Origin of the sequence: Pseudomonas sp. RC2C2 (assembly GCF_018390435.1) — a bacterium.
Lineage (GTDB): Bacteria > Pseudomonadota > Gammaproteobacteria > Pseudomonadales > Pseudomonadaceae > Aquipseudomonas > Aquipseudomonas donghuensis.
Genome location: NZ_JAHBAX010000001.1, coordinates 1134573 through 1190220, shown reverse-complemented (window position 1 = coordinate 1190220; position 55648 = coordinate 1134573). Strand labels below are relative to the sequence as shown.

The window sequence follows — 55648 nt, the reverse complement described above, 5'->3', positions numbered from 1 at the left end:
CGTAGAAGTGCCGGTTCGGCTGCGAGGTGATGGTCTGCAGCAAGCGGCCATCGCGCAGGTCGATCAGGTAGCTCTCGGTGCCGGGGCGGCGGGCGACGAACAGGGCAATCGGCTGCTCGGGGTGGTTGATGATGTCGTGGCAACGCTGGCCCACCTGGGTGGCGAATACCTGGGTACCGTCCAGGCGGTAGCCGACGGCATAGTGCTTGCCGTCGCCATCGTCACGCGCCGAGAGCAGCAGCGGGGCGCTGCTCTTGTTGCGAAACAGGGCCCAGCCGCCGAGGGTGAGGGCGCTGAGCACAACGCTACCGAGTTTGAGAGCCTGGCGTCGCAACATGATCAGTCACCGTCGTTGGCATTGAAGCCCAGCTGGATGCCCAACGCCTTGGCCAGCTCGCCTTCGTGCAGGCGGTGGACGACGTTGAGGCTGTCGTAAATGGCATTCAGTTGCTGGCGACCGGCTTCGTCGTCGAGCAACTCACCCAGGGTTTTCTGGTTGCTGGCCAGCAGCTTGATCGCATTGGCGTAGGCGGCGTCGATCTTGTCGGCCAGGGCCTGCTGATCCTTGCCCAGCAGGCCACGCAGGCCTTTGTTGTCGACCCCGACCCAGACGGTCTGGGCCGCGTTCAGGCTGGCTTCCAGGCTTTTCAGCGAGGAGTGGCTGCGCCAGGCTTCGGCCTGCAGCGGCTGCGGGATGCCCTTGCTCAAGCGGCCCATCGGCGCGCCGAGCTTTTTCTTCAGGGTGTCCAGGGCGGTGACCTGGGCGCGCAGCAGGTCGGCAATGGCTTCGTGGGAGTCGGCATAGCGCTGGTTGGGGAACTTGGTCATCTGCGCCAGCATGCCATCGGTGCTGTTCCAGCCTTTGAGGATTTCTTCGGCCAGGGTCTTCTGGTGTTCGCCGATGGCCACCAGCAGCGGGCAGTAACGGGCTTTCTGTTCGGCGTTGGCGGCGTCCGGCTTGCTGTCGAAGAGGATGTACTCGTAAGCCGACAGGCCGCGCACGACGACACTGGATTTGCCCAGGGTTTCGGCATCGACCGGCGTGTCGGCATTGATCAGTTGCTCGACCTGACGACCGACCAGGTTCTTCTTGTCGGGCCAGAACTGCACCTGCCAGGCGCGGTTGCCTTCCGCCAGCGGGCCAATCAACAGCGGCTGCAGCTCGGCCCAGGCTTTTTGCGCATGGAGGAAGTCGGCGCGGGCAGTGGCCAGGTCCGCCTTGCCTTCACAGAAAGCCAGGGCACTGACGGCCAGTTGGCGGTCGGCTTCGACCCAGCGGCTGTAGGTCGGCAGGATCACCTGTTGGGCGATCGCCGCCGAGGTCAGCGCTTGCGGGTCTTGCGGCGAGCAGGCGCCGAGGGCGAGGGCGGCAAGGCTGGTGAACAACAGTTTGGGACGGAACATGCCCGGCTCCTTTGCTTAAAGTGAATTCAGAAAGGCCAGCAACGCGGCGCGCTGCTCGGCATTGAAGGTCAGTACGTGCTGCTTGGCCGCCTCGGCCTCGCCGCCGTGCCAGAGCACGGCTTCGAGCAGGTCGCGGGCGCGGCCATCATGAAGAAACTGGGTGTGACCGCTGACGGTCTGGTTCAAACCGATGCCCCACAGCGGCGGGGTGCGCCAGTCCTGGCCGCTGGCGGCGAACTCGGTGCGGTTATCCGCCAGGCCCGGGCCCATGTCGTGCAGCAGCAGGTCGCTGTAGGGGCGGATCAGCTGGCTGGCCAGCTCCGGCTCGGCGGCGTCGCTGGCGGTGGTGAACTGTGGCGTGTGGCAGCGTTGGCAACCGGCCTGGTGGAACAGGTTCTTGCCGGCCAGGACCTGGGTTGAATCGACGTTCTTGCGCACCGGCACCGCCAGGTTACGGGTGTAGAACAGCACCAGGCGCAGGATGTTGTCGCTGACTTCCTGCTCGCCATTGGCGCCGTTACCGTTGGCGGCGTTGAGGCAGTCGGTTTGCGCCGGGGTGCAATCGTCCATCGGCCGCAGACTGGTGGTCAGGCCCATGTCACCGGAAAAGGCGTGGACATTCTGCTGATTGAGGTTTGGCTGCCCGGCCTTCCAGCCAAAGCGGCCGACTACGGTCTGGCCCAGGGCATCGTCCCAGACCCGGTTGGCGCGGCCACGGATGCCATCGCCATTAACGTCATCGGGGTCGGCGTTGGCCAGGATTGCCGCCTCAGGGATGGCTTCGAGCAGGCCCAGGCCGATCATCGGCGGGGCGACCCGGGCGGAGAAACGGGTGTCCGGGTGCATCGGGCCGTAGCCCAGCTGGCTGATCTGCAACCGCGGCGTGCGCAGCTCCACGTGGGTACCGTCCTTGAAGGTTACGGTGTGCGCATCGTATTCAACGCGCACCTTGCCTTCGGGGGCGACACCGGGCACTGCCATGTCCTGCAACTGACCGCCATACACAGGCTCCGGGACGATGCCCAGTTGCTCGATGACCTTGGCGTACTGTGGTTGGTCAGGGATCGACAGGCGCACCAGCATCGACACCGAGTTGGCCGCGTTGGGCCCGGGCGGATGGCCGCGACCGTCCTTGATGTGGCAGTTCTGGCAGGCATTGGTATTGAACAGCGGGCCCAGGCCGTCGCGGGCAGTGGTGGTTGACGGCGCAATCACCCAGGGGCTGCGGAAAAAGCTGTTGCCGACGCTGAAGTCCAGGCGCCGGCTCGGCGGCAGGTTGGCCGAAGGCATGGAGTAGGCGTTCTGGTCGCGCTTGTTCACCGTGGCCTTGCCACCGGCCAGCGCCTCACCGGGCTCGGCCTGGGTGAAATGCGGGGCATCGTCGCAACCGGCCAGGAACAGGGCCAGAAGCAGGGGGCTGAGGCGGGAAAGCAACGAGGACATCAATAATCCTGGGGCTTGGGCAAAAAACCGGCGTGCAAGCTTAGCAGGCTCAGGGAAATTGAATAAGAGGGATTTGCGTTTGCTGGATGAAATCTATCGCGGGGCAAGCCCGCTCCTACAGTGGGAGCGGGCTTGCCCCGCGATAATGCGCATAAAAAAGACGACCCGAAGGTCGCCTTTGTTAACCGCTACTGAATCAGAACTCGTGATCAGCGCTGTCTGGCGCCAGGTTGGCAATCCCCAGCTTGCTTGCGGCCTGTTCGATCGCACCGGTCTGTTTGACCAGGGCGGCGATGGCGTCACGCACGATCTGGTTGCCGGCAGCGTTGTCGGCCGCGATCAGCTGGTCGTAGTGCTCGCCTTTGGCGGCGTGGTCGACCATGACCTGGATCTTGGCTTCGGTCGCTTCCAGGTCGGCCTTGAGGGTGGTGTCGGTAGCCGCGTCGACCTTGGCCACCAGCGACGACAGGCTTGGCCCAGTCAGCTTGGTGCCGTCGGTGCGGGTGTATTCGCCCAGGTAGACGTTGCGGATGCCCTTGGCGTCGTAGAAGTGCGAGTTGTGGGTGTTGTCGCTGAAGCAGTCCTGCTCGTCTTCAGGCGAGTTGGCTTCCAGGGAAACTTTCATGCGCTCGCCAGCCAGTTCGCCCAGCGACAGGCTGCCCATGCCGAACAGCATCTTGCGCAGGCCGTCGTTGACAGGCTCGGCTTCGAGGGTGGCGCGGTAGTTGGTGGCGACGTTCGGCGCCCAGTTGCCGACCATTTCTTCGAGGTCATTGACCAGCAGTTGGGTCACGGCTTTCAGGTAGGCGCGACGGCGTTCGTTGTGGCCGCCGGTAGCGCCCTTGCCTTCCAGGTAGTCGGAGGCAGGGCGGGCGCCAGCGCCTGGGCCGGTGCCATTCAGGTCCTGGCCCCAGAGCAGGAATTCGATGGCGTGGTAGCCGGTGGCGACGTTGGCTTCGGAGCCGCCCAGCTCGTTCAGGCTGGCCAGTTTCTCCGGGGTGATGTCCTTGACGTCGATCTTGTCTTCGCCGACCTGCACTTGCAGGTTGGCGATGATGTTGGCGGTCGCGCCAGGGTTGCCCAGGGCGTGCTCGTAGCTCTTATCGACGTAATCGATCAGGCCTTCGTCCAGCGGCCAGGCGTTCACCTGACCTTCCCAGTCGTCGATGATGGTGTTGCCGAAGCGGAACACTTCACTCTGCAGGTACGGCACGCGTGCGGCGACCCAGGCGGCCTTGGCGGCGTTCAGGGTTTCGTCGTTGGGCTTGGCGAGGAAGGCGTCGATGGCGGTTTGCAGGGTCTTGGCGGTGCTCAGCGAGTCGCTGTAGACGGCATGGACCATGTCGGCGTAATGCTTGACCACGGCCTTGGCCGCTGCCTCGTCAACGGCGCCAGCAGGTGCGGCAGCCGAGGTGGTGGCGGCCGGAGTTTGCGGTGCGGCGGCCTTGTCCTTGTCCTTGCTGTCGCCGCAACCGGCGAGAGAGATGGCAATGGCCAACAGACTGGCGGTGGCCAGAGGCATACGAATCATGGCGAATTCCTGCGTCGAGAGGTTGGACAAGCGTACCGGGGCACGCAAAACTGCAACATAATGCGAAAGATTTGCATTTTGTGTAAAGGGGCAGTCACGTAAATATTCAAATGCGTGTTTTTGTCACTTCTGGCGATTCGGACGGGGGTTACAGAATCGAAACCTGGTTGCGCTGCGCCTGTTTCAGGAACGCGGTCAACTCCCGGGCTGGCAGTGGTTTGCTGTAGTGATAGCCCTGACCTTCATGGCAACCTTGGGCAATGATGTAGGCCTCCTGTTCAGCCGTCTCCACGCCCTCGGCGATCACCTGCATGCCCAGGCTCTTGCCCAGCTGAATGATGGCGCGAACGATGGTGGCATCGTCGTCGTCATCGAGCAGGTCCTGGACGAAGCTCTTGTCGATCTTGATCTTGTCCAGCGGCAGCGATTTCAGGTAGCTGAGCGAGGAGTAGCCGGTACCGAAGTCGTCAATGGCGATCAGCGCCCCGGAGCGGCGCAGGCTCAGCAGGTGCTGGGCGGCGGTGCTGATGTCTTCCATCAGGCCGGTTTCGGTGACCTCCAGCTCCAGGCTGCGCGGTGGCAGGCGGTAGATCTGCAGCAGGTTGTTGACCACCCGCGGCAGCTCGTTGTGGTGCAGTTGCACGGTCGACAGGTTGACCGCCATGCGCAGTTCGCTGAAGCCCTGGTCATGCCAGTCGCGCAGTTGCCGGCAGGCCTGGTCGAGTACCCACTCGCCGATGGTGATGATGTTGCCGTTCTGCTCGGCCAGAGGGATGAACTGGTCGGGCGGGACCATGCCCAGCTCCGGATGCTGCCAGCGCAGCAGCGCCTCGACGCCGACCACGCGGTGGTCGCGGTAGCTGATCTGCGGTTGATAGACCAGAAACAGCTGGTTGCGCGGCAGGGCTTCGCGCAGGTCTTTTTCCAGCTCGCGACGGCGGCGCATCTCGCTGTCGACGCTGGCGATGTAGAACTGGTAGCGGTTGCGTGAGCGGGCCTTGGCCAGGGTCATGGTCTGCTCGGCTTTTTGCAGCAGCTTCTCGGTGCTGTCGCCGTCTTCGGGGAACAGGGTGATGCCGATGGTGGCGCGCAGGCGGATTTCCTGATGGTCGAGCGCGAACGGCGCCTCGAGGTCATCGAGAATGCTCTGGGCCAGTTCTGCCGCTTCGTAGGGCTGCTCGATATCGGCCTGGACCAGGGCGAACTGGTCGCCACCCAGGCGTGCCAGGGCGCCAAGCCGGCCACTGTGGGCGCGCAGGCGATCGGCCAGGGCCAGCAGCAACTGGTCGCCGGCCTGGTAGCTGAATTGCTCGTTGATGCTCTTGAAGTCATCCAGGCCGACACACAGCACTGCCACCCGGCGTTGCAGGCGACCGGCGTCGATCAGGATCTTGTCCAGTTGCTGCTGTAATTGCTGGCGATTGGGCAGGCCGGTGAGAAAGTCGTATTGGGCCATGCGCAGCAGGCTGTTCTCGGCCTCATGACGCAGGTGGGTGTTGCGCTCGATCGACGCCAGCAATTGGTTGGCGGTATTGACCCACAAGCCCAGCTCGTTCTTTTCGTGGCCCTTGATCAGCGGCAACTGATGCTGGCTGGGGCGGTCGGGGTTGATCTGGGTGAGGTGCTCGATGATCTTCGACAGCGGCTTGGTCAGCATCCAGTGATAGACCAGGTACAGCACCAGGCCCATGGCCAGGGCGCGCAGCACACCGGAAATGAAGATGATCACCGAACTGACCAGAAAGCCCTCGCCATAGGACGCGGTGTCGAGGGTGATGCTCAGGTCGCCGTAATATTCGCTGTAGGGGCCACGGCCGACCAGTTGGGTGGTGAAGCTGCGTTCCTGGCCGAGAATCAGGTCGGTCAACCAGCGGCTGGAGACTTCCTGCAGCGGGCGGGATTTTTCCGCCAGCATGGTTTCATTGGGATGGCCGATGGCGGCCATGCGCACGGACTCGTCCTGGAACAAGCCCTCCATGACCTGCATGCCCATTTCCTTGTCCAGGCTGTACACCGCCTGGGTTGAAGGATCACGGAACATGTCGAGGATCCGTTGGGCGTCATTGGCGACGGCCTGGCGGGTCTTGTAGGCATCGAAGACGATCTGCGCACAACTGAGAACTACACCGACGACCAACGCCGAGAGCAGTACTACCCTGAGCAACTTGACCGATAAGCTGTTCTTGAGTTCCAGCTTCAATGGGGTTTCCTTAATCCATGCGCATGGCATCATTTTGCCATCAAACTTGGCAATCCACTATCGGCCGTCAACAGGACTTCTCCAGCTCCGTGAGGGTGCATTTTTGCCCCTGGAGCAGGTTGGGTGCCTGCCGTCACTGTATCGGTTGCCCGGCCTTGCGACTTTAATCCGTGGGAAAGAGTTTCCCAACGTTTGATGTTAGCGTGCTCTGCGTGCGCGGCAAGATGCACGGCGCGGGAATAGGATGAAAAATGTTGCAGCATCGGCGCCCATAAAAAAGCCCACCGCTAGGGTGGGCTTCTCGGTCGCTCGATACCGGATCACGCGTATCGATCAGCAGCCGTCTCAGGCAGTGAAGGTCTTGCCTTCGAACTGCTCGGCAACGAACTTCCAGTTGACCAGGTTCCAGAACGCCTCGACGTACTTCGGACGCAGGTTGCGGTAGTCGATGTAGTAGGCGTGTTCCCAGACGTCGCAGGTCAGCAGCGGGGTGTCGCCGCTGGTCAGCGGGTTGCCGGCGCCGATGGTGCTGGCCAGGGCCAGGGAACCGTCGGCTTTTTTCACCAGCCAGCCCCAACCGGAACCGAAGGTGCCGACCGACGTCTTGGTGAACTCTTCCTTGAACTTGTCGAAGGAGCCGAACGCGGCGTTGATGGCTTCAGCCAGGGCGCCGGTTGGTTGGCCGCCGGCGTTTGGCGCCAGGCAGTTCCAGTAGAAGGTGTGGTTCCAGACCTGAGCGGCGTTGTTGAAGATACCGCCCGAGGAGGTCTTGACGATCTCTTCCAGGGTCTTGCCTTCGAACTCGGTGCCAGGCACCAGGTTGTTCAGGTTCACGACATAGGTGTTGTGGTGCTTGTCGTGGTGGTATTCCAGGGTTTCCTTGGAAATGTGCGGCTGCAGGGCGTCGTGGGCGTAAGGCAGCGGCGGCAATTCAAAAGCCATGGTGATTCTCCTAATCAGGTCTGTTGCGGTGAGCGCAAGGCCGATCACGGGCGGCCGGTGTGCGTCGGCGAGTCTGTACTCTTTGCGACGCAAGGGCTGGATCATAGCACCGGGCCCGGTGCTTAACCACGCAACAAGTGTACGGGAAAGAGGTTCCAGAGCCTTTGCCGGTGCCGGACGAGCGGCGCCTCAGGTAAAGATCAGCTGCGTCGCCACGGCAAACATCATCACCGCCACCATCAGGTCGAGCAGCCGCCAGGTCCCAGGCCGCGCCAGCCACGGGGCCAGCCAGGCGGCGCCCAGGGCCAGGGTGAAGAACCACAGCAGCGAGGCGCTGGCGGCGCCGGCCACGTAGGCGCCGGGCACGGTTTGCTGGGCGCCCAGTGAGCCGATCAGCAACACGGTGTCGAGGTACACATGCGGGTTGAGCAAGGTCACCGCCAGGGCACTGAGCAGCACTGCCCGGCGCGAGCGCAGGCCCTGGCCTTCGCCTTGCTGCAGGCTTTGTTGCGAGCAGGCCCGCAACAAAGCTTTGCCGCCGTACCAGAGCAGAAATACTGCACCGCCCCAGCGTGCCACGGCCAGCAGGGTCGGGTTCTGCGCCAGTACCGTGGCCAGGCCGAACACTCCGGCCGCCACCAGGATGGCGTCGCAGACCACGCACAGCGCCGCCACCGGCAGGTGATGTTCACGGCGCAGGCTTTGCGCCAGGACAAAGGCGTTTTGCGTGCCGATCGCCATGATCAGGCCGAAGGCGACCAGCAGGCCGTTCAGGTAGCTTTGCCACATAGGGAGGACTCCACGGACGCCCGCAGGGCGCGGGCGCAAATACAAAGAAGATGCTGGCCATTGTGGGGATGTCATCTGTATAAGAAAAACAAATAAAGCTGATCAGGCATTAGGAAAAATAATGTTCGATTACAAACTGCTTTCTGCCCTCGCTGCCGTCATCGAGCAGGCCGGTTTCGAGCGTGCCGCCCAGGTGCTGGGCCTGTCGCAGTCGGCGATTTCCCAGCGCATCAAGTTGCTTGAAGCGCGGGTCGGCCAGCCGGTGCTGGTGCGCGCCAACCCGCCAAGCCCCACCGATGTTGGCCGGCGCTTGCTCAACCATGTGCAGCAGGTGCGCCTGCTTGAACGCGACCTGCAGAGCCAGGTGCCGGCGCTGGACGAGGAGGGTATGCCGGAGCGTTTGCGCATTGCCCTGAACGCCGACAGCCTGGCGACCTGGTGGGCCGCTGCGGCGGGTGAGTTCTGCGCTGACCAGCAGGTGCTGCTGGACCTGGTGGTGGAAGACCAGGAAGTCGGCCTCAAGCGCATGCGAGCCGGTGAAGTGGCCGCCTGCCTGTGCGGCAGCGAACGGCCGGTGGCGGGCGCCCGCAGCCTGTTGCTTGGTGCTATGCGCTACCGTGCCCTGGCCAGCCCGGCGTTCATGGCCCGCTACTTTCCTTCGGGCTTTGATGCCGGCCGTTTGTCGCGTACCCCGGCGCTGGTGTTCGGGCCGGATGATTTTCTCCAGCACCGTTACCTGGCGTCCCTGGGTATTGAGGACGGTTTCCTGCATCACCTGTGTCCGTCGTCCGAGGGCTTTTTGCGCATGACCGAAGCGGGCCTGGGCTGGGGGCTGGTGCCGGAACTGCAGGTACGCGACCAACTGGCCAGCGGGCGTCTGGTAGAAATATCGGCGGATAAACCCATCGACGTGCCCTTGTACTGGCATCATTGGCGCAATGGCGGGCAGTTGCTTGGCCAACTGACGGAGCACCTGCGCCTCACGGCCGGGCAATGGCTGGTGCCCTTGTAGGCACGGGCGGCGTCAGCAGTATCTGAAAAACCTGTTTTAGGCGGAGTGCTACATGCGAATTCTGGTCACCGGCGCGAGCGGCTTCATCGGCGGGCGCTTTGCGCGCTTTGCCTTGGAGCAGGGCTTTGACGTTCGGGTCAACGGCCGCCGCGCCGAAGGCGTCGAGCACCTGGTGCGACGCGGCGCGCAGTTCATCCCGGGTGACCTCAACGACCCGGACCTGGCCCGGCGCCTGTGCCAGGGCGTCGAAGCCGTGGTGCATTGCGCGGGTGCCGTGGGCAACTGGGGGCGCTATCAGGATTTCTACCAGGGCAACGTGGTGGTGACTGAAAACGTGGTGGAAGCATGCCTTAAAGAGCATGTGCGGCGGCTGGTGCACTTGTCTTCGCCGTCGATCTGTTTCAATGGCCGCTCGCAGTTGGGCATCACTGAAGAGCAGGTGCCGCGGCGCTTCCATAACCATTACGGGGCAACCAAGCACCTGGCCGAGCAGAAGGTCTTCGGCGCTCAGGAGTTCGGCCTCGAAGTGCTGGCCCTGCGTCCACATTTTGTCACTGGCGCTGGCGACGTGAGCATCTTCCCGCGCTTGTTGCAGATGCAGCGCAAGCGGCGTTTGGCAATCATCGGCAATGGTTTGAACAAGGTCGACTTCACCAGCGTGCAGAACCTCAACGAGGCGTTGGTCAGTGCCTTGCTCGCCGACGAGGCCGCGCTGGGCCAGGCCTACAACATCAGCAATGGCCACCCGTTGCCATTGTGGGATGTGGTCAATTATGTAATGCGACAAATGCACCTGCCGCAGGTCACCCGTTACCGTTCCTACGGCCTGGCCTACAGCCTGGCGGCCTTGAACGAAGGTGCCTGCCTGCTCTGGCCTGGCCGTCCGCAACCGACCCTGTCGCGCTTGGGTACGCAGGTGATGAGCAAGGACTTCACGCTCGACATCAGCCGCGCCCGGCAGTTTCTTGATTACCGCCCCAGCGTCAGCCTGTGGTCGGCACTGGATGAGTTCTGTGGCTGGTGGAAAGCCCAGGACCTTCCGTCCGGCAAGGACTGAACCGGACCAGGGCTTTGCGGTCGATCAGTGCGCTGATCAGGCTTTATACTACTGACCATTTGCTATCACCGTGGTTGAAGGGATCCCATGCGTAACGATGCTCCAGATGATTTCGATAACGTGCCGACCTTGAGTGCCGGTAGCCGTGATGACGATGATTTCGTCCCGGTAGCGGGTGTGCGTCGTGGCGGGCCGGCAGCTTCGCGTGCTCAGCCCAAGGCCGCGAGCAGCGGCCCGTTGTGGGCATTGCTCGGCGCCTCGTTCATTGCTCTGGCTGGCCTTGGCTGGTGGAGCTTCCAACAGATTTCCCTGATGGAGCAGCAACTGGTTGCCACCCAGGAGAGTTTCGCCCGCATCAGTGAAGACGCGGCGGGACGCCTGCAGGCGATCAGCGGCAAGGTTGCGGCCAGCGAGACCAGTGTCAGCACCGACAGCGAAGCCCTGAAGCTGCAGATCAGGCAGCTGCAGGCGAGCCTGGCCGAGCAGGGCAAGCAACAGCAGGGTGTGGCCGGGCAGACCGGCGATCTGGGCAAGCGACTGGAGCAGGTGTTGGCTCAGGCCAGCGAGCAGCAGGCGGCCAATGCCAAGTTGCAGGAGCAGTTGCAGGCACAGCTCAAGCGGGTAAATGACGAGTTGGCGGCATTGAAGACGGCCCAGGTCGATGGCGGCAAGCTCGATGGTGAGCTCAAGAGCCTGAGCGCAGATGTGGCGACGTTGAAGAAACAGGGCAACCCGGCGGCGGCGATCCAGCGCCTGGAGCAGGACCTGATCGTGCTCAAGAGCGAACAGGAGAACCGCCCGGCGCCTGCGGCCAGTGGCGGTGCGTCAACGGCGGAGTTCGATGCGTTTCGTGGCCAGGTGACTCGAAACATCAATACCTTGCAAAGCCAGGTGCAGAACCTGCAACAGCAGATCAATACCCGGCCTTGAGGGCCTCATCGCGGGACAAGCCCGCTCCCACAGAGATCACCACTGTTCCTGTGGGAGCGGGCTTGCCCCGCGATGCGTTCAGCACCTACATCCGCGGATAATCGATGTAACCCACCGGCCCCTTGGCGTAGAAGGTCTCCGGGTGCGGCTCGTTCAGCGGTGCATCGGCTGCCAGGCGGGCTGGCAGGTCCGGGTTGGCAATGAACGGAATACCGAAGGCCACCGCATCGGCTTTACCACTGGCCAGCGAAGCGTTGGCGCTGGTCTTGGTGAAGCGCTCGTTGACGATGTACGGGCCGCCAAAAGCCTGCTTGATCAGCGCGCCAATGCTGTCGTCGGCTTCTTTCTCTCGCGAGCAGATAAAGGCAATGCCGCGCTTGCCCAGTTCCCGGGCAACATAAGTAAAGGTTTCGGCACGGTTGGCATCGCCCATGTCATGGGAATCGGCCCGTGGCGCCAGGTGCACGCCGACCCGTTGTGCGCCCCAGACGTCGATCACGGCGTCGGTCACTTCCAGCAGCAGCCGTGCACGGTTTTCCAGCGAACCACCGTACTGGTCGTTGCGCTGGTTGGTGCTGCTCTGCAGGAACTGGTCGATCAGGTAACCATTCGCCGCATGCACTTCGACGCCGTCGAAACCGGCCGCCTTGGCGTTCTCGGCACCGGTGCGGTAGGCCTCGACGATATCGGCGATTTCTGCGCTTTCCAGTGCCCGTGGCGTCGGGTAGTCGGCCAGTGGGCGCACCAGGCTGACATGGCCTTTGGGCTGGATTGCACTCGGTGCCACCGGGGTTTCGCCGTTGAGGTAGCTCGGGTGCGAGATGCGCCCCACATGCCACAGCTGCAGGAAGATCCGCCCGCCGGCGCCATGCACCGCCTTGGTGACGTTGGTCCAGCCGCGCACCTGATCGTTGGACCAGATCCCCGGGGTGTCCGGGTAGCCGACGCCCATGGGCGTTACCGAAGTGGCTTCGCTGAGGATCAGCCCGGCACTGGCCCGTTGTACGTAGTACTCGGCCATCAGCGCGTTGGGTACCCGGCCTTCATCGGCGCGGCAGCGGGTCAGCGGGGCCATGATGATGCGGTTCGGCAGTTTGAGGTCGCCGAGGGTGATCGGATCGAAAAGAGTCGTCATAAATACCTCAAGGCCTATCAGTGAGTGGCAGGTGCCAGTTCGGCTTTGTTACCGCCCTGGCTGAAAGTGATCAGGGTGACGATCAACGCCAGCACCGCCAGCGCTGCGGCGGCCAGGGGCACGCGGGTCAGGCCCAGGCCCTGGGCGATGACAGTGCCGCCAACCCAGGCGCCCAGGGCATTGCCCAGGTTGAAAGCGCCGATGTTCAGGGTCGAGACCAGGTTCGGGGCGGCCTTGCCGAAGGTCACCACGTTGACCTGCAGGGCGGGGACCGCGGCAAAGGCTGCAGTGGCCCAGAGGAACAGGGTGATTTCTGCCGGGATCAGGGCGACGCTGGTCCAGCTCAATACGGTGGAGACCACCGCCATGCTGGCGAACACGCCGACCAGGGTGGCGCCCAGGCGTTTGTCGGCGAGCTTGCCGCCGAGGATGTTGCCCAGGGTCAGGCCCAGGCCGATCAGCAGCAGGGTCCAGGTCACGCCCCGTGGCGAAACGCCGGTGACGTCTCCGAGCAGCGGTGCGACATAGGTGAACAGGGCGAACATCGAGGCCGAGAACAGTACGGTCATCGACAGCGACAGCCAGATGCCGGCGCCTTTGAGCGCGGCAAGTTCGGCGCGCATGTCGAGAGCCTCTTCGTCATGCCGGAACGGCAGGAAGCGGATCAGACCGATCAGTGCGACGACGCCGATCACCGTCACTGCCCAGAAGGTCGAGCGCCAGCCGTATTCCTGGCCCAGCGCGGTACCCAGCGGCACACCCAGCACGTTCGCCAGGGTCAGGCCGGTGAACATCAAGGCGACCGCCGAAGCACGGCGGTTGGCCGGCACCAGGCTGGCGGCCACCACCGAACCGATACCGAAGAAAGCCCCATGGCACAGGGCGGTCACCACCCGGGCGAACATCAGCAGGTTGTAGTCGCTGGCTACCGCACATAGCAGGTTGCCGACGATGAACACGCCCATCAGTGCGATCAGCGCAGCTTTACGTGGCAGGCGCGAGGTGGCCAGGGCCATGAACGGCGCACCGATGGCCACGCCCAGGGCGTAGCCGGTGACCAGCCAGCCGGCACCGGGAATCGATACACCCAGGTCTGCCGCCACATCCGGCAACAGACCCATGATGACGAACTCGGTGGTACCGATGGCGAAGGCGCTGAGCGCCAGGATTATCAGCGAAAGGGGCATTGCAAGGTCCTTGTCAGAGCTCTTGGCTCATCTGCTTGAGGAACGCCTGGATGGTGTCCTCGTTGCGTTTGAAAAAATGCCATTGGCCAATCTTCTGGCTGCTGATCAGGCCGGCGCGCTGCAAGGTCGCCAGGTGGGCGGAGACGGTCGACTGCGACAGGCCGCAGCGTTGATCGATCTGCCCGGCACACACACCGTGTTCGGTGCTGTGGTGCTGGTCGGGAAACTGCGCGTCGGGGTCCTTCAGCCAGTTGAGGATTTCTCGCCGTACTGGGTGGGCCAGGGCTTTTATTATTTCGTCGAGATCGAGAGGCATGGTTGGGCTCGTGGTGTGTGTAGCGGTATATCGCGATGGGGCGAAATATAAATCGGTATTTCGCGATATACAAATATGATGTGGTTCTGAGCTCAGCGTAAATCGCTATATCGGGTTATAACGATATAGATGGCGGGGTGCTAGAATCCCAGTCCATGAACTACCTCGCACACCTTCACCTCGGCGGTCAGCAGCCCGAGCAATTGCTCGGCAGCCTTTATGGCGATTTTGTCAAAGGGCCGCTGCAGGGGCGCTTCGCCCCGTCACTGGAGGCAGCGATCCGCCTGCACCGGCAGATCGACGTCTACACCGACAGCCATCCACTGGTGCTGGCGGCGCTGGCGCGTTTCCCGCAGCAGCGGCGGCGTTATGCCGGGATCATCCTCGATGTGTTTTTCGACCATTGCCTGGCCTTGCACTGGCAGGATTATGCCGAGCAGCCGCTGGGCCAGTTCACTGACCGCGTGTACCGCGTGCTTGCCGCCGAGCCGGCCTTGCCCGGGCGCCTGGCGCAAATCGCGCCGTACATGGTCGCCGATGACTGGTTGGGGTCTTACCGCGAATTCTCGGTGCTCGAACAGGTGTTTCGCGGCATTGCCCGGCGCCTGTCGCGGCCCGAAGGCATGGACGGCGCGCTGGAGGAGGTGGCCGCGCTGTACCAGCCGTTGCTGGATGACTTTCGCAATTTCTACCCAGAGCTGCAGCGCTTCGCCAAGGGCAATACCTAGGCGGCCCTGGCCCGGCGTTGTGGCTGGGCAAGCGGCTCGCTGGCGAACAGTGTCTGCTGGATTGCCTGCTGGGCCTTGAACGCCAGGGCGGCGCGTTCTTCGCCGGCGCTGGCAATTGGCGCGAGCAGATGGATCTCGACCTCGGCGCAATCATTGGCAAACAGCCGGAACAGGTGCGAGAGCAGGTCGTCATCACCGATAAACGGCGCGATCGCATCGCTTTGGCCGTTGCGCAGGTAGCGCAGGGCGACCGGCTGCAGCGGGGTTTGCGTATCGATGGCACTGGCCAGCAGGCGCCCATGAAAGGTGCGCAGGCTGCGCCCGTCGGTGGTGGTGCCTTCGGGGAAAATCAACAGCGCGCTGCCTTGTTGCAGGTGCTGGCTGATCTGCTGGCGTAGCAGCTGGCTGTCGTTGCCGCCACGGCGGATGAACAGGGTACCGGCCTTGTGTGCCAGCCAGCCGGCCACCGGCCAGGTACGCACTTCGGCCTTGGACAAAAACGACAGCGGCGCAAGCATGCCCAGCAAAGGAATATCCGTCCAGGACACGTGGTTGCTGACCCACAGCATCGGCTGGCGTGGCAGTTGGCCCACCACTCGCACCTTGAACGGCAGGGCATTGCTCAGTTTGCCCATGAACAGTTGCGACCAACGCTGGCGGCGCTCGGTCGAGGCCGGCACGCGCAGGCGTTCATAAAGGCTGAACAGGGCTGCCATGGCCAGGCCGAACAGCACCACCAGCAGCACCCGGGCTACGCGTGCATAGACGCGCAGGCGCTGCATCAGACCGCCGCCTTGAAGTGACGGGCATAACGCGGGCACAGTTCGTCGCGCTTGAGCAGGATGAACACGTCGGCGACCTGGAAGTCTTCGTCCCAGCATGGTTCGCCACAGATCTTCGCCCCCAGGCGCATGTAGGCCTTGAGCAGCGGCGGCATTTCGGCGATGACGTTGTTCGGCAGGGCCAGGCTCGGCAGTGGCTTCTTCGGTTCGGCGCGCAGGTGCTCGGTGCACAGGTAGCGTTCGCGCAGGCGCTGCATGATCACGTGGGCCTGTACACCGCCGTCCTGCATGGGAATGCTGGCGCAGCCCATCAGGTAGCTGTAGCGGCCTTCGTTGAGTACTTCGGCCAGCTCCGCCCAGAGCACGGCGATGGTGCCGCCGTTGCGGTAGGCCGGGTCGACACAGGTGCGGCCCAGCTCGAGGATCGGCCCTTGCAGGTGGCCGAGGCCGTGCAGGCTGAATTCCTCTTCGCTGTAGAAGCGCCCCAGGCTGTTGGCGGCCTGGTGGTCGAGCAGACGAGTGGTGGCGACCAGGCGCCCGCTAGTGAGATCGCGCACGCCGATGTGGCGGCAATGAATGTCGTAGTCATCCATGTCCAGGCCCAGTTCGGCGCCTTTGAGTTTGGCCTTGAATTCACCGCTGAATACGCTGAAACGAAGGGCCTGTGCTTCCTGCAGGGCTGCCGGGCCGACCAGGCGTTCGGCTTGCAGACGGCGTTCAGTGCTGTTGTCGCCAGAGCGAGCGATCCGAGTCATTGTGTGTCTCCATAAGCCAGCCATGGGGTTGCGGCCGGTCGACTTTGTTGTGCAAGCTCAGCCTAGGTAGATGCGGTGTCACCCCCGTGAATGTTTGGTGATGCTTGTATGACAGCCCCTCAAGGAGCGCTTCGATGGCCTGGCTGCAACGACTCAACGATCGACACAGACAACCCCTTGCGGCCACGCTGGCCGATACCTATTCCAGCCTGCTGGCACGCCTGGGGGCGGTTAGCCCGTTCGACCTGGCGGTGCTCGGTGGGCGGGCGATGAGCACCCCGGGCCTGGCCTTCCTGGTCGGCTACCAGGCGGCGCTGCGGGTGCTGTGGCCCAGTGCGCCGCAGAGCCTTGGTGCCCTGTGCGCCAGTGAGCGGCGCAGCGTGCGCCCGGCGGACATGCAGGTGCGTCTGGATGATTTGCGCCTGAGCGGCAGCAAGGACTTTGTCACTGCCGGGCTCGATGCCGAGTGGCTGCTGGTGGCGGCGCGCTGCGAAGCGCAGGGGCAGCCAGTAGAACTGAGCCTGGCGGTGGTCTACGCCGGTGAACCGGGCGTGCGCCTCGAATCGCTGCCGGCCTTGCCGTTGATGCCGGAAGTCGGCCATGCCCGCCTGCATCTGCAAGGAGCGTTGTGCGAGCGCTTGGCGGGGGACGGCTGGGATGCCTACGTCAAACCCTTCCGCTCGCTGGAAGATCTTTATGTGCTCAGTGCCCTGTGTGCCTGGCTCTATGGCGTCGGCCAGGAAACGGGCTGGCCGCAAAACCTGCAATTGCGCCTGATCAGTCTGCTCGGCGCGTGCGCTGAAAGCACTCGCCAGTGCGCCGACACCTCGGCCAGCCATTTGCTGCTGGGCGGTCTGTTTGCCCAGTTCAACAGCTTGAAAGATGAACTCAATCAGGCACTGCTGGCAAGCCCAGGCGAGTGGGCAAGCCTGTGGCAACGCGATCAGGGCCTGCTGGAGATCGCCAGTGCGGCCCGCGCCAAACGCCTGGCCAAGGCCTGGGCCGCCGCCGGATTGTCATGAAACGCTGGCAGGCTGGGCGAACCCTGGCCTTGAGTAAGCGGCATGCGCAACGCGGTGTGGTGGATGCTGGCTGTTTTCGCCTTCAGCAAGGCCGTTTCGGCCGAGGAGTACTGGCCAGTACCTGATTGGACGGTGGCGAACGATGCCAACCGAAGCGCCTGGCAGGCGGTTGAACGCTATGCCTTCGCCCCACGCGATGACCAGCAACGTCAGGGCGTGCGCAGCGACGCGCTGCTGGTGATCGCCGACGGGCGCATTGTCTATGAGCACTATGCCGCGCCCAGCACCGCTAAAACTGCGCACCTGACCTGGTCGATCAGCAAGAGCGTGCTGGCGACCCTGCTGGGCGTCGCCCACGCCGAGGGCCGCTTTGACCTGCAGGATCCGGTTGCGCGTTTCTACGCGCCGATGCGTGCCCACCCCCACGTGCGCATCCAAGATCTGCTGCACTGGGCCAGCGGCCTGGACTGGCAGGAAGATTACGAATACGCGCCGCTCAAGTCCTCGGTAGTGGCCATGCTCTACACTCGCGGGCGCGGCGATATGGCCGGCTACACGGCGGCCAGGCCCGAGGCGGCCAGCCCTGGGCAACGCTTTCTCTATTCCAGCGGTGACAGTAACGTGCTGGCGGCGGCCTTGCGCGGCATGGTCGGCGATGCGGGATATGCGCAGTACCCCTGGCACGCCTTGTTTGAACCGCTGGGGATCGCCAGTGCAGTCTGGGAGCGTGACGCCAGTGCCACCTTGGTGGGTTCTTCCTATCTGTACATGAGCGCGCGCGACCTGGCGCGCGTTGGCCTGTTGATGCTGCGCGAAGGTCGTTGGCAAACGCGACAATTGCTGTCCAGCGCTTGGGTCGACTTCAATCGCCAGCCGTTCCTGCAAGCCACGGCCCAACCCGGTGAAGCCAACCCGGGCGGGCACTGGTGGCTTAATCAACCTTTGCCCGGCAGCCCGCCACCCTGGCCGGATGCGCCAGCTGACACGTATGCAGCCCTGGGGCATTGGGGCCAGGCACTGTATGTGCTGCCGGCGCGCAAGCTGCTGATCGTTCGCTACGCCGATGACCGCGACGCCAGCTTTGCCCATAACGAGTTGCTCAAGCGGGTACTGGCAGCAGTCGACAAGGTGCGGCCATGACGCGCGTGTTGCTGGTACTGGCGCTGCTGGCCGGCGGTTGGGCCTGGTACGAACGCCAGGCGCTGGCGGATTTCCCCGGCATCCTCAGTGCCTACTCGGCCAAGGAGTACTGTTCGTGCCGCTATGTCATGAATTTCGACGAACATTATTGTCGGGGCTATGTGCGCCAATACCTGCCGTTGAGTCGCCTGGATGAGGACGCGCAGCAGCGGCTGGTCAGCGCTGCCGGCCTGGGGGTCGAGAATCGTGCGCAGTGGCAGGGCCCGCGCGAGGGCTGTCGCTTGCTGCCGTGAAGGCAGCCGGGTAAGGTTGACGACCATTGTGTTACAGGATTTCACATGTTCAGTCTGTCGCGTCTTCTGCTTGCCCTGCTGGTCGTTCTCAGTCTCCCTGCCCAGGCCAACTGGCACCTGGACGGCGAATCGTCACGCCTGTCATTTGTCTCCAGCAAGAACGGTGACACCGCTGAGGTGCATCGTTTCCTCGTTCTGCATGGCAAGGTCGATCGCAAGGGCGCCGCCGAGCTGCAGGTCGAGATGGACTCCAACAACAGCGGCGTGCCGCTGCGTGACGAACGCATGCGCAAGGAACTGTTCGAGTTCGCCAAGTTCCCCGAAGCCAAGGTCAGCGCGCAGATCGACCTGCGCCCGATCAACGACCTGGCCAATGGCGCCCAGGTGGAACTGCGCCTGCCGCTGACTGTCAGCCTGCATGGCAAGCAGCACAACTACAGCGCCCTGCTGCTGGCCACCCGCCTGGATGACCGGCGCTTTCAGGTGGTGACCCTGGAACCGTTGATGTTGCGCGCCGATGATTTCGATCTGCTCCCCGGCCTTGCCACCTTGCGCAAGCTGGCCGGGCTCAAGTCCATCAGCCCGTCGGTGCCGGTGGCCGCGGTGCTGATCTTCACGGCGCGTTGAGATGGCCGGACCGGTCTTTCCCTGGCGCGATGGCAATCAGTTCGAGCTATTGATCGACGGTCCGCAGTTTTTCCCGCGCATGCTCACCGCAATCGTGCGCGCCGAGTATCAGGTGGACCTGGAACTGTACCTGGTCGAAGCCGGCGCTTGCGCCGAAACCATGGTCCAGGCCTTGGTGCAGGCCGCCGAGCGCGGCGTGCAGGTGCGTTGCCTGTTCGATGATTATGGTTCGCTGGCCTTCACCTTGAGCCTGCGCCAGCGCCTGTTGGCTGCGGGTGTGGAGCTGCGCTGGTACAACCGCCTGCGCTGGCGTCGTGGCTTTCGCAACCTGTATCGCGATCATCGCAAGCTGCTGCTGGTCGACCAGAAGTGGGCGGTGGTGGGCGGTACTGGCGTCACTGACCAGTTCTGGACGCCAACCGAAGACGTCAGCGAATGGCACGAAGTGATGGTGCAGATGCAGGGCCCGCTGGTGGCCGACTGGCAGATGCTGTTCGACCGCCAGTGGCGCGCCAACCTGCGCCGTACCGCCTGGCGGCCGCCGACGCACTTTGGCCTGCCACGTTTGCCGCGAGTGCCGGTGAGTGGTGCGGGCATGGGCCGGGTGGCCTATGCCGACGCCCGCCAGCACCGGGATATCCTGCAGTCGCTGGTGCGCGCCCTGAACAGCGGCCAGCGGCGCATCTGGCTGGCCACGCCGTATTTCTTGCCGACCTGGAAGGTCCGCCGCTCTCTGCGCCGCGCGGCCTCCCGGGGTGTCGATGTACGTTTGCTGCTGACCGGGCCGCGAACCGATCACCCGTCGGTGCGTTATGCCGGCCATCGCTATTACCCGCGGCTGTTGCGCGCCGGGGTGAAAATTTTCGAATACCAGCCGTGTTTCCTGCACCTGAAAATGGTGTTGGTGGATGACTGGGTCAGCATCGGCTCGTGCAACTTCGATCACTGGAACCTGCGCTTCAACCTTGAGGCCAATGTCGAAGCCATTGACCCACCCCTGACCGCCGACGTGGCGGCGAGCTTTGAGCGCGACTTTGCCCGGAGCCTGACTATCGACCTGGCCCACTGGCATGCGCGGCCGTTGTGGAAGCGCGTGCAGCAACGCTTGTGGGGCTGGCTCGACCGGCTGGTGGTCAACCTGCTCGACCGGCGTGATTGAGCCTGTCGCACGTTGGCGGTCTATGGTGTCTTTATCTTTCCACCGCACTTGAAGGAGTTGATGACATGGCTGCGAAGAAGATTCTGATGCTGGTTGGCGACTACGTTGAAGATTACGAAGTGATGGTGCCGTTCCAGGCCCTGCAGATGGTTGGCCATACCGTGCACGCGGTGTGTCCGGGCAAAAACGCCGGGCAGACGGTGCGCACGGCGATCCACGATTTCGAAGGCGACCAGACCTACAGTGAAAAGCCCGGGCATAATTTTGCCCTGAACTTTGATTTTGCCAAAGTTCAGGCTGACGACTACGACGCGCTGCTGATTCCAGGAGGCCGGGCACCGGAGTATCTGCGTTTGAACGAGCAGGTGCTGGCGCTGGTCAAAGCGATCGATCAGGCCGGCAAACCCATTGCCGCGGTGTGTCATGGCGCACAACTGCTGGCGGCGGCTGGCGTATTGGAAGGCCGCGAGTGCAGCGCTTATCCGGCTTGCGCGCCGGAAGTACGCCTGGCCGGTGGCCAGTATGTCGAGATCGCCGTCGACCAGGCTCACGTGCAGGGTAATCTGGCTTCGGCTCCGGCGTGGCCGGCGCACCCTGCATGGCTGGCGGCGTTCCTGCAGTTGCTGGGCACTCGCATTACCCTGTGAACAAAGGTGCTGGCTTGCCAGCGATGAGGCCGGTACAGGCAATAAAAAAGCGGCAGGGGAGTAATCCCCCCTGCCGCTTTTTCATATCAGCAAACCCCGAGGCTTACTTCACTTCCACCGCCAGGCTTTCAGCGATCTTGTGCTGCCAGATCGCAGGGCCGGTGATGTGTACCGACTCGCCGTTGCTGTCGACCGCGACGGTGACCGGCATGTCCTTGACCTCGAACTCGTAGATCGCTTCCATGCCCAGTTCGGCAAAGGCCAGGACCTTGGACTTCTTGATCGCCTGGGCCACCAGGTAGGCAGCGCCGCCGACGGCCATCAGGTACACGGCCTTGTTGTCCTTGATCGCTTCGATGGCGGTCGGGCCGCGCTCGGATTTGCCGATCATGCCCAACAGGCCGGTCTGCTCGAGGATCTGACGGGTGAACTTGTCCATCCGCGTCGCGGTGGTCGGGCCGGCCGGGCCAACCACTTCGTCACCGACCGGATCAACCGGGCCAACGTAGTAGATGAAGCGACCCTTGAGGTCGACTGGCAGTTCTTCGCCCTTGTTGAGCATCTCGACCATGCGCTTGTGCGCAGCGTCGCGGCCGGTGAGCATCTTGCCGTTGAGCAGGATGGTCTCGCCCGGCTTCCAGCTCTGCACGTCTTCCGGGGTCAGGGTGTCGAGGTTGACACGGCGGGCCGATGGGCCGGCTTCCCAGACGATTTCCGGGTAGGCGTCCAGCGATGGCGCTTCCAGGTCAGCCGGGCCGGAACCGTCGAGCACGAAGTGGGCGTGACGGGTGGCGGCGCAGTTGGGGATCATGCACACCGGCAAGGAGGCGGCGTGGGTCGGGTAGTCCATGATCTTGACGTCGAGCACGGTGGTCAGGCCGCCCAGGCCCTGGGCGCCGATGCCCAGCTGGTTGACCTTGTCGAACAGCTCCAGGCGGATCTCTTCGATGCGGTTCTGCGGGCCACGGGCCTTGAGCTCGTGGATGTCGATGGATTCCATCAACACTTCCTTGGCCATTACCGCGGCTTTCTCGGCGGTACCGCCGATGCCGATGCCGAGCATGCCCGGAGGGCACCAGCCAGCACCCATGGTCGGAACGGTCTTGAGTACCCAGTCGACGATCGAGTCGGACGGGTTGAGCATGGCCATTTTCGACTTGTTCTCGGAGCCGCCGCCCTTGGCCGCCACGTCCACTTCCACGGTATTGCCCGGGACGATGGAGTAGTGGATGACCGCAGGGGTGTTGTCCTTGGTGTTTTTACGGCTACCCGCCGGGTCGGCCAGGATGGATGCACGCAGGACGTTTTCCGGCAGGTTGTAGGCGCGGCGCACGCCTTCGTTGATCATGTCGTCCAGGCTCATGGTCGCGCCGTCCCAGCGCACGTCCATACCGACGCGCACGAACACGGTGACGATACCGGTGTCCTGGCAGATCGGCCGGTGGCCGGTGGCGCACATGCGCGAGTTGATCAGGATCTGGGCGATGGAATCGCGCGCAGCTGGCGACTCTTCACGCAGATAGGCCTCATGCATGGCCTGGATGAAATCAACGGGGTGGTAGTACGAAATGAACTGCAGGGCGTCGGCAACGCTCTGAATCAGGTCGTCTTGCTTGATCACGGTCATGCAGCGCGCTCCTCTTAAAGACGGGAACATTCATTAAGGTATTCCGACGCGGACTGGCCGAGGTGTCGAAACGACCTTCAACAGGCGCCAACGCAAGGCTGTCGGCGCAAAAAAGGCGCGGCAGTATAGCGCGCATCCGCCGCCGGTACACGTACCAAAGGTCCCCACCAAGGTCGGCAGTGGCCGGGCACTGTTCTTGCCTGAGCGCTGACCAGGGTCGATTTGTGCAACCATGGCAATTATTCTTCGCACACCCTAAAGTGGCGGTTGGCCATGCCCCATTCCTCTGCCTTGGCCAGAGCACGGTGAGTCACCAGTGACCGAAACAGCGCTGCAGAAGCTTCTCCTCAATCGCTTTCTCATGGCGGCTGGCACCTATCTGCTGGTGCTGGCGCTACTCTGGGTGGCACTCTTGAGCGGCCATCTGCAAGCCTCCCTGACGGTTTTGCTGCTGGGCAGCGGCCTGTTGCTCGTGTGCCAGTCGCTGCTCGGTTGGGTGTTCGCCAGCGGTCGCAACCTGCGCTTTAACGACCCGAGCCTGACCGAGTTCCAGGTGCTGCTGGCGATCGCCTGGCAGACCTGGCTGTTGGCTCAGCTTGACCAGGGGCGCGGCACTTTCCTGATGTTCTACCCCTTGATCCTGATGTTCGGCCTGTTTCACCTGAGCGGGCGGGTGTTTGTGCGCTGCGCGCTACTGGTGTTGTGCAGCTTCCTCGGCTTGATCGCCTGGGAGGCCTGGCAAGCGCCGCATTTCGACGGGTCGCTGTTGGCATTGCAGGCCAGTGCCTTGTTGGTGGTGCTGTGCTGGTTGTGCCTGTATGCCCGTTATGTTCAGGCCGCGCGTCAGCGCATGCGCCAGCGGCGCTATGCCCTGCAGGCCCATCAGGACACCTTGCGCGGCATGATGCGCCAGCTCGAAGACCTGGTGGCCACCGATGAACTGACCGGCTTGTTCAATCGTCGGCACTTTCTGGGCCTGGCCACCCGCGAGTTGGAGCGCATGGGCGCTGACAGTTGCCATGGCCTGGCACTGATCGACCTCGATCACTTCAAACGCATCAATGATGTGTATGGCCACGCCGCCGGCGATCAGGTATTGCAAGCCTTCGCCTCGATCGCCAGCGACTGCCTGGGCGACACCGCGGTACTGGCCCGTTACGGTGGCGAAGAGTTCGTGTTGCTGCTGCCTGACTGCACCGACGCGCAACTGGCCACCTGTTGCGAGCGGCTGCGCAGGGCGTTTGCCCTGGCCCAGCCGCCAGCGGTTGGATTGCGGGTCGAGCCTTTGAGCCTGTCGGCGGGGTTGACCCTGTTGTGCGCAGGCGACGATCTCGATGACGCTCTGCAGCGTGCAGATCAGGCCTTGTACCGGGCCAAGCGCAGCGGGCGCAACCGCTGCCTGGCCGCCTGGGAGGCCGTCGATGCCTGAGTTGCGGGTGGGTGAGCGAAAGTGGACGGCGGCACCGGGCAGCAACCTGCTCGATGCCTTGAATGATGCCGGGCTGGCGGTGCCTTACAGTTGCCGTGCCGGCAGCTGTCACGCCTGCCTGGTGCGCTGCCTGCAAGGCCAGCCGGGGGATGCCCGGCCCGAGGCCCTGGCGGCGGACAAACGCCAGCTGGGCTGGCGCCTGTCGTGCCAGTGCAGCGTTGAGGAAGACTTGCAGGTGGCCTTGTTCGACCCGCTCCAGGATGGGGTGCCGGCCCAGGTCAGCGGCCTCGACTGGCTGAGCCCGACGGTGCTGCGCTTGCGTCTTGAGCCACACAGACCGTTGCGCTATCAGGCCGGCCAGCACCTGGTGTTGTGGAGCCCGAGTGGGGTCGCCCGGCCCTATTCTTTGGCCAGCGTGCCGGGGGAGGAGGGCATTCTGGAATTTCATCTCGATTGCCGGCAACCCGGTGCGTTCTGTGATGCCGCGCGGCAACTGAGTATCGGTGCAACGCTGCGCCTGGGCGAGCTGCGCGGCGGAGCCTTGCATTACGACCCGGACTGGCAGGAACGCCCGCTGTGGCTGCTGGCCGCCGGCACCGGCCTGGCGCCGCTGTGGGGGATTCTGCGCGAGGCCTTGCGCCAGGAGCATCACGGGCCGATTCGCTTGCTGCATCTGGCCCACGACGAGCAGGAGCATTATCTGGCGCAGGCACTGACGGCACTGGCCAGTCGGCATCCGCAGTTGCAGGTCGAGCTGCTGACCCCGGCCCAGTTGCCCCAGGCCCTGGCGGCGTTACGCCTGCAGTCGCGCCAGACCATGGCCCTGGCGTGTGGCTCGGCGGCCAGTGTCGAGCAGTTTTCCCGGCGCATGTTCCTCGCCGGCCTGCCGCGCAACCAGCTGTTCGCCGACATTTTCATCGGTCACGCCTGATTCCGGCCAGGCAAAAAAAAGCCCCGCAGCACAGGCTGCGGGGCTTTGTTCAGCAGTGTCCGAGCATCAGACCAGCGAATCACCGACGTGCAGGATCTTCATGCCGTTGGTGCCACCGATGGTGTGGTAGCTGTCGCCTTTGGTCAGGATCGCCCAGTCACCTGGCTCGACCGCGCCGCGCTGCAGCAGCTCGTCGACTGCCGCCTGGCTGACTTTCTCGGCCGGCAGGGCTGCCGGGTCGAACGCTACCGGGTACACACCACGGAACATCGCGGCGCGGGCCAGGGTGGCGCGGTGCGGCGAGAAGGCGTAGATCGGCACCGAAGAACGCAGGCGCGACATGATCAGCGGGGTGTAGCCACTTTCGGTGAGGGCGATGATCGCCTTGACGCCAGGGAAGTGGTTGGCAGTGTACATGGCCGCCAGGGCGATGCTTTCGTCGCAGCGCTCGAAGCGGGTGTGCAGACGGTGGCTGGACTTCTGGCTGGTCGGGTGCTTTTCAGCGCCCAGGCAGATGCGCGCCATGGCCTGTACGGCTTCGATCGGGTAGGCGCCGGCGGCACTTTCGGCCGACAGCATCACCGCGTCGGTGTTGTCCAGCACGGCGTTGGCCACGTCGGAGACTTCGGCACGGGTTGGCATCGGGTTCTGGATCATCGACTCCATCATCTGGGTCGCAACGATCACCGCCTTGTTGTTGCGGCGGGCGTGCTGGATGATCTTCTTCTGGATCGCGATCAGCTCGGCATCGCCGATTTCCACGCCCAGGTCGCCACGGGCAACCATGACCGCGTCACTGGCGGTGATCAGGCCGTCGAGGGTCTCGTCATCGGCGACCGCTTCGGCGCGCTCGATCTTGGCCACCAGCCAGGCGCTGCCGCCGGCTTCGTCGCGCAGGCGACGGGCGTATTCCATGTCGGAGGCATCGCGCGGGAAGGAAACGGCCAGGTAGTCCAGGTCCATTTCGGCTGCCAGCTTGATGTCGGCCTTGTCTTTTTCGGTCAGGGCCGGAGCAGTCAGGCCGCCGCCGCGACGGTTGATGCCTTTGTGGTCGGACAGCGGGCCGCCGATCAGTACTTCGCAGTGCAGGGCATCGGCAGTGGCGCTGGTTACGCGCATGACCACGCGGCCGTCGTCGAGCAGCAGTTCGTCACCGACGCCGCAGTCCTTGACCAGGTCCGGATAGTCGATGCCGACGATTTCCTGGGTGCCTTCGGTCAGCGGGTGGGCGGTGGAGAAGGTGAAGCGGTCACCGACCTTGAGCTCGATACGCTTGTTGCTGAACTTGGCGATACGGATCTTCGGCCCTTGCAGGTCGCCGAGCAGCGCCACGTGGCGGCCCAGGCGGGCGGCGATTTCGCGGATCAGGCGCGCGCGAGCCTTGTGCTCGTCAGGCGTGCCGTGGGAGAAGTTCAGGCGAGCGACATCCAGGCCGGCAAGGATCAGTTGCTCGATCACTTCCGGCGAGTTGCTGGCGGGGCCAAGGGTGGCGACGATTTTGGTACGGCGGATGGTCATGCACAGACTCCTATAGTGAAGCGCAGCGAAAGGCTACTCCGGAAAATTGCTGTAGTCATTGTTCCTTTGCACTACCTGCCGGTTAGCGGGGGTGGCGTTTGAACGGGGAGTGCTAACCCCGAGAGCGGCGCCAATCCTGTGGGAGCTGGCTTGCCAGCGATCGGCCAGCACGGTCTACAGATTTTCCAGCCAAAGCCGATACACTGCTCAGTACAGGAGATCCCCATGCGAGCCTTGATCGTTTTAGCCTTGGCGACCAGCGTCGTCGGCTGCACCCGCTGGTCGATGGACCATCATTTGAACAACGCCTACCGCGCCTATGACCGCGGCAACTGCGAGCAGGCGATGCTGGAGCTGTCCCAGGTCGAGCGCACCAGCCGTGCCCGACCGTTCATCCAGCCGGAAGTGTCGCTGCTGCGTGGCCAGTGCCTGGAGCGGCAGAAGTTGTTCGTCGATGCGGCGCAGACCTACCAGTTCATTCTCCAGCGCTACCCGCAGAGCGAATACGCCTTCCGTGCCCGCGCGCGGCTGCAGACCCTCGAGCAACTGGGCCACTACCGCACTGGCGAAGCCGCGATTGCCCGACCGGCAACGACCACGCCTTGGCGTTAATACTAAAGTCAGCAAGTCTGATTGTGACGTGCGGGTCAGGGTGCGCTAATCTTGTTGCTGAGATGAATGAAAAACAGCAGCTCTAGCGCGGCCCTGCTAAAAGGGTCTTCGACAGCGATCCCGACCATGTTTGACGAGCGCCGCATCGAGCGTCACCAGCTCCCTTATTTTCTCAAAGTCTTCAACCGCTTCACCGACCAGCCCATCGGCTACCTGGGCAATGTGTCGGAAGACGGCCTGATGCTGATCAGCCAGTTGCCGATGCTGGTCGGCCCGGATTTCGAGTTGCAACTCAAAGTTCCGGGCCGCGATGGCGCCGTGCACCCGATCAACCTCACCGCCAGTTGCCTGTGGAGCCATGAAGACCAGACGCCCGGGCATTACGACTCGGGCTTCATGCTGTTGCAGGCACCACGTGACTACGAGCTGTTGGTGCGCGCCCTGCGCAACTATTTCAGCTTCCATCCATTGAACGCCTCGGCCTGACACTGGCCCTGGCGGGCTGCTGGCCCTAGACTCTGGTCGATCTTCTGTTCAGGACGACCCCGTGAGCTCCAGCATTTTCTGGCACGACTACGAAACCACCGGCATCAACCCGCGCAACGACCGGCCCTTGCAGGTTGCCGGGGTGCGCACCGACCTCGAGCTCAATGAGATCGAGGCGCCGATCAACTTCTATTGCCAGCCCAGCGACGACATCCTGCCGCACCCCAAGGCTTGCCTGGTCACCGGCATCACCCCGCAGCAACTGGCCAGCCAGGGCTTGAGCGAAGCCGAGTTCATGACCCGGGTACATGCCGAACTGGCACGTCCGGGCACCTGTGGCGCCGGCTACAACAGCCTGCGCTTCGATGATGAAGTCACTCGTTACAGCCTGTATCGCAACTTCTTTGATCCTTACGCCCGCGAGTGGCAGGGCGGCAACAGCCGCTGGGACCTGATCGACATCGTCCGCGCCGCCTATGCTCTGCGCCCGGACGGGATTGAATGGCCGCAACAGGACGGGCGCACCAGTTTGCGCCTGGAGTTGCTCACCGCCGCCAACGGCATCGACCATGGTCAGGCACACGAAGCGTTGTCGGACGTGCGCGCGACAATTGCACTTGCGCGATTGATCCGACAGAAACAACCCAAGCTCTATGACTGGTTGTTTCAACTGCGCAGCAAGCAGAAAGTCCTCGACCAGATTCGATTGTTACAGCCGCTGGTGCATATTTCCGGTCGTTTTTCGGCGGCACGTAATTATCTGGGGGTGGTATTACCCCTGGCCTGGCATCCGCGTAATCGCAATGCCTTGATCGTCTGTGACCTGCATCTGGATGCGCAGCCCTTGATCGATGAGGATGCTGATTCACTGCGTCAGCGTTTATACACACGTCGCGAGGAAATGCCTGACGGACAATTGCCGGTACCGCTGAAATTAATCCACATCAATCGCTGCCCGGTAGTCGCCCCCTTAAGTGTATTGCGTGGGGAAGATCAGCAGCGGCTGGAACTGGATATGTCTGTTTATCAGGCGCGCGCTGCCAGCCTGATTGCCACGGCAGGGCAATGGCAAGACAAATTGCCAGTAATCTACAGCGCCGAGGAGTTTGCCCCCAGCGAAGATCCGGAACAGCAGTTGTATGATGGCTTTCTTGGCGACCGTGATCGTCGGTTATGCGAGCAAGTGCGCAGTGTCGATCCACAGCAGTTGGGGCAGGGCCAGTGGATGTTTGATGATGAACGTTTACCGGAACTGTTGTTTCGCTATCGTGCGCGTAATTTCAACGAAACCTTGAATGCCGAGGAGCGCCAGCGCTGGCAGACCTTTTGCCAGCAACGCCTGAGTGATCCGTTGATGGGGGCACCCAATACCCTCGGTGATTTCGAGCGGGCCTTGCAGGACTGTTGGGCAGAGGCCGATGCCCAGCAGCAGGCGCTGCTTGGTCAGTGGCGCAGCCATGTGCAGGCATTGAAGTTGCAATTGGGAATGTAAGCAATCGTTGAAAATAAAAAACGCCAGCTAAGCTGGCGTTTTTTTAGCGAGTAACACAAGGTTACCAGCGGGCCAATTAACCCAGCAGGGTTGCCCAGCCTTCAACCACATCGCCACCCCATTTGGCTTTCCATTCTTTCAGGGTTTTGTGGTTGCCGCCTTTGGTTTCGATGACTTCGCCGTTGTGCGGGTTTTTGTATTGCTTGACCTTGCGCGCACGCTTGGTGCCGGTGGTTTTTACTGCGCCGCGTGGGGCTTTGCTCAGTTTGGCTTCTGGATCCAGCAGCGCAATGATGTCACGCAGGGACTTCGAATATTCGCCCATCAGTGCGCGCAGTTTGCCTTCGAACTCAAGCTCGGCTTTCAGCTTGTCGTCTTGCGACAGGTTCTGCAAACGCGCCTGCAGTTCTTTGATGGCTTCTTCGGTGGCGCGATATTCGTTGATCAGGGACATGAGGCGTTCCTTGGAAATGAAGGTTTTCTGAGAGACAGTGCGGCAATAATAATCAGACGTCCTCGCCAAGTAAACATTAAAACAGGCTATTAGCTCAATGAGTTGTTAATCACGGCGATAGACTAGGTTAAGAAAAATTTACAAACTAATACGCTGCTTCAAAAGTTAACTTAAATCTGTGCCCGGTGCTGCGCCGGCGCCGGCCGCCTGCAGCGACGGCGGGTCAGTCGGCGGGCCGCCAGCAATGAGTACTGCAGTTTTGCCGGGCACTCGCTAGAATGTGCGCCTTTGCGAAAGTTTCTGGAGTCCACTTCATGCGCACCTACCGGCTGGTGATTGCCTGCCCCGACCGCGTTGGCATTGTCGCCAAAGTCAGTAATTTCCTGGCGTCCTACAACGGCTGGATCAACGAAGCCAACCATCACTCCGATGAGCAGAGCGGCTGGTTCTTCATGCGTCACGAAATCCGCGCCGAGACCCTGCCGTTTGGCATCGAGGCGTTCCGCGAAGCCTTCGCACCGATCGCCGAAGAGTTCTCGATGGTCTGGCGTATCACCGATACCGACCAGAAGAAGCGTGTGGTGCTGATGGCCAGCCGTGAGTCCCATTGCCTGGCCGACCTGCTGCACCGCTGGCACGCCAAAGAGCTCGACTGCGACATTCCCTGCGTGATCTCCAACCATGACGACCTGCGCAGCATGGTCGAGTGGCACGGCATCCCGTTCTTCCATGTCCCGGTCGACCCGCAGGACAAACAACCGGCTTTTGCCGAGGTCTCGCGCCTGGTCAAGGCGCACGGTGCCGATGTCGTGGTGCTGGCGCGCTACATGCAGATCCTGCCGCCACAGCTGTGCCAGGAGTACGCTCAGCAGGTGATCAACATCCACCACAGCTTCCTGCCATCGTTTGTCGGCGCCAAGCCGTACCACCAGGCTTCGCTGCGTGGGGTCAAGCTGATCGGCGCTACCTGCCACTACGTCACCGAAGAACTCGATGCCGGCCCGATCATCGAGCAGGACGTGGTCCGTGTCAGCCATAGCGACAGCATCGAAGACATGGTCCGCTTCGGCCGTGATGTCGAGAAAATGGTCCTGGCCCGTGGCCTGCGCTACCACCTGGAAGACCGCGTGCTGGTGCACGGCAACAAGACCGTGGTGTTCAACTAAGCGTCAGTGCAGGAGGTTGCTCCATGGCCGATCCCCTCGACAAGGCAACCTCCAAGGCCCCGCCAACCCTCGGCGAGGGCTGCCTGAGCCGCTACGACCCGGATGCGCTGGACAGCGACGATGGCACCGATTTTCCGGGTGCCGCCGAGCTCTGGGAGCAGCTCAAGCCGGCTAGCGACGACCCCGCGCCTGGCTGAGCCGCAAGCGCTCCAGCAGCGGCCGGCCCAACAGGCAGAGAAACACCGGGCCACCGGCGAGCAGATAGAAGTAATAGGTCACCAACCGCCAGATCAGGATTGCCGCCGCCGCCGTGGAGGTCCCCACCAACGGTGAAAGCAACGCGGCCGAGGTCATCTCGGCGGCCCCCGCGCCCCCCGGCAGCAGGCTGAACTGCCCCGCGCTGAGCGACAGCATCTGCACCATAAAGCTCGGTATCCACTGCAAGTCGACGCCCAGCCCGCGCAGCGCCAGGTACAGCACGCTGTAACGTAATCCCCAATGCACGCAAGTCAGGGCAAACACCAGCGCCAGGGTGCGTTTGGGTAGGCGCCAGGTGTCGCCGAAGGCACGAAAGAAGTGCAGCAGCTTGCGCGTCCAGCGCCGGCGTCTCTGGGCGGGCACCTTGAGCCTGCGCAGCAGCCGGCCATTGAGGCGCAGCAGCGTGCGGCGGTAGCACATCAGCCCGAGCAAAGCGCCGCAGGCTGTGAACATCAACAGCGCACTGGCGAGCAACATGCCTTCCAGGCTGCGGTTGAGGCTGTGGAACAGCGCGTAGCCGGCGATCCCCAGCATGGCGCAGAAAAAGAACAGCAAGTCGTTGAGCTGGTCGGCGGCGAACGCCGCGCTGCTGCGCGCAGGGCCAATGCGCTCGCGGGCCAGCAAGGCCATCAGGGCCAGCGGCCCGCCGCTGCCGCCAGGCGTGGTGCAAATGGCAAATTCAGTGGCCATGATCACCCCCAGGCTGCGCAAGCGCCCCAGCGCCGCGCCCTGGCTGCCGAGCAGCAAACGCAGGCGGATGGCATTGATGATCCAGCACAGCACGATCATCGCGAACAGGCCAAGCAGCAACGGTGGCGCGAAGCCACGCAGACGCGGCACCAGTTCGCTGCCGCCCAGCAAGGTCGGCACCAGCACTGCCATGATCAGCGCCAGGAGCAGCCAGAGCAGGCGGTTCACCGGCCGTGCCTGCTGGCCAGCCAGGCGGACTTGGTCATCGGCTCGCGGCCCTGGCGCAGCAGGCGTTTCAAGGTCTGTAGCCAGTAACGGCGGGACAAGCCATGGCGCATGTCCACCGGGTGCAGGCCCAGGCGTATGACCGGGGCATTGCCCAGGCGCGCTTCACGTACATCGCAGAGCACTTTCGACAGGCCGCGCCGCCAGCTGCTGCGGGCACTCCAGACCAGACCAGGCGCCGGGAGCGGGGTGAAGTCGGGTAGTCGGTAGAGGTGCTGTGGATCGCTGGTGTAACTCAATGGCAGGCTGCACAGTGCCTGACGGGTGCCGTCGCTCATCAGCCAGGCCGGGGCGACGAAACCTGACAGCGGCCAGGCAAAACGCTGGAACAGCGCGATGCCGGCTTCCAGGCGCTCGCGGGCCTGGGCCTGGTCAAGGCTGTAGAACTCACCTTCCCGGGTGTAGATCCGGCGCATGAAGTAGTCCCGTGGCGAACGCGGCGGCGGGCTGTCATCAAGGTGAAAATAGCCATGCAGTGCCATCTCGTCGCCACGCTGCAGGCGCCGTTCGAGCATCAGGCGAAAGCCGGGCGCCTGCTCCAGGGCGTTGCGCTTGTGAAAGTCCGGCACCACCAGCCAGGTCATGGGGATATCGCCCAGGGCATCCACCGCTTCGACGAAGGGCTGGTAGTCAGGCCAGGTTTGCGGCGCAACATCATGCAGCACCAGCAGCAGGCTTGGTCGATCGGTGTGCTCAGGCATGGATGCGCACCGGCATCAGGTGGCCCAGCACTGCCCGGTAATGCTCCAGCAAGCCATTGACCACAGTGTCCCAAGCGTAATATTGCTCGACATGGGCACGCGCCTGCAGGCCCATCTGCCGGGCACCGGCTTCGAACACCTCCCTGACCGTGCGGGCCATGGCCTGGCCATCGTTGGGTGTACACAGGCGGCCGCACTGGTCGTTGACGATTTCGCTGAAGGCCCCGGCGGCCACGGCTATGACCGGGATGGCGCTGGCCATGGCTTCGAGGATCACCAGGCCGAAGGTTTCCTGGTCGCCGGCGTGCAGCAAGGCATCGGCGCTGGCCAGCAGGCGGGCGACTTCGCTGGCCGGGCAGAAGTGATCGATGACACTGACATTGGCCGGCACATGGGTCGGCATATGCGAACCGACCAGCAGCAGATGATAGTGCTTGCCCAGGCGTTTCATGCAGTCGAGCAGCACCGGCAGGTTCTTCTCCCGCGAGCCGCGGCCGGCGAATACCAGCAGCCGCGTGGAATCGGCGATACCCAGTTGCTGGCGCAACGACAGGTCGCGGTTCTGCGGGTTGAAGGTCGCCAGGTCGACGCCCAGGCGCTGCACATGAACATTATCGATACCCAGGCCGCGCAGCTTGTTGGCCATCACCTGGCTCGGCGCCAGGACCCGGTCGAAGTTGCCGTAGAGCTTGCTGACATAGGCCTCGACATTTGGCGTGAACCAGTTGCCCATGCGGTTGCTGACCAGCAGCGGCAGGTCGGAGTGGTAGAAGCCGATCACCGGCACATCGAGCTGGCGGCGGGCATCCAGCGCCGCCCAGGCGGTCAGGTAAGGGTCGCCGACTTCGATCAGATTGGGCTGAAGATCCTGCAGGATATTGCGCCAGGGCGCCAGGCGCAGAGGAAAGCGGTAGCCGTTGCCAAACGGCAGGGCCGGTGCCGGCACCTTGTAGATGCCGTTGTCGTGACTGGCACTGGCGCCGGGGATCAACAGGCTGTGACGGACGCCGGGGGTAAGGCCCAGACGGCGGTGTTTGGCATCAAGATAGGTTCGTACGCCGCCGCTGGCAGGGGCGTAGAACATGGTGATGTCCGCGATGTGCACGATCAGCATCCCTCCGAGATCGTCTCCAAAGTGTGTCGCCAGGCAGCTTTTCGCCGCTGGAGACGCGCCCTAAGGTTGACCTCTATGAAGGATAGTTTGTTCGACTGGGTTCAGCAGCGGTCAGCTACAAGCTGCAAGCGGCAAGAAAAAGCAGAGCGCACATGGCACCGCTTCTTCTTGCCGCTTCAAGCTTGCCGCTCAAGTTCAGATACGGAAGCTGCCCACCAGTTGTTTCAGGCGGCTGGCCTGCTGCTCCAGGTCGGCGCAGGCGCGCAGGGTCGACTGCAGGTTCTCGACCCCTTCCTGGTTGAGCATGTTGATTTCATTGATGTCCATGTTGATCGAATCGACCACGGCCGTCTGTTCCTCGGTAGCGGTGGCCACCGACTGGTTCATGCCGTCGATCTCGCCGATGCGCAGGGTCACGCTGCCCAGGCGCTCGCCGGCCTGGTTGGCGATCTCGACGCTGTCCTGGCTGTGGCGCTGGCTCTGGCCCATGGTGTCGACCGACTCGCGGGCACCGACCTGCAGCTCCTCGATCATGTTCTGCACCTGTTGCGCCGATTCCTGGGTGCGGTGCGCCAGGTTGCGTACTTCATCGGCGACCACGGCAAACCCGCGCCCGGCTTCACCGGCCCGTGCCGCCTCGATAGCCGCGTTGAGCGCCAGCAGGTTGGTCTGTTGCGAGATGCTGGTGATCACTTCGAGGATCTGACCGATGTTCACGGTCTTGCTGTTGAGCGTCTCGATGTGGGCGCTGGAGGTGCAGATCAGGTCCGACAGGCGGTTCATCGCCTGGATGCTGCGATCGACCACTTGCTGGCCTTCTTCGGCCAGGTGGCGTGCCGAGCTTGCCTGTTGCGAGGCTTGCGCGGCGTTGTGGGCGATTTCCTGGGCGGCGGCACCCAACTGGTTGATCGCCGCAGCGACGCTGTTGGTGCGGTTGGACTGCTCGTCGGAGTTGACCATCGATGAGTTGGAGGCGCTGACCACCCGCAAGGCTACTTCGTTGACCTGTTCGGTGGCCGAGGACACTTCGCGGATCGAGCCATGAATACGCTCGACGAAGCGGTTGAAGGCGGTACCGAGGATGCCGAATTCGTCGTGGTTGTGAATGGCCAGGCGTTTGGTCAGGTCGCCTTCACCTTCGGCGATGTCTTCCATGGCGCGGGTCATGGTGTGCAGCGGTTGCATCAGCACACGGATCAACAGGCCGAGCAGGGCAATGATGATGACTACCGCCACCAGGGTTGCAATCACCGCAGAGGTGCGGAACTCGCTCAGCATCGAGTAGGCCTCGTCCTTGTCTACCGACAGGCCGATGTACCAGTTGGCCGAAGGCAGGCCCTTGACCGGGGCGAAGCTGAGGATCCGGGTCTTGCCATCGAGCTGGACTTCGCTCGGTTCCTTGCTGATGCGCGGGGTGTTCTGCGGGAACAGGTCCGACAGCGACTTCATCACCAGGTTCTTGTCCGGGTGCACAAGGATCTTGCCCTGATCGTTGATCAGGAACGCATAGCCCATGCCGCCGAAGTTCAGCGAGTTGATGATTTCGGTCAGGCCGTCCAGGGCCAGGTCGCCACCGACCACGCCGACATTGCGCGCAGCGGTCGCCACCACCGAGATGACCATCTTGCCGGTGCTGACATCAATATAAGGTTCGGTCAGGATCGGCCCGTTGGCCGCCATGCCGTCCTTGTACCAGGGGCGCACGCGAGGGTCGTAGCCATCCGGCATCTTGGTTTGCGGGCGAATGGTGAACCCGCCGTTGACGTCACCCAGGTAAATTGTCAGGAAACTTGAGACCAATGCCTGTTGGCCGAGCAGGGTGCCGATCTTGTCAGCCTCGGGAAACGCGGCAATGTTTTGTGCAACGTTTTGTACCAGCAGAATACGACCGTCAAACAGGTTCTTGATATTGGTCGAAGTGGTTTCGCCCATTTCCTCAAGATAGTTTTCCAGATCCTCGCGAATGGCATTACGCTGCAAGAAATCGTTGTACAAGGTAAACAGGGTAAAGGCGATCATGACGATCAGTGAGGCGGCCAATAGGATCTTGTGGCTGAATCGGAGGCTTTTGTTCATAACGTGTCGGTCCGCTAAGGTCTTGTTGTCCGGGTCGTTCGCACAAAGAACAGCGTGAAAGCAGTGCAGGTCCCAATTCCTTGTCGGGCTATTCCTGTCTTCTGGTGGTCTGTCGCCATTTAATATCGGCCGTTTCCAGCCAAAGCTTTAAACAGAGGGTGAAAAAACATGCCTGACTCTTCGCAATTCGTGCTCGGCGCCGACCTTGTCGGACAGCCGGTGGCCCAGGCCATGCGCCTGGCCAACCGCCACGGTCTGGTGGCCGGGGCCACCGGTACCGGCAAGACCGTGACCCTGCAACATATGGCTGAAGCCTTCAGTGACGCGGGCGTAGCGGTGTTTGCCGCCGACGTCAAAGGCGACTTGTGCGGCCTGGGCGCAGTAGGCAACCCGCAAGGCAAGGTGGCCGAGCGCATTGCCGGCATGCCCTGGCTGGGGCACCGGCCTCAGGCGTATCCGGTCAGCTTGTGGGACATTCACGGTCAGTCCGGTCATCCATTGCGTACCACCCTCAGTGAAATGGGCCCGTTGCTCCTGGGCAACCTGCTGGAACTGACCGACAGTCAGCAGGCGGCGCTGTATGCCGCGTTCAAGGTTGCCGACCGCGACGGCCTGTTGCTGCTGGACATCAAGGACCTCAAGGCGCTGCTGGCACATTTGAAGGACAACCCGCAGCTACTCGGTGAAGACAGTGCGCTGATGACCACAGGTTCCAGCCAGGCCCTGTTGCGGCGCCTGGCAACCCTGGAGCAGCAGGGCGCCGAGGCGTTGTTCGGCGAGCCCGCCTTGCAGCTGGAAGACATCCTGCAACCGGATGCCGATGGCCGCGGGCGTATTCACCTGCTCGATGCCAGCCGCCTGGTGCATGAGGCGCCCAAGGTCTATGCGACCTTCCTGCTCTGGCTGCTGGCCGAGCTGTTCGAGCAATTGCCCGAGCGCGGCGATGCCGACAAACCGTTGCTGGCGTTGTTTTTCGATGAAGCGCACCTGCTGTTCAATGGTACGCCCAAGGCCCTGCAGGACCGACTGGAACAGGTGGTGCGGCTGATTCGTTCCAAGGGCGTAGGGGTGTACTTCGTCACCCAGTCGCCGAGCGATCTGCCCGATGATGTCCTGGCGCAGTTGGGCCTGCGGGTCCAGCATGGCCTGCGAGCGTTCACTGCCAAGGAGCAAAAGTCCCTCAAGGCCGTGGCCGATGGCTTCCGTCCTAACCCGCAGTTCGACACCCTGAGTGTGCTGACCGAGCTGGGTATCGGTGAGGCGTTGGTCGGAACCCTGCAGGAAAAGGGCACCCCGGGCATGGTCCAGCGTGTGCTGATCGCGCCGCCGCAGTCGCGTATCGGGCCGCTGAGCGCTGCTGAGCGGGCGGCGCTGATTGCCGCGTCGCCACTGGCCGGGCGCTATGACAAACCGGTGGACCGTGAGTCGGCCTATGAAATGCTCAACGCCCGTAAAGGCGGCGCGGCCGAGCCTGAACAAGCGCCGGCAGCGGCTGAGGAGAGCTTTGCCGACAAGGCCGGTGAGTTCCTCCAGAGCGCGGCGGGGCAGGCGATCAAGTCGGCGGTCCGCCAGGCGGCCAACCAGTTCGGGCGCCAACTGGTGCGTGGCCTGATGGGCTCGTTGCTTGGTAGCAGCAAGCGCCGCTGATTCTGCCAGGTATAAAAAAGGCGCCCTTGGGGCGCCTTTTTTTGTGCGGGTGTCTTAGCCGATGGCTTTGGTCGCCAGCCAGAACAATCCAGCCGCCAGGCCCATCGAGGCTGGCAGGGTCAGGACCCAGGCCAGCAGGATGGTCTTGACGGTGCCGCTTTGCAGGCCGCTCTTGTTCGCCACCATGGTCCCGGCTACACCCGACGACAACACGTGGGTGGTCGAAACCGGCAGGCTGAAGATGTTGGCCATGCCGATGGCGCAGGCTGCGGTGATCTGTGCCGACATGCCTTGGGCGTAGGTCATGCCCTGCTTGCCGATCTTCTCGCCGATGGTCAGCACCACGCGCTTCCAGCCGACCATGGTACCCAGGCCCAGGGCCAGGGCGACCGCGAGGATGACCCAGAACGGGGCATATTCGGTGGTGGCGGTCAGGTCTTTACGCAGTTTTTCCAGGTCGGCCTTCTCGCGCGCTTGCAGGCCCGGCAACTTGCCGACCTTCTTCGCGGTGTCGTCCAGGCAGAGCAGGTAGCGACGGACTTCGACGCGTTTTTCCGCCGACAGCGAGTGGTAGTCGGCTACGCCGTTGAGCGATTGCTGCAGGGCCTTGATGGTCGGCTCGGTCTGCTGCGGGTTGCAGCTGAACTGCTCCGGCAGGTCGCCATCTTTGGCTTTGCCCAGGGCCAGGAATTCACCCAGGGTCGCTTCGTTGCGCTGGTAGAACTGGCTCAGGTGCAGGGTGGCGTCGCGGGTCCGCTCGATCTGGTAGGTGGTGCTGTTCAGGTCGAGAACGAACTGGGCCGGGACGATACCGATCAGCACCAGCATGATCAGGCCGATACCCTTCTGGCCGTCGTTGGAGCCGTGCACGAAGCTGACGCCCATGGCCGAAATGACCAGCACCAGGCGGTTCCAGAACGGTGGGTGCTTCTTGTCGTCAAGCTTGCGGCGCTGTTCCGGGGTCTTGTGCATCTTCGACAGCGGGCGCCACCATTTAAGGCCGATCAGCACCAGGGCCGCCACAGCAAAGCCGGCCATGGGCGACAGTACCAGGGACATGGCGATGTCGATTGCCTTCTGCCAGTTGACCCCGTCACCCAACGGAATGTCGTTGAGCAGGGCGTTGGCCAGGCCCACGCCGAGGATCGAGCCGATCAGCGTGTGCGAGCTGGACGCCGGGATCCCGAAGTACCAGGTGCCCAGGTTCCAGGTGATGGCGGCGGCCAATAGAGAGAAGACCATCGCCAGGCCGTGGCCGGTGTTCACGTTGATCAGCAGTTCGACCGGCAGCAGGTGAACGATGGCATATGCCACGCCGACACCGCCCAATAGAACGCCGAGGAAGTTGAACACGCCGGAGAAGAACACGGCCAGGTGCGGCGGCATGGCTTTGGTATAGATGACTGTAGCTACCGCGTTAGCGGTGTCATGAAAGCCATTGATGAACTCGAAGGCGAGTACGAAGGTCAGAGCGAGCAGCAAGCTCACCAGTACCCAGGCATCAAGTCCGCTGAATAAATCGATCATGAAGGAATTCTGACCCGGTCATAAGGGGGCGCGATTATGCCAGAAATCCCCGGTAATCGATGCCCCTGCTGCTGACCGCTCGACGACTTTTCTACCCCCGTGCCTGACCCGTTGAGTCGGCGATGCTTCGCTTAACGTCGGCTAAAATTCGAAAAAATCGAGAAAAATTAGATATTTGAGAACGTTCTGTTCTGTCAGAAAGAAATCAAACGACCGTATGAAATTTGTGAAATTCCGTTACGGCATGCGCATGCAAGCGCAAAAATCCGTTGCATTACGGTCAGGTAAAAGCGCCTCGGCACGCCGTTGAGCGGCATGTTCCAGTCGCCTGTAACTGCGGCTCAGGGCGCCTGGTCCTTGAGTTCTTTCTCGATTTTTTCCAGCTCCTGAGCAAAGGCCTGGTCAAGCACGCTTGCGCGTTTTCGCCAGGGTTTGCGTTCCGGGTCGGGTTGCGCGGCATAAGTGGTCACTTCACCGCCATAGACGTCCTTGTAACGTTGTTCCTGGCGCTCTAGTTCCGCGCGCAGTTCATCTTTGGTCACAGTACTACCTGTAGTGTGGATATAAACCCTGGCGATTACGTGGGCAAATAGTGCGCGGGGCGCAACATGCACACGGCTACGCTGCCAGAGCGGCATAACTGTCGCAGCAACAGTAGGTTGTGATGATGCAAGCGAATGTGAACAACGGCTATTCACGTGAGTGGCACTTGCAACAATCCAGTTGTGTCTACCTGGGCAGACGCGGATTGGATCCGCACTATCCCTGCCCGAGGGCAGGGATACGAAGTTTTATTATAGCAAGCAGTTTGTCTGACAGTAGCACGCGCTAGGGTTGATAAGAGCACCCGCTTTGTTACCACGTTATGAATGTAGTCAGACGTCCGAGTATTAAATTCGAGCCGAGGGTAAAGAAAAAGTTCGCCGGCTACAAAGCCCCGCATTGTACGGAGGGAAGAAAAACGGCCTCGCTTCGTGGGCAAGGCCGTGCCTGGGACTTCTACGGTGGGTACCTGACCAGTCTCTCCAAGAAGCCACATGGTGGCGGTAGAAAGGTATAAGCAATTGAGGGTAGCGGTCAATTGCGATTATCGGTCGATGGTTCGATAATCGCCCTAGTGACCGTGTTGCCGAGGCTAGCCATGACAGAAGAAACCACGCCCAAAGGGCCAGGATTGAACGACAACGTGCGTAGCTCGTTTGCGTCCCTGGCGCCGCCCATCGTCGCCTCGCCGGCCAAGCGTATCCAGGCCTTCACCGGCGACCCCGACTTCATGACCTCACTGGCCCGGGGCCTGGCAGTGGTGCAGGCCTTCCAGGAGCGCAAGCGCCACCTGACCATCGCGCAGATCAGCCATCGCACGGAAATTCCCCGGGCAGCGGTGCGCCGTTGCCTGCATACCTTGATCAAGCTGGGCTACGCCACTACCGACGGGCGCACTTATTCGTTGCTGCCCAAGGTGCTGACCCTTGGCCATGCCTATCTGTCGTCGACACCCCTGGCGGTGTCGGCACAGCCGTATCTGGACCGCATGAGCGATCAGTTGCATGAGGCCTGCAACATGGCCACCCTGGAAGGCGACGACATTCTCTACATCGCCCGTTCCGCCACCGTGCAGCGCTTGATTTCGGTCGACCTGTCGGTTGGCGGACGGCTGCCGGCCTATTGCACCTCCATGGGTCGCATCCTGCTGGCGGCGCTGGACGACGCGACCTTGCACGAATACCTGGAGCATGCCGACCTGCAGGCCAAGACCAGCCGCACCATTCACTATCCGGTGGCCCTGCTCGAATGCCTGCAACTGGTTCGCCAGCAAGGCTGGTGCGTGGTCGATCAGGAGCTCGAGCAAGGCTTGCGCTCGATCGCCGTGCCGGTCTATGACGCCTCTGGCCAGGTGCTGGCGGCGCTCAACGTCAGCACCCATGCCGGGCGGGTCAGTCGCACCGAGCTTGAGCAGCGCTTTCTGCCGATCATGCTCGCCGCCAGCCGCGACCTCAGCGCGCAACTGTTCGCCTGAACGTTCCTGTTCGATAAACGCACAGAGATGCGTTTATCGAATTGCGCCGCGCCCGCCTGCTTATTAATGTCCCTCGCAGCGGTCAGCCTGCCTTGACCGCCCATAATAATGAGTGAGAGGCAAACGCCCCATGACCGACTTCCTGTCCCCGCACGGCTTGCACCTGTCCTACGCTGGACTGCGCGGCAGCTGATCCAGTTTTCCGAACCTGTTCCTGTTCGCCTGTGCCGTTCATGCGCGCACCCGCACACTCGCGCGCTTCTTCTGGATAAAAATAATGAATAGTCCTCAAGCTGCTGTCGGAAACTGCCTTGATGTGCAGTCCTTTATCAATAGCCAACCGTTGTCACGCTACCAGTGGCGGGTGGTGATCCTGTGCTTCCTGATTGTCTTCCTCGACGGCCTCGACACCGCCGCCATGGGTTTTATCGCCCCGGCCCTGTCCCAGGATTGGGGCATCGACCGGGCCAGCCTGGGGCCGGTGATGAGTGCCGCGCTGATCGGCATGGTCTTCGGGGCGCTGGGTTCCGGGCCGCTGGCCGACCGCTTCGGGCGCAAGGTGGTACTGGTGGGGGCGGTGGTGCTGTTTGGCGCCTTCAGCCTGGCTTCGGCCTACAGCAGCAACGTTGACCAGTTGCTGGTGCTGCGCTTTCTGACCGGGTTGGGCCTGGGGGCGGGCATGCCCAATGCCACGACCCTGCTGTCCGAGTACACCCCGGAGCGGCACAAGTCACTGCTGGTAACCAGCATGTTCTGTGGCTTCAACCTGGGCATGGCCGGTGGCGGTTTCATTTCCGCCAAGCTGATTCCGGCGTTTGGCTGGCACAGCCTGCTGCTGATCGGCGGCCTGTTGCCGTTGGTGCTGGCCGTCGTGCTGGTGTTCTGGCTGCCGGAGTCGGCGCGCTACCTGGTGGTCCGCAACCGGGGCACCGACAAGGTGCGCAAGACTCTCTCCCCGATCGAGCCGGCCATCGTCGGCCAGGCGTCGAGCTTCAGTGTGCCGGAGCAGAAGACGGTAAAAGCCCGCAACGTGTTTGCGGTGATCTTCTCCGGTACCTACAGCACCGGCACCCTGCTGCTGTGGCTGACCTATTTCATGGGCCTGGTGATTGTCTACCTGCTGACCAGCTGGCTGCCAACGCTGATGCGTGACAGTGGCGCGAGCATGGAGCAGGCCGCCTTTATCGGTGCGCTGTTCCAGTTTGGTGGTGTGCTCAGTGCCGTGGGCGTGGGCTGGGCCATGGACCGCTACAACCCGCACAAAGTTATCGGCACGTTCTATCTGCTGGCCGGGGTGTTTGCCTACGCGGTAGGGCAAAGCCTGGGCAACATCACCGTACTGGCGACCCTGGTGCTGGTTGCCGGTATGTGCGTCAACGGTGCGCAATCGGCGATGCCGTCGCTGGCAGCGCGTTTCTACCCCACTCAGGGGCGCGCCACCGGTGTGTCGTGGATGCTCGGTATCGGCCGCTTCGGGGCGATCCTTGGGGCGTGGATGGGCGCGACGCTGCTGGGCCTGGGCTGGAACTTCGAGCAGGTGCTGACTGCACTGGTGATCCCGGCCGCGCTGGCCACCACGGCGGTGATCATCAAGGGCATGGTCAGCCATGCCGATGCCACCTGATATCGGCTCCCACCAGGGTTCTTAGCAAGATAACAATCGGTTCGATAATCGAACGATTAGTCGATTATCGGATTGAACCGCCCCCAGGCCCACCTTAATCTGAACCCACACCCGGCGCCGCCCAAGGCGTCTTGAAACCGACCCCGACTCAGCATATCCAGGAGTCTGCAATGGCTGAAATCCTCTCGCTCCACGACGCCGTGAAGCAGTTCGTCAACGACGGTGACAGCGTCGCCCTCGAAGGCTTCACCCACTTGATTCCGACTGCCGCTGGGCATGAAATCATTCGTCAGGGCAAGAAAGATCTGACTCTGGTACGCATGACACCTGACCTGATCTACGATCAGCTGATCGGTGCCGGTTGCGCCCGCAAGCTGATCTTCTCCTGGGGCGGCAACCCGGGTGTCGGCTCCCTCCATCGCCTGCGCGACGCTGTTGAAAAGCAGTGGCCGCAGGCGATGGAAATCGAAGAGCACAGCCACGCGGACCTGGCCAACGCCTACGTTGCCGGCGCCTCCGGCCTGCCGTTCGCGGTGCTGCGTGCCTACGCCGGTTCCGACCTGCCGAAGGTCAACCCGCTGATCAAGAGCGTCACTTGCCCGTTCACCGGCGAAGTGCTCGCCGCCGTGCCTTCGGTGCGCCCGGACGTCACCGTGATCCACGCGCAAAAGGCCGACCGTAAGGGCAATGTGCTGCTCTGGGGCATCCTTGGCGTGCAGAAGGAAGCGGCATTGGCGGCCAAGCGCTGCATCGTCACCGTCGAAGAGATCGTCGATGACCTCCAGGCACCGATGAACGCCTGTGTGCTGCCGACCTGGGCGCTGTCTGCGGTATGCCTGGTGCCGGGGGGCGCGCATCCATCCTATGCCCATGGTTACTACGAGCGTGACAACCGCTTCTACCAGGCTTGGGACCCGATTGCCCGCAACCGCGAAAGCTTCACGGCCTGGATCGACCAGTACATTCGCGGCACCGCCGACTTCACTGAATTCAAGGCAAAACTGGCCAGCGCTGCGGAGGTTGCACAATGAGCTACTCCACCAATGAAATGATGACCGTTGCCGCAGCCCGTCGCCTGCGCAATGGCGCGGTATGTTTCGTCGGCATCGGCCTGCCGTCCAAGGCCGCCAACCTGGCGCGCCTGACCTCGTCGCCCGACGTGGTGCTGATCTACGAATCCGGCCCGATCGGTGCCAAGCCGAGCGTGCTGCCGCTGTCGATCGGTGACGGCGAGCTGGCCGAAACCGCCGACACCGTGGTGCCGACCGGTGAGATCTTTCGCTACTGGCTGCAGGGCGGGCGCATCGACGTGGGCTTCCTCGGCGCTGCCCAGGTCGACCGTTTCGGCAACATCAACACCACCGTGGTCGGTGACTACCACCAGCCAAAAGTGCGCCTGCCCGGTGCCGGTGGCGCGCCGGAGATCGCCGGTTCCGCCAAGCAGGTGCTGATCATCCTCAAGCAATCGAACCGCGCATTTGTCGACAAGCTCGACTTCATCACTTCGGTCGGCCATGGCGAAGGCGGCGATTCGCGCAAGCGCCTGGGCCTGCCGGGTGAAGGGCCGGTCGGGATCATCACCGACCTGTGCATCATGGAGCCCGAAGCCGGCACCCATGAGTTCGTCGTCACCTCGATCCACCCGGGCGTGACCCGTGAACAGATCGTTGCCGCCACCGGCTGGGCCATCCGCTTTGCCGACGACGTGCAGTTTACCGCCGAGCCGAGCGCAGTCGAGCTCAACGCCCTGCGTGACCTCGAAGCGCGCACCGCCAGCGCCCACGGCCAAGCGCCAGGAGAAGCCTGATGCGTGACGTATTTATCTGCGACGCCATTCGCACCCCGATTGGCCGCTTTGGCGGCGCCCTGGCCGGCGTGCGCGCCGATGACCTGGCGGCGGTGCCGCTCAAGGCGCTGATCGAACGCAACCCGCAGGTGCAGTGGGCGCAGCTCGATGAAGTGTTCCTCGGTTGCGCCAACCAGGCCGGTGAAGACAACCGCAACGTCGCGCGCATGGCGCTGCTGCTGGCGGGTTTGCCAGAAAGCGTGCCCGGGGTGACCCTCAACCGCCTCTGCGCCTCGGGCATGGACGCGGTGGGCACGGCCTTTCGCGCCATCGCCAGCGGTGAAATGGAGCTGGCGATTGCCGGTGGCGTCGAGTCGATGTCCCGTGCGCCGTTCGTCATGGGTAAGGCTGACAATGCCTATTCGCGCACCATGAAGCTGGAGGACACCACCATCGGCTGGCGCTTCATCAACCCGCTGATGAAGGCTCAGTACGGGGTTGATGCGATGCCGCAGACCGCCGACAACGTCGCCGATGACTACCAGGTATCACGTGCCGATCAGGACGCCTTCGCCCTGCGCAGCCAGCAGCGTACCGCCGCGGCCCAGGCTGCGGGCTTCTTCGCCGAGGAGATCGTGCCGGTGCGCATCGCCCATAAAAAGGGCGAGACCGTGGTCGAGCACGACGAGCACCCGCGCGCCGACACCACCCTTGAAGCCCTGGCCCGGCTCAAGCCGGTCAACGGCCCGGACAAGACCGTCACCGCCGGCAACGCCTCAGGGGTCAACGACGGCGCTGCAGCGCTGCTCCTGGCCTCGGCCGAGGCCGTGAAAAAGCATGGCCTGACCCCGCGGGCGCGGGTGCTGGGCATGGCCAGTGCCGGCGTTGCGCCACGGGTCATGGGCATCGGCCCGGTACCGGCGGTGCGCAAGCTGACCGAGCGCCTGGGCGTGGCGGTGGCCGATTTCGATGTCATCGAACTCAACGAAGCCTTTGCCAGCCAGGGCCTGGCCGTGTTGCGCGAACTCGGCCTGGCCGACGATGCACCGCAGGTCAACCCCAACGGTGGTGCCATTGCCCTCGGTCATCCGCTGGGCATGAGCGGCGCGCGTTTGATCCTCACCGCCTTGCACCAACTGGAGAAATCCGGCGGGCGCAAAGGCCTGGCGACCATGTGTGTCGGCGTCGGCCAGGGCCTGGCCCTGGCCATCGAGCGGGTGTAAAACAATGACCCCGAGCCGCCGACCTCCACGCAAGGTTGGCGGCCTGGGGTGATTGTTCTGTGGATCGTGGATGTTACTGGGTGTATCTAGACTCTCTGTAGTTCCAAGAGAAAGTAGCCATGACTTCAGCCTATTTGAAGCAACGACCGGGCAATCAGCTGTTCGATGCCTATTTCACCGCGCCAGCCATGCGCGAGATCTTCTGCGACCGTGGCCGGGTGCAGGGCATGCTCGATTTCGAAGCGGCCCTGGCCCGTGCCGAAGCGGCCACCGGGGTCATCCCTCAGGTGGCCGTGGCAGCGATCGAAACCGCCTGCCATGCCGAGCGCTACGACTTTGCCGCGCTGGCCGAAGCCATTGCCGTGGCCGGCAACTCGGCCATTCCGCTGGTCAAGGCGCTGGGCAAGGTGATTGCCAGTGGCGTGCCGGAGGCCGAGCGTTATGTGCACCTGGGCGCCACCAGCCAGGATGCCATGGACACCGGCCTGGTACTGCAACTGAGGGCGGCACTGGCGTTGATCGAAACGGATCTGGCGCGCCTGGCCGATGCCCTGGCTCGCCAAGCCCTGACCTACGCTGAGACGCCCTTGGCCGGTCGCACCTGGCTGCAACATGCCACGCCGGTCACCTTGGGCATGAAGATCGCAGGCTGGCTAGGCGCGTTGAGCCGCCACCGCGAGCGCCTGCAGGAGCTCAAGCCACGCGTGCTGACCCTGCAGTTTGGCGGCGCCTCCGGTACCCTGGCGGCGCTGGGCGACAAGGCGCTGCCGGTGGCTCAAGCCTTGGCCGCAGAGCTGAAGCTGACGCTGCCCGAGCAGCCCTGGCACACCCAGCGCGATCGCCTGGTGGAGTTCGCTTCGGTGCTGGGCATGATTGCCGGCAGCCTTGGCAAACTGGGCCGCGATGTCAGCCTGCTGATGCAGACCGAGGCAGCCGAGGTGTTCGAGCCGTCGGCGCCAGGCAAAGGTGGTTCTTCGACCATGCCGCACAAGCGCAACCCGGTCGGCGCCGCCGTGTTGATCGGTGCTGCCACCCGCGTGCCGGGCCTGCTCGCCACGCTGTTTGCCGCCATGCCCCAGGAGCACGAGCGCAGCCTCGGCCTGTGGCATGCCGAATGGGAAACCCTGCCGGAGATCTGCTGCCTGGTGTCCGGTGCATTGCGCCAGGCACAGATCATCGCCGACGGCCTGGAAGTGGACGCCGAGCGCATGCGTCGCAACCTCGACCTGACCCAAGGGCTGGTCCTGGCCGAAGCTGTCAGTGTGGTGCTGGCCCAACGCCTGGGCCGTGACCGCGCCCACCATTTGCTGGAAACCTGCTGCCAGCGTGCCGTAGCCGAACAGCGCCAGCTGCGCGCCGTGCTTGGCGACGAGCCGCAGGTCAGCGCTGAACTTTCGCCCGACGAACTCGATCGTCTGCTCGATCCAGCCCACTACCTTGGCCAGGCCCGAGCCTGGGTCGAGCGAGCGCTGGCTGAACATCACCGCATCAATGCCTGAAGGAGGCTGCAGTGGCACAGGTACAACTCGCCGATGGCGTACTCAACTATCAATTTGAAGGCCCGGAACACCTGCCGGTGCTGGTGCTGTCCAACTCCCTGGGCACCGACCTGCACATGTGGGACACCCAGGTACCGGCCCTGACCGCGCATTTTCGCGTGCTGCGCTATGACACCCGCGGCCATGGCGGCTCGCTGGTCACCCAGGGGCCGTACAGCATCGAGCAACTGGGGCAGGATGTGCTGGCCCTGCTCGATGCCTTGCACATTGAACAGGCGCATTTCTGCGGCCTGTCCATGGGCGGGCTGATCGGCCAGTGGCTGGGGATCAATGCCGGTCACCGGCTCAAGCGCCTGATCGTCTGCAACACTGCGGCCAAGATCGGCACGCTGGAAACCTGGAACCCGCGCATCGAGATGGTCCTGCGTGATCAACAAGCGGCGATGGTTGGCCTGCGTGATGCGTCGATCGAGCGCTGGTTCACCCCGGGTTATGCCGCGGGCAACCCCGAGCAGGCCAAGCGGATTACCGATATGCTCGCCGCCACTTCGCCTGAGGGTTATGCGGCTAACTGCGGGGCAGTGCGCGATGCTGATTTCCGTGATCAGTTGGGCGAGATCAAGGTGCCGCTGCTGGTGATTTCCGGCACTCACGATGCGGTCACGCCGCCGTCGGGCGGGCGCTTCATCCAGGAGAACGTGGCGGGCGCCGAATACGCCGAGTTCCATGCCGCACACCTGTCCAACGTTGAAGTCGGTGCGCCGTTCAGCCGCCGGGTGATCGATTTTCTGCTGGCCCGTGAGGAATGACCGTGGACGAGAAACAACGTTATGAGGCCGGCATGCAGGTGCGCCGCGCGGTGCTTGGCGACGCCCATGTCGACCGCAGCCTGAACAACCTGAGCGAGTTCAATAGCGAGTTCCAGGAAATGATCACCCGCCACGCCTGGGGTGATATCTGGACCCGCCCGGGCCTGCCCCGGCATACCCGCAGCCTGATCACCATCGCCATGCTGATCGGCATGAACCGCAACGAGGAGCTGAAACTGCACCTGCGCGCGGCGGCCAACAATGGCGTGACCCGTGAAGAGATCAAGGAAGTGCTGATGCAGAGCGCGATCTACTGCGGCATCCCGGCGGCCAATGCGACCTTCCACCTGGCCGAGTCGGTGTGGGATGAGTTGGGGGTTGAGTCCAGGGGCTGACCTTCAGGGCTTCATCGCTGACAAGCCAGCCATACCTGTGGGAGCTGGCTTGCCAGCGATGGGCTGCAAAGCAGCCCCAATCAGACCGCCGCCTTCTTCTGCCGAATTGCCACCGGTCCGACAGTGTCTTCAATGGCTTTTTTCAGCTCCAGGCGCATGCCCAGCAAGAACCCCAGTTCCGCCACCACGAACAACGGCCCGATGACCAGGCCCATCAGGTCATCGACAAACGCCGGCTTGCGCCCTTCATAGTGGTGGCCGACAAACTGGATCACCCAGCCGGTCACGAACAGCGCCAGCCCCGCACCCAGCCACAGCAGGGTGCTGTGCATCGCCAACGCCTGCCCGGCCCACAGGCACAAACCGAGCAATACCGCCATCAGCAGGCCCAGGCGTTGATCCAGGCGCAGGTAGAACCCGCTGCTAACCAGCGCTACCAGCAACGCCGGCGACACCCAGACGCCACCCAGGTCGACCCCCGGTCGTGACAGCAAAACGGTCACCGCCACGACAATCAGCGGAATACCGATAAAGTGGGTGACGATGTTGCGCGGGTCGCGGTGGTAGGCGGCGTATTGACTCAGGTGTTCGACCAGGTTTTTCATTGTTGTTCCTCCTGTAGGTGGCTTGAGCATGTCCTACAGATTTCCGCCTGTCTGTCGCCTAGCCGACAGAGTTCACCTGCGAGGCGCTATGCGCGAAACCCTGCTGCAAGGTCATTGGTTCCAGGCATTGCCTCCCCGCTTTCAGGATAGCCTGTTGGCGCTGGCCCGGCAGCGCGAGCTGGCGGCCGGGCAATACCTGTTCCAGCGCGGTGATGCGCCGTGCGGGCTGTATGCGCTGCTCGACGGGGCGATGCGCGTGGGGGCGGTGGCTACCGATGGCAAAGAGGCGCTGTTGACCCTGATCGAAGCGCCGCACTGGTTCGGCGAGATCAGCCTGTTCGACGGCCAGCCGCGTACCCACGACGCCCAGGCGCTAGGGCCGACCCGGCTGTTATGGATACCCCAGGCGCCGTTACTCAACCTGCTCGAACAACAGCCACGGCACTGGCGCGATGTGGCCTTGCTGATGAGCCATAAACTGCGCGTGGTGTTTGTCGCCCTCGAGCAGCAGAGCCTGTTGGCCGCCGCGCCAAGGGTGGCCCATCGGCTGCTGCAGATCGCCGCCGGTTATGGCGAGTTGCGGGGCAGCCGGCGCGTGCTGCAACTGTCCCAGGAGCAGTTGGCGCTGATGCTCTCGCTGTCGCGCCAGACCACCAACCAGATCCTCAAATCGCTGCAGCAGGAGGGCGCCTTGCGCCTGGGCTATGGCGAGATCGAAATCCTCGACCTCGCACGCCTGCAGGTGCTGGCTAGTCCGGCTGGAACGGTGACTGACTGAGGATGACCCCGGTCTGCTCGACGTACTTTTGCCATTCGCCCAGCAGCGCCTGCAATTTTGCCGGTTGTGCCTGGGCCAGGTCGTTGATTTCCCCCGGGTCGCTGGCCAGGTCGTAGAGCTGCCAGGTGGCCGGGCCGACCGGGCCGGGGATGTAAACAGCTTTCCAGTGGCCCTGGCGAATCGCCCGGCGGCCGAACAGTTCCCAGCCGGTGACGGTGTTTTCGTCGTGCACCTGCTCGGTCTCGCCCGACAGGTAGCCCAGCCAGGACTTGCCGCGCAGCGGCGCCACGTCACGGCCGCGCCAACGCTTGCCGGGGTGGCGCACGCCGGCAAGATCAAGCAGGGTCGGGGTGATATCCATCACCGTGCTGAACTGATGGCTGATCTGGCCCTGGCGCGCCAGCGCCGGGTAATGCACCAGCGCCGGCACGCGAATCCCGCCCTCGCTGGTGAAGGCCTTGTACAGCCGCGACGGTGCGGTGGCCGCCTGCGCCCAGTGCGGGCCGTACCAGACGTAGGAATTGGCCCGGCCGATGTTCTCCAGGCTGTTGTCGTAGTGCTGGTCGAGGTAGCTGGCCAGTTGCGGGCCGAACTTGGGAAAGGCTTCGAGCAGCGCGCCTTCGGCGCCGTTATCGGACATGAACAGCACCAGGGTGTTGTCGAGCAGGCCCTGGTTGCGCAGATAGTCCAGCACCCGGCCAATGTTCCAGTCCATGCGCTCGACCATCGCCGCGTACACCTCCATCGCCCGCGCCGAACGCTGGCGTTGTTCATCGCTGAGACTGTGCCAGTGGTTGTCCACCGGATGGGCCTGGGTATCGGCGCCGATCAGGCCCAGCTGGCGCAGTTTCTCCAGGCGCTCCTGGCGCAGCACTTCGGGGCCGGCGTCGTAGCGGCCCTGGTAGCGCGCCACCACCTCGGCGGGCGCCTGCAACGGCCAGTGCGGCGCCGAGAAGGGCAGGTAGGCGAAGAATGGCCGGCTCTGGTCGCGCTCCTTGAGGTACTGCAGCAGCTTGTCGCCGAAGGCATCGGAGGAATAGAAATCCTTGGGCAGCTCTTCGATAAAGGCCTGGTCTTCGATGTACAGTGCTGGCGTCGATTTGAGCAGGCCTGGGGTCTGATCGTCGTAGGTCGGTTCAAAGCCATAGTGGTTGGCCGCGCCGGGCAGCAGGGCGAAGGAGCGTTCAAAGCCGCGGGCCTGGGGCGCCAGCTCGGCGGTCAGGCCCAGGTGCCATTTGCCGCTCATCAGGGTCTGGTAACCGGCATCGCGCAACAGCTCTGGCAAGGCCACCACGCGGTCGTTGAGGTAGCCTTCGTAGCCCGGCTTGCCGATCAGCTCCGGGGTCAGCGCTTCGGCCATGGTGCCGATGCCGGCGATATGGTGGTCGGTACCGGTCAACAGCATCGAGCGGGTCGGCGAGCAGGTCGGCGCGGTATGAAAATCGGTCAGGCGCAGGCCGGCAGTGGCCAGCTTGTCGAGGTTCGGCGTGGCGATTTCACCGCCGAAGGCGCCGAGGTCGGAGAAGCCCAGGTCGTCGGCAACGATGACCAGAAAGTTGGGGCGTTGGCTCATGGTCGGTTCTCAGTAGGCAAGGTAGGTCAAAGGCAGGTCGCGGATCTGTTCCAGCGCCGGCGGCAGATAGCGTTCGTCGGCGGTCAGTTCGTGCAGCAGGTCTTCGCGCAGACGGTGGAAGGCGTAACTGCCGCGTTGGCGCGGGTGCGCCAGGTCGATGTCGACGATGCGCTTGATCCGCCCGGGGCGCGGCTCCAGGACCACCACGCGGTCGGCGAGAAACAGCGCTTCTTCGACATCGTGAGTCACCAGCAGGGTGGTAATGCGTGCCCGCTCGCGAATCGCCAGTAGCTCGTCCTGCATCTGCTGGCGGGTCAGCGCGTCGAGGGCGCCGAAGGGTTCATCGAGCAACAAGATACGCGGGCTGGCCACCAGGCCACGGGCAATCGCCACACGCTGGGCCATGCCGCCGGAGAGCTGGTGCGGGTAGGCCTGGCTGAAGTCTTGCAGGCCCACCAGGGCGATGTACTGGTCGATGCGTTGCTGGCGCTGCTCGCTGTTCAGCGGCGCGTTGACCAGGCCCAGGGCGATGTTTTGCGCCACGCTCAGCCAGGGGAACAGACGGTGCTCCTGAAAGACGATGCCGCGTTCGCTGCCGATGCCATTGAGCGGCTGGCCGTTGATCAGGATCTGCCCCTGGTAGTCGTTGTCCAGGCCGATCAGCAGGCGCAGCAGGGTGGATTTACCGCAGCCACTGGCGCCGACGATGGCGACGAACTCACCGTCGGCGATTTGCAGGTTGAAGTCGCGGATGGCTTCCAGCTCACCGCCGGCCACGGCGAAGTGTTTGCCGACCTGATTGAAACTGACCAGGGCAGGGGCGATGGCGTTCATGCTCGTCTCCAGCGCGTGGCGCGCAATTCGAGGTGTTGTCCGAGGGCACCCAGGAGTGCGCCGGTAAGGCCGACCAGGAGCATCCCGGCCATGATGATGTCCATGCGCAGCAACTGCTGGGCGCCGATCATCAGGCTGCCGATACCGCCGCCCGAGGGCATGAAGTACTCGGCGCCGATGGTGCCCAGCCAGGCGTAGATCAGGCCGATGCGCAGGCCGGCGAAAATCCCCGGCGCCGCTCCCGGTAGTACCAGCCGGCGCAGGCGCTGGGCCAGGTTGAGGTGCAGCACGCGGGCGGCTTCTTCCAGTTGTGGCGAGCGGTTGGCCACGGCCCGTTGGGTGGCGATGAACAACGGGAAGAACGCCGCCAGGCCAACGAATACCCACTTGGCCAGCTCACCGAGACCGAACCAGGCGGTCAGCAGCGGTACCCAGGCGAAGATCGCGATCTGCCGTAAGCCGGCCAGGCTCGGCCCGAACAGGCGTTCGGCGGGCGTCGACAGCCCAAGCCACAGGCCCAGGGCAAAACCCAGGCTGCCACCGAGCAGCAGGCCGCCCAAGGCCCGACCGACACTGATCGCCAGGGCGCCGCTGAGCGAGCCGTCGAGCAGGCCGTTGCCGGTAGTCTCCAGGACCTGCAGCGGGGCGACCAGAATCTGTGTGTCGACCCAGTTCAACTGGTTGGCCAACTGCCACAGCGCCAGCAGTGCCAAGGGCAGCAGCAAGGCCTGCAGGCGCTGGCCACCGTGCAAGCGCGACACCCGCAGTTCGGCGCTGGACGGGTGCGGCCAGTGCACCAGACGCCGCTCGAGCCAGCTCAGGCCACGGTCCATGACAAAACCCAGCAGGCCAATGACCAGGATGCAGACAAACACGATGTCGAGCATGAACAACTGCCGGGCCCAGACCATCAGGTAACCGATGCCTTCACTGGAGGCCAGCAGTTCCACCGCCAGCAACGATGTCCAGCCGGTGGCCAGGGCCAGGCGCACGCCGGCGAGAAAGGCCGGCAGCGCCGCCGGCACAATCAGTTTGCTGATCAGCAGGCGCGGCGGCAGGCGCAACACCGTGGTCGCTTCGCGCAGCCGTGGCTGGGCATCGCGCACGCCCACCAGGGTATGCAGGGTTACCGGCACGATGATCGCCTTGACCAGCACCACCAGCTTGAGCACCTCGCCGATGCCGAACAGCACCATGAACAGCGGCACCCAGGCCAGGGTCGGGATCTGCGCCAGGGCATTGAAGGTTGGCAGTACCAGGCGTTCGGCGCGACGGCTGAAACCCAGCCAGGCACCGAGCAGGGCGCCACTGGCAACTCCCAGCAACAGGCCCAGGGCCAGGCGTTGCAGGCTGATCGCCAGGTGCGTCCACAGTTCGCCCCGGGCCAGCTCCACAGCGCTCTGCCAGACCAGGCTCGGCGCTGGCAGTATCTGTTCGCTCATCCACAGGTTGCGGCTGGCCAGCCACCACCATGCGGCCAGCAACAGGGGCAGATACCAGGCCTGCAGGCGACGCAGGGGCAGGCCGTCGAACAGTCGCATGCGGCCTGGCGGGCTGGCCAGTGGCAGGCTGGAAAGTGAAGCTCGGGCCATGGAAACCTCCGCACGTTGGAATTTGTTTATTCTTAAAAGGAATTAGTAGTAAAAAATAAATACAATTATGTGATAAGAACCTGCATTTAAAGCTGCTGTCACAACGCGCAGCCAATGCATTCGAAGCATATTTTTCTTGTGCCTGATGCATGGCGCGCTGGAACGCCCGTAGAACGGCTTTTATGCCTATAAGTTATTAAAATGTAATTTATTAGTATTTATTTACTGGTCTGGGTTGTCGGTAGCGTGGCCGCACCATTACAAGGAGTCGCGTGCCATGAACCTGTCGATCAACCGTGTGTTCAATCTGTTTGCCGTTCCCGCCCTGGCCGCGGTGGTCGGCTGGCTGCCGCCGGCCCAGGCTGGCGAGGTCAGGGAAATCCGCATCGCCGTGCCCGACCTGAGCGCCGGCACCCAGCATTCCGGCGGCGGTGTGACCGACGTACTGCGCGACCAGCAATTGCTGGAAAAAGCCTTCGCCGCCGATGGCATCAGCATCCAGTGGAACTACTTCAAGGGCGCGGGCCCGGTGATCAACGAGGCATTCGCCAACGGTCAGGTCGACTTTGCCTACCTCGGCGACCTGGCGGCGATCATCGGCAAGGCCAATGGCCTCGACACCCGTCTGCTGGCCGCCACCGGTCGCGGCATCAAGCACTACCTGGGGGTGGCGCCGGGCAGCAACATCAAGACCCTGCAAGACCTCAAGGGCAAACGCGTGGCGGTGTTTCGCGGCACCGCCACCCAGCTGTCGTTCGACGCCGCCCTGGCCAGCCAGGGCCTGAGCGAGAAGGACCTGAAAGTCATCAACCTGGATTTCAACGCGGCGATCGCCGCCCTGGCTGCCAGGCAGATCGACGCCATCTGGGGCTCGACCGGCATCAGCGCCCTCAAGCAACGCGGCCTGGCCGAGTTGCCCTTGAGTACCCGTGACTTGGGCGGCGCCGGCAATGTGCAGGCCGTGCTGGTGGGCTCCGGGCGCTTTGTCGACGAGCATCCGGAACTGGTGGAAAAACTCCTCGCTACCCAGGAAAAGGCCGTGCACTGGCTGACCCGGGACGACAACAAGGAGGCGTACATCCAGCTGGTCTCGGGGCTGGCCAGTTACCCGCCAGCGATCCTTCAGCAGGACCTGCAGCACGAGCAATTGAGCAAGATCTTCCCTTCGACCCTGGATGCCGACTTCCTGGCCAAATTGCAGGCGTCGGTGGACTTGGCCGCCGAGCAGCGGTTGATTCGCAAACCGTTCAACGTCGAGCAGTGGCTGGCGCCCCAGGCTATCCGGCCAGCACCTGCACCTCTGGCTGCCGATCGAGGCTGATCAGGGTTTCGATCATTGCCCGGGCGGCGGGCGAAAGGCGATAACCGCTGCGGCTGACGATACCGCAGCGGGCATTGAGGCTGTCGAGGTTGGCCGGCAGGTTGCGCCAGTGCAGGCGTATCAGGCGGCCCTGTTCGATGTCCTCGGCAAAGGCTTCTTCGGTGCCGATACCAATGGCGTCGGTGCCCAGCACGATCTTCACCAGGGTCGGCAGGTGCTCGGTCTGCACCTGCGGGGCGAAGTCGGTCTTGCCGCTGAGGTTGGCCAGCAGCTTGCGCACCCCCGGCGGGATCAGGGTGGTGGCCAGCGGGTAGTCGAACATGTCGTTGGTCGACAGGCTGTCCTTGGCCAGCAGCGGGTGCCCCGGACGGCAGAAGAACAGGCCGCGGCGCGGGCTCAGCGGCTGGGTCTGGAAGTTCGGGTCGGCCTCGAAATGACGGATGTCGGCGACGAAGAACTCGATCTCTTCTCGACTCAGCG

At 63.3% G+C, this 55648-nt stretch carries 53 protein-coding genes and 2 pseudogenes (2 of these 55 only partly in view); 28 read left to right on the top strand and 27 right to left on the bottom strand.

Annotated features, from left to right (window positions below):
• From KHO53_RS05455 to KHO53_RS05425, 7 genes are all read right to left on the bottom strand, one after another.
• On the bottom strand, window positions 1-337 hold the 5' end (the start) of the coding sequence (locus KHO53_RS05455; protein ID WP_100782560.1) for a DUF1513 domain-containing protein. Its footprint begins 761 nt before the window's first position; the window shows 337 of its 1098 coding nt (coding positions 1-337); the start codon lies at window positions 335-337; its stop codon lies off the left edge, out of view.
• Window positions 338-339: 2 nt separating this feature from the next.
• Window positions 340-1404, bottom strand: a complete 1065-nt coding sequence (locus KHO53_RS05450) for an imelysin family protein (RefSeq protein WP_036996764.1) — start codon at window positions 1402-1404, stop codon at window positions 340-342.
• Between the two features lie 15 nt (window positions 1405-1419).
• Window positions 1420-2847, bottom strand: a complete 1428-nt coding sequence (locus KHO53_RS05445; protein ID WP_213570075.1) for a di-heme oxidoreductase family protein — start codon at window positions 2845-2847, stop codon at window positions 1420-1422.
• Between the two features lie 196 nt (window positions 2848-3043).
• Window positions 3044-4378, bottom strand: a complete 1335-nt coding sequence (locus KHO53_RS05440; protein ID WP_010220830.1) for an imelysin family protein — start codon at window positions 4376-4378, stop codon at window positions 3044-3046.
• A 148-nt stretch (window positions 4379-4526) separates the two neighbouring features.
• Window positions 4527-6608: a putative bifunctional diguanylate cyclase/phosphodiesterase gene (locus KHO53_RS05435; protein WP_374045286.1), complete on the bottom strand. Its 2082-nt coding sequence runs from the start codon at window positions 6606-6608 to the stop codon at window positions 4527-4529.
• A gap of 315 nt (window positions 6609-6923) precedes the next feature.
• A complete protein-coding gene (locus tag KHO53_RS05430; protein WP_010220832.1) occupies window positions 6924-7520 on the bottom strand; it encodes a superoxide dismutase in 597 nt (198 codons plus the stop codon).
• 189 nt (window positions 7521-7709) lie between these two features.
• Window positions 7710-8309 carry a LysE/ArgO family amino acid transporter gene (locus tag KHO53_RS05425; RefSeq protein WP_213570074.1) on the bottom strand — a complete coding sequence of 200 codons (600 nt, stop codon included), beginning with the start codon at window positions 8307-8309 and terminating at the stop codon, window positions 7710-7712.
• 121 nt (window positions 8310-8430) lie between these two features.
• On the opposite strand from KHO53_RS05425, the gene KHO53_RS05420 reads away from it, so the two are divergent.
• The 3 genes from KHO53_RS05420 (at window position 8431) to KHO53_RS05410 (ending at window position 11308) form a co-directional block, all read left to right on the top strand.
• Window positions 8431-9321: a LysR family transcriptional regulator ArgP gene (locus tag KHO53_RS05420; RefSeq protein ID WP_036996756.1), complete on the top strand. Its 891-nt coding sequence runs from the start codon at window positions 8431-8433 to the stop codon at window positions 9319-9321.
• A gap of 52 nt (window positions 9322-9373) precedes the next feature.
• Entirely contained in the window at window positions 9374-10378 is a 1005-nt protein-coding gene (locus KHO53_RS05415) for an NAD-dependent epimerase/dehydratase family protein (protein WP_100782564.1), read from the top strand.
• Between the two features lie 87 nt (window positions 10379-10465).
• On the top strand, window positions 10466-11308 hold the full coding sequence (locus KHO53_RS05410; RefSeq protein WP_010220840.1) for a hypothetical protein: 843 nt from the start codon (window positions 10466-10468) through the stop codon (window positions 11306-11308).
• An 85-nt stretch (window positions 11309-11393) separates the two neighbouring features.
• On the opposite strand, the gene KHO53_RS05405 is transcribed toward KHO53_RS05410, so the two are convergent.
• Genes KHO53_RS05405 through KHO53_RS05395 form a run of 3 tightly spaced genes read right to left on the bottom strand, consistent with a single transcriptional unit; the run spans window position 11394 to window position 13946 of the window.
• Complete coding sequence (locus KHO53_RS05405) at window positions 11394-12443, bottom strand: alkene reductase (RefSeq protein WP_010220841.1); 1050 nt, start codon at window positions 12441-12443, stop codon at window positions 11394-11396.
• Between the two features lie 17 nt (window positions 12444-12460).
• Entirely contained in the window at window positions 12461-13630 is a 1170-nt protein-coding gene (locus KHO53_RS05400) for an MFS transporter (protein WP_036996752.1), read from the bottom strand.
• A gap of 13 nt (window positions 13631-13643) precedes the next feature.
• Window positions 13644-13946 (bottom strand): ArsR/SmtB family transcription factor, encoded by a 303-nt coding sequence (locus KHO53_RS05395; protein WP_010220843.1) that lies wholly within the window; start codon window positions 13944-13946, stop codon window positions 13644-13646.
• Between the two features lie 155 nt (window positions 13947-14101).
• On the opposite strand from KHO53_RS05395, the gene KHO53_RS05390 reads away from it, so the two are divergent.
• On the top strand, window positions 14102-14674 hold the full coding sequence (locus tag KHO53_RS05390) for an acyl carrier protein phosphodiesterase (RefSeq protein ID WP_100782566.1): 573 nt from the start codon (window positions 14102-14104) through the stop codon (window positions 14672-14674).
• Here KHO53_RS05390 and KHO53_RS05385 read toward each other — a convergent pair.
• Window positions 14671-15456, bottom strand: coding sequence for a lysophospholipid acyltransferase family protein (locus KHO53_RS05385; protein ID WP_213570073.1), 786 nt, complete (start codon window positions 15454-15456; stop codon window positions 14671-14673). The two genes, KHO53_RS05390 and KHO53_RS05385, sit on opposite strands and share 4 nt — an antisense overlap.
• Window positions 15456-16211, bottom strand: coding sequence for an L-ornithine N(alpha)-acyltransferase (olsB, locus tag KHO53_RS05380; RefSeq protein WP_213570072.1), 756 nt, complete (start codon window positions 16209-16211; stop codon window positions 15456-15458). The genes KHO53_RS05385 and olsB overlap by 1 nt, the downstream gene beginning before the upstream one ends.
• Window positions 16212-16345: 134 nt before the next feature.
• Between olsB and KHO53_RS05375 the strand changes: the two genes are divergently transcribed.
• From KHO53_RS05375 to KHO53_RS05350, 6 genes are all read left to right on the top strand, one after another.
• Window positions 16346-17233, top strand: a complete 888-nt coding sequence (locus KHO53_RS05375; RefSeq protein ID WP_010220847.1) for an acyl-CoA dehydrogenase middle domain-containing protein — start codon at window positions 16346-16348, stop codon at window positions 17231-17233.
• Between the two features lie 63 nt (window positions 17234-17296).
• On the top strand, window positions 17297-18373 hold the full coding sequence (locus KHO53_RS05370) for a serine hydrolase domain-containing protein (RefSeq protein WP_100782581.1): 1077 nt from the start codon (window positions 17297-17299) through the stop codon (window positions 18371-18373).
• The gene (locus KHO53_RS05365; RefSeq protein WP_010220849.1) at window positions 18370-18666 is read left to right on the top strand and encodes an amidase; all 297 of its coding nucleotides are present in this window, start codon (window positions 18370-18372) and stop codon (window positions 18664-18666) included. The genes KHO53_RS05370 and KHO53_RS05365 overlap by 4 nt, the downstream gene beginning before the upstream one ends.
• Before the next feature lie 45 nt (window positions 18667-18711).
• Window positions 18712-19293: a YceI family protein gene (locus KHO53_RS05360; RefSeq protein ID WP_010220850.1), complete on the top strand. Its 582-nt coding sequence runs from the start codon at window positions 18712-18714 to the stop codon at window positions 19291-19293.
• Between the two features lies 1 nt (window position 19294).
• Window positions 19295-20452: a phospholipase D-like domain-containing protein gene (locus tag KHO53_RS05355; protein WP_036996748.1), complete on the top strand. Its 1158-nt coding sequence runs from the start codon at window positions 19295-19297 to the stop codon at window positions 20450-20452.
• Window positions 20453-20517: 65 nt separating this feature from the next.
• Window positions 20518-21099 carry a DJ-1/PfpI family protein gene (locus tag KHO53_RS05350; protein ID WP_010220853.1) on the top strand — a complete coding sequence of 194 codons (582 nt, stop codon included), beginning with the start codon at window positions 20518-20520 and terminating at the stop codon, window positions 21097-21099.
• A 103-nt stretch (window positions 21100-21202) separates the two neighbouring features.
• On the opposite strand, the gene KHO53_RS05345 is transcribed toward KHO53_RS05350, so the two are convergent.
• Window positions 21203-22726, bottom strand: coding sequence for a fumarate hydratase (locus tag KHO53_RS05345; protein WP_010220854.1), 1524 nt, complete (start codon window positions 22724-22726; stop codon window positions 21203-21205).
• A 316-nt stretch (window positions 22727-23042) separates the two neighbouring features.
• On the opposite strand from KHO53_RS05345, the gene KHO53_RS05340 reads away from it, so the two are divergent.
• Both KHO53_RS05340 and KHO53_RS05335 read left to right on the top strand, forming a co-directional pair.
• Window positions 23043-24155: a GGDEF domain-containing protein gene (locus KHO53_RS05340; RefSeq protein WP_100782569.1), complete on the top strand. Its 1113-nt coding sequence runs from the start codon at window positions 23043-23045 to the stop codon at window positions 24153-24155.
• On the top strand, window positions 24148-25086 hold the full coding sequence (locus KHO53_RS05335) for an iron-sulfur-binding ferredoxin reductase (protein ID WP_213570071.1): 939 nt from the start codon (window positions 24148-24150) through the stop codon (window positions 25084-25086). Before KHO53_RS05340 ends, KHO53_RS05335 begins: the two co-directional genes overlap by 8 nt.
• A 66-nt stretch (window positions 25087-25152) precedes the next feature.
• Here KHO53_RS05335 and pyk read toward each other — a convergent pair whose 3' ends face one another.
• Complete coding sequence (gene pyk, locus KHO53_RS05330; protein ID WP_010220857.1) at window positions 25153-26604, bottom strand: pyruvate kinase; 1452 nt, start codon at window positions 26602-26604, stop codon at window positions 25153-25155.
• Between the two features lie 225 nt (window positions 26605-26829).
• On the opposite strand from pyk, the gene KHO53_RS05325 reads away from it, so the two are divergent.
• From KHO53_RS05325 to sbcB, 3 genes are all read left to right on the top strand, one after another.
• Entirely contained in the window at window positions 26830-27216 is a 387-nt protein-coding gene (locus KHO53_RS05325) for a tetratricopeptide repeat protein (RefSeq protein ID WP_010220859.1), read from the top strand.
• 126 nt (window positions 27217-27342) lie between these two features.
• Window positions 27343-27702, top strand: coding sequence for a PilZ domain-containing protein (locus tag KHO53_RS05320; RefSeq protein WP_010220860.1), 360 nt, complete (start codon window positions 27343-27345; stop codon window positions 27700-27702).
• A gap of 61 nt (window positions 27703-27763) precedes the next feature.
• Window positions 27764-29194 (top strand): exodeoxyribonuclease I, encoded by a 1431-nt coding sequence (gene sbcB / locus KHO53_RS05315; RefSeq protein ID WP_036996743.1) that lies wholly within the window; start codon window positions 27764-27766, stop codon window positions 29192-29194.
• 76 nt (window positions 29195-29270) lie between these two features.
• Here the strand turns inward: sbcB and mvaT are convergent, their stop codons facing one another.
• The gene (mvaT, locus tag KHO53_RS05310) at window positions 29271-29648 is read right to left on the bottom strand and encodes a histone-like nucleoid-structuring protein MvaT (protein WP_213570070.1); all 378 of its coding nucleotides are present in this window, start codon (window positions 29646-29648) and stop codon (window positions 29271-29273) included.
• Window positions 29649-29962: 314 nt separating this feature from the next.
• On the opposite strand from mvaT, the gene purU reads away from it, so the two are divergent.
• A complete protein-coding gene (gene purU / locus KHO53_RS05305) occupies window positions 29963-30814 on the top strand; it encodes a formyltetrahydrofolate deformylase (RefSeq protein WP_036996741.1) in 852 nt (283 codons plus the stop codon).
• Between the two features lie 23 nt (window positions 30815-30837).
• On the top strand, window positions 30838-31011 hold the full coding sequence (locus KHO53_RS05300; protein WP_162835467.1) for a hypothetical protein: 174 nt from the start codon (window positions 30838-30840) through the stop codon (window positions 31009-31011).
• Here KHO53_RS05300 and gpgF read toward each other — a convergent pair.
• The 5 genes and pseudogenes from gpgF to KHO53_RS25915 form a co-directional block, all read right to left on the bottom strand.
• A complete protein-coding gene (gene gpgF, locus KHO53_RS05295; RefSeq protein ID WP_213570069.1) occupies window positions 30986-31990 on the bottom strand; it encodes a glucosaminyl phosphatidylglycerol flippase in 1005 nt (334 codons plus the stop codon). The genes KHO53_RS05300 and gpgF overlap by 26 nt on opposite strands.
• A complete protein-coding gene (gene gpgD, locus KHO53_RS05290) occupies window positions 31987-32748 on the bottom strand; it encodes an N-acetylglucosaminyl phosphatidylglycerol deacetylase (RefSeq protein WP_100782572.1) in 762 nt (253 codons plus the stop codon). The genes gpgF and gpgD overlap by 4 nt, the downstream gene beginning before the upstream one ends.
• On the bottom strand, window positions 32741-33862 hold the full coding sequence (gpgS, locus tag KHO53_RS05285) for an N-acetylglucosaminyl phosphatidylglycerol synthase (RefSeq protein ID WP_213570068.1): 1122 nt from the start codon (window positions 33860-33862) through the stop codon (window positions 32741-32743). Before gpgS ends, gpgD begins: the two co-directional genes overlap by 8 nt.
• A gap of 195 nt (window positions 33863-34057) precedes the next feature.
• A pseudogene (locus KHO53_RS25920) lies at window positions 34058-34654 on the bottom strand (methyl-accepting chemotaxis protein); the annotation flags it as partial.
• A gap of 261 nt (window positions 34655-34915) precedes the next feature.
• A pseudogene (locus KHO53_RS25915) lies at window positions 34916-35794 on the bottom strand (HAMP domain-containing protein); the annotation flags it as partial.
• A gap of 312 nt (window positions 35795-36106) precedes the next feature.
• Between KHO53_RS25915 and KHO53_RS05275 the strand changes: the two are divergent.
• Entirely contained in the window at window positions 36107-37585 is a 1479-nt protein-coding gene (locus KHO53_RS05275; protein WP_213570067.1) for a helicase HerA-like domain-containing protein, read from the top strand.
• 54 nt (window positions 37586-37639) lie between these two features.
• Here the strand turns inward: KHO53_RS05275 and KHO53_RS05270 are convergent, their stop codons facing one another.
• Together KHO53_RS05270 and KHO53_RS05265 are read right to left on the bottom strand one after the other, a co-directional pair.
• The gene (locus KHO53_RS05270) at window positions 37640-39112 is read right to left on the bottom strand and encodes an inorganic phosphate transporter (RefSeq protein WP_010220872.1); all 1473 of its coding nucleotides are present in this window, start codon (window positions 39110-39112) and stop codon (window positions 37640-37642) included.
• A 341-nt stretch (window positions 39113-39453) separates the two neighbouring features.
• The gene (locus tag KHO53_RS05265; RefSeq protein WP_010220873.1) at window positions 39454-39654 is read right to left on the bottom strand and encodes a hypothetical protein; all 201 of its coding nucleotides are present in this window, start codon (window positions 39652-39654) and stop codon (window positions 39454-39456) included.
• 599 nt (window positions 39655-40253) lie between these two features.
• Between KHO53_RS05265 and pcaR the strand changes: the two genes are divergently transcribed.
• From pcaR to pcaC, 8 genes are all read left to right on the top strand, one after another.
• The gene (gene pcaR / locus KHO53_RS05260; protein WP_213570066.1) at window positions 40254-41129 is read left to right on the top strand and encodes a pca regulon transcriptional regulator PcaR; all 876 of its coding nucleotides are present in this window, start codon (window positions 40254-40256) and stop codon (window positions 41127-41129) included.
• A 277-nt stretch (window positions 41130-41406) separates the two neighbouring features.
• A complete protein-coding gene (gene pcaK / locus KHO53_RS05255) occupies window positions 41407-42753 on the top strand; it encodes a 4-hydroxybenzoate transporter PcaK (RefSeq protein ID WP_010220875.1) in 1347 nt (448 codons plus the stop codon).
• Between the two features lie 170 nt (window positions 42754-42923).
• The gene (locus KHO53_RS05250) at window positions 42924-43784 is read left to right on the top strand and encodes a CoA transferase subunit A (protein ID WP_010220877.1); all 861 of its coding nucleotides are present in this window, start codon (window positions 42924-42926) and stop codon (window positions 43782-43784) included.
• Entirely contained in the window at window positions 43781-44560 is a 780-nt protein-coding gene (locus KHO53_RS05245; RefSeq protein WP_213570065.1) for a CoA-transferase subunit beta, read from the top strand. The genes KHO53_RS05250 and KHO53_RS05245 overlap by 4 nt, the downstream gene beginning before the upstream one ends.
• Window positions 44557-45762 carry a 3-oxoadipyl-CoA thiolase gene (gene pcaF, locus KHO53_RS05240; protein WP_174242337.1) on the top strand — a complete coding sequence of 402 codons (1206 nt, stop codon included), beginning with the start codon at window positions 44557-44559 and terminating at the stop codon, window positions 45760-45762. Before KHO53_RS05245 ends, pcaF begins: the two co-directional genes overlap by 4 nt.
• Before the next feature lie 119 nt (window positions 45763-45881).
• Window positions 45882-47261 carry a 3-carboxy-cis,cis-muconate cycloisomerase gene (locus KHO53_RS05235; protein WP_010220883.1) on the top strand — a complete coding sequence of 460 codons (1380 nt, stop codon included), beginning with the start codon at window positions 45882-45884 and terminating at the stop codon, window positions 47259-47261.
• Window positions 47262-47272: 11 nt separating this feature from the next.
• Window positions 47273-48070 carry a 3-oxoadipate enol-lactonase gene (gene pcaD / locus KHO53_RS05230; RefSeq protein ID WP_010220885.1) on the top strand — a complete coding sequence of 266 codons (798 nt, stop codon included), beginning with the start codon at window positions 47273-47275 and terminating at the stop codon, window positions 48068-48070.
• Between the two features lie 2 nt (window positions 48071-48072).
• The gene (gene pcaC / locus KHO53_RS05225) at window positions 48073-48465 is read left to right on the top strand and encodes a 4-carboxymuconolactone decarboxylase (RefSeq protein WP_010220888.1); all 393 of its coding nucleotides are present in this window, start codon (window positions 48073-48075) and stop codon (window positions 48463-48465) included.
• An 80-nt stretch (window positions 48466-48545) separates the two neighbouring features.
• Here pcaC and KHO53_RS05220 read toward each other — a convergent pair whose 3' ends face one another.
• Window positions 48546-49070, bottom strand: a complete 525-nt coding sequence (locus tag KHO53_RS05220) for an Mpo1 family 2-hydroxy fatty acid dioxygenase (RefSeq protein WP_036996733.1) — start codon at window positions 49068-49070, stop codon at window positions 48546-48548.
• A gap of 88 nt (window positions 49071-49158) precedes the next feature.
• Between KHO53_RS05220 and KHO53_RS05215 the strand changes: the two genes are divergently transcribed.
• Window positions 49159-49848: a Crp/Fnr family transcriptional regulator gene (locus KHO53_RS05215; protein ID WP_036996732.1), complete on the top strand. Its 690-nt coding sequence runs from the start codon at window positions 49159-49161 to the stop codon at window positions 49846-49848.
• Here KHO53_RS05215 and KHO53_RS05210 read toward each other — a convergent pair.
• From KHO53_RS05210 to KHO53_RS05200, 3 genes are read right to left on the bottom strand one after another with little or no spacing between them, the layout of a single operon-like run.
• Entirely contained in the window at window positions 49820-51421 is a 1602-nt protein-coding gene (locus KHO53_RS05210) for an arylsulfatase (RefSeq protein WP_036996731.1), read from the bottom strand. The two genes, KHO53_RS05215 and KHO53_RS05210, sit on opposite strands and share 29 nt — an antisense overlap.
• Window positions 51422-51430: 9 nt before the next feature.
• Window positions 51431-52255 (bottom strand): ABC transporter ATP-binding protein, encoded by an 825-nt coding sequence (locus tag KHO53_RS05205; protein ID WP_213570064.1) that lies wholly within the window; start codon window positions 52253-52255, stop codon window positions 51431-51433.
• Window positions 52252-53847, bottom strand: a complete 1596-nt coding sequence (locus tag KHO53_RS05200) for an ABC transporter permease (protein WP_010220898.1) — start codon at window positions 53845-53847, stop codon at window positions 52252-52254. Before KHO53_RS05200 ends, KHO53_RS05205 begins: the two co-directional genes overlap by 4 nt.
• A 277-nt stretch (window positions 53848-54124) precedes the next feature.
• Here KHO53_RS05200 and KHO53_RS05195 point away from each other — a divergent pair, with 277 nt between their 5' ends.
• Entirely contained in the window at window positions 54125-55168 is a 1044-nt protein-coding gene (locus tag KHO53_RS05195) for an ABC transporter substrate-binding protein (RefSeq protein ID WP_213570063.1), read from the top strand.
• Here KHO53_RS05195 and KHO53_RS05190 read toward each other — a convergent pair.
• Window positions 55125-55648, bottom strand: the 3' portion of a protein-coding gene (locus tag KHO53_RS05190; RefSeq protein WP_010220900.1) for a LysR family transcriptional regulator. The gene runs 403 nt beyond the window's last position; only the last 524 of its 927 coding nucleotides appear in the window; its start codon lies off the right edge, out of view; its stop codon occupies window positions 55125-55127. The genes KHO53_RS05195 and KHO53_RS05190 overlap by 44 nt on opposite strands.

Excerpts from the sequence above, each read along its gene's own strand:
- KHO53_RS05450 (WP_036996764.1), bottom strand. The coding sequence starts at position 1,404 with ATGTTCCGTCCCAAACTGTTGTTCACCAGCCTTGCCGCCCTCGCCCTC.
- KHO53_RS05445 (WP_213570075.1), bottom strand. The coding sequence starts at position 2,847 with ATGTCCTCGTTGCTTTCCCGCCTCAGCCCCCTGCTTCTGGCCCTGTTC.
- KHO53_RS05440 (WP_010220830.1), bottom strand. The coding sequence starts at position 4,378 with ATGATTCGTATGCCTCTGGCCACCGCCAGTCTGTTGGCCATTGCCATC.
- KHO53_RS05435 (WP_374045286.1), bottom strand. The coding sequence starts at position 6,608 with ATGCCATGCGCATGGATTAAGGAAACCCCATTGAAGCTGGAACTCAAG.
- KHO53_RS05430 (WP_010220832.1), bottom strand. The coding sequence starts at position 7,520 with ATGGCTTTTGAATTGCCGCCGCTGCCTTACGCCCACGACGCCCTGCAG.
- KHO53_RS05425 (WP_213570074.1), bottom strand. The coding sequence starts at position 8,309 with ATGTGGCAAAGCTACCTGAACGGCCTGCTGGTCGCCTTCGGCCTGATC.
- KHO53_RS05420 (WP_036996756.1), top strand. The coding sequence starts at position 8,431 with ATGTTCGATTACAAACTGCTTTCTGCCCTCGCTGCCGTCATCGAGCAG.
- KHO53_RS05415 (WP_100782564.1), top strand. The coding sequence starts at position 9,374 with ATGCGAATTCTGGTCACCGGCGCGAGCGGCTTCATCGGCGGGCGCTTT.
- KHO53_RS05410 (WP_010220840.1), top strand. The coding sequence starts at position 10,466 with ATGCGTAACGATGCTCCAGATGATTTCGATAACGTGCCGACCTTGAGT.
- KHO53_RS05405 (WP_010220841.1), bottom strand. The coding sequence starts at position 12,443 with ATGACGACTCTTTTCGATCCGATCACCCTCGGCGACCTCAAACTGCCG.
- KHO53_RS05400 (WP_036996752.1), bottom strand. The coding sequence starts at position 13,630 with ATGCCCCTTTCGCTGATAATCCTGGCGCTCAGCGCCTTCGCCATCGGT.
- KHO53_RS05395 (WP_010220843.1), bottom strand. The coding sequence starts at position 13,946 with ATGCCTCTCGATCTCGACGAAATAATAAAAGCCCTGGCCCACCCAGTA.
- KHO53_RS05390 (WP_100782566.1), top strand. The coding sequence starts at position 14,102 with ATGAACTACCTCGCACACCTTCACCTCGGCGGTCAGCAGCCCGAGCAA.
- KHO53_RS05385 (WP_213570073.1), bottom strand. The coding sequence starts at position 15,456 with ATGCAGCGCCTGCGCGTCTATGCACGCGTAGCCCGGGTGCTGCTGGTG.
- olsB (WP_213570072.1), bottom strand. The coding sequence starts at position 16,211 with ATGACTCGGATCGCTCGCTCTGGCGACAACAGCACTGAACGCCGTCTG.
- KHO53_RS05375 (WP_010220847.1), top strand. The coding sequence starts at position 16,346 with ATGGCCTGGCTGCAACGACTCAACGATCGACACAGACAACCCCTTGCG.
- KHO53_RS05370 (WP_100782581.1), top strand. The coding sequence starts at position 17,297 with ATGCTGGCTGTTTTCGCCTTCAGCAAGGCCGTTTCGGCCGAGGAGTAC.
- KHO53_RS05365 (WP_010220849.1), top strand. The coding sequence starts at position 18,370 with ATGACGCGCGTGTTGCTGGTACTGGCGCTGCTGGCCGGCGGTTGGGCC.
- KHO53_RS05360 (WP_010220850.1), top strand. The coding sequence starts at position 18,712 with ATGTTCAGTCTGTCGCGTCTTCTGCTTGCCCTGCTGGTCGTTCTCAGT.
- KHO53_RS05355 (WP_036996748.1), top strand. The coding sequence starts at position 19,295 with ATGGCCGGACCGGTCTTTCCCTGGCGCGATGGCAATCAGTTCGAGCTA.
- KHO53_RS05350 (WP_010220853.1), top strand. The coding sequence starts at position 20,518 with ATGGCTGCGAAGAAGATTCTGATGCTGGTTGGCGACTACGTTGAAGAT.
- KHO53_RS05345 (WP_010220854.1), bottom strand. The coding sequence starts at position 22,726 with ATGACCGTGATCAAGCAAGACGACCTGATTCAGAGCGTTGCCGACGCC.
- KHO53_RS05335 (WP_213570071.1), top strand. The coding sequence starts at position 24,148 with ATGCCTGAGTTGCGGGTGGGTGAGCGAAAGTGGACGGCGGCACCGGGC.
- pyk (WP_010220857.1), bottom strand. The coding sequence starts at position 26,604 with ATGACCATCCGCCGTACCAAAATCGTCGCCACCCTTGGCCCCGCCAGC.
- KHO53_RS05325 (WP_010220859.1), top strand. The coding sequence starts at position 26,830 with ATGCGAGCCTTGATCGTTTTAGCCTTGGCGACCAGCGTCGTCGGCTGC.
- KHO53_RS05320 (WP_010220860.1), top strand. The coding sequence starts at position 27,343 with ATGTTTGACGAGCGCCGCATCGAGCGTCACCAGCTCCCTTATTTTCTC.
- mvaT (WP_213570070.1), bottom strand. The coding sequence starts at position 29,648 with ATGTCCCTGATCAACGAATATCGCGCCACCGAAGAAGCCATCAAAGAA.
- purU (WP_036996741.1), top strand. The coding sequence starts at position 29,963 with ATGCGCACCTACCGGCTGGTGATTGCCTGCCCCGACCGCGTTGGCATT.
- KHO53_RS05300 (WP_162835467.1), top strand. The coding sequence starts at position 30,838 with ATGGCCGATCCCCTCGACAAGGCAACCTCCAAGGCCCCGCCAACCCTC.
- gpgD (WP_100782572.1), bottom strand. The coding sequence starts at position 32,748 with ATGCCTGAGCACACCGATCGACCAAGCCTGCTGCTGGTGCTGCATGAT.
- gpgS (WP_213570068.1), bottom strand. The coding sequence starts at position 33,862 with ATGCTGATCGTGCACATCGCGGACATCACCATGTTCTACGCCCCTGCC.
- KHO53_RS05275 (WP_213570067.1), top strand. The coding sequence starts at position 36,107 with ATGCCTGACTCTTCGCAATTCGTGCTCGGCGCCGACCTTGTCGGACAG.
- KHO53_RS05270 (WP_010220872.1), bottom strand. The coding sequence starts at position 39,112 with ATGATCGATTTATTCAGCGGACTTGATGCCTGGGTACTGGTGAGCTTG.
- pcaR (WP_213570066.1), top strand. The coding sequence starts at position 40,254 with ATGACAGAAGAAACCACGCCCAAAGGGCCAGGATTGAACGACAACGTG.
- pcaK (WP_010220875.1), top strand. The coding sequence starts at position 41,407 with ATGAATAGTCCTCAAGCTGCTGTCGGAAACTGCCTTGATGTGCAGTCC.
- KHO53_RS05250 (WP_010220877.1), top strand. The coding sequence starts at position 42,924 with ATGGCTGAAATCCTCTCGCTCCACGACGCCGTGAAGCAGTTCGTCAAC.
- KHO53_RS05245 (WP_213570065.1), top strand. The coding sequence starts at position 43,781 with ATGAGCTACTCCACCAATGAAATGATGACCGTTGCCGCAGCCCGTCGC.
- KHO53_RS05235 (WP_010220883.1), top strand. The coding sequence starts at position 45,882 with ATGACTTCAGCCTATTTGAAGCAACGACCGGGCAATCAGCTGTTCGAT.
- KHO53_RS05220 (WP_036996733.1), bottom strand. The coding sequence starts at position 49,070 with ATGAAAAACCTGGTCGAACACCTGAGTCAATACGCCGCCTACCACCGC.
- KHO53_RS05215 (WP_036996732.1), top strand. The coding sequence starts at position 49,159 with ATGCGCGAAACCCTGCTGCAAGGTCATTGGTTCCAGGCATTGCCTCCC.
- KHO53_RS05210 (WP_036996731.1), bottom strand. The coding sequence starts at position 51,421 with ATGAGCCAACGCCCCAACTTTCTGGTCATCGTTGCCGACGACCTGGGC.
- KHO53_RS05205 (WP_213570064.1), bottom strand. The coding sequence starts at position 52,255 with ATGAACGCCATCGCCCCTGCCCTGGTCAGTTTCAATCAGGTCGGCAAA.
- KHO53_RS05200 (WP_010220898.1), bottom strand. The coding sequence starts at position 53,847 with ATGGCCCGAGCTTCACTTTCCAGCCTGCCACTGGCCAGCCCGCCAGGC.
- KHO53_RS05195 (WP_213570063.1), top strand. The coding sequence starts at position 54,125 with ATGAACCTGTCGATCAACCGTGTGTTCAATCTGTTTGCCGTTCCCGCC.